This window comes from Streptomyces sp. NPDC013455 (assembly GCF_040632975.1).
GTDB lineage: Bacteria > Actinomycetota > Actinomycetes > Streptomycetales > Streptomycetaceae > Streptomyces.
The window spans coordinates 109,966-163,623 of sequence record NZ_JBEYCX010000002.1 but is presented as its reverse complement, the minus strand read 5'-3'; the positions used below and the strand labels follow the sequence as shown (position 1 = coordinate 163,623).

Below are 53,658 nucleotides of genomic sequence, written 5' to 3'. Positions count from 1 at the left end.
CCCGCACCGACCACCGCGGCCGTCCCCTCCGGCAACCGCCCGGCCCGTGAACCCCGAACGGACCGCCACCGCCCTCCCCTCCGGCAGACGCCCGGCCGGTGAACCCCGCTCCGACCACCGCGGCCGTCCCCTCCGGTCCGGCCGGGATGTCCGCTACCGTTGGCCGGATGAGCCCCGAGGCCCACTCAGCCCCTCGGTCCCTCGCGGAGGCGCTCCGCGCGCGGGACGACTCCTCGCTGGCCGCACTGCTGCGCAGCCGCCCCGACCTCATCACCCCCGTCCCCACCGACCTCACCCAGCTCGCCACCCGCGCCGGCACCCGGGCCTCGGTGCTGCGCGCCCTGGAGCGGCTGGACCGCTTCGCGCTGCAGACGGCGGAGGCACTGGCCGTGGCCCCGGACCCGGCGTCGTACGACACCCTGCTCGGGCTGATGTCCGGGGACGCCGGTGACGAGACCGTGGCCGGCGCGCTGCCGCGGGCCGTCGGCACGCTGCGCGAGCAGGCGCTGGTGTGGGGCGACGACGACCGGCTGCGGCTGGTGCGGACCGCCCGCGAGCTGCTCGCGCCCTCCCCGCAGCACCCGTCGCCGACCGGGCTCGGGCCGACCGTGCAGGAGGCCACCTCGGGCATGTCGCCGGGGCGCATCCAGGAGATCGTGACGGCGGCCGGGCTGCCGTCGACCCACGACTCGGTGTCCGCCGTGGCCGCACTGACCGCGCTGTTCACCCACCGCAAGAAGATGGCGAAGCTGCTCGCCGGGGCCCCGGAGGCCGCCCGCGAGGTGCTGTCCCGGCTGGTATGGGGACCGCCGTACGGGCAGGTCACCGCCGAGCCGGCCGCGCACCTGCGCTGGCTGCTGGACCGCGGCCTGCTGCTGCCGACCACCCCGGGCACGGTCGTCCTGCCCCGCGAGGTGGCCCTGCACCTGCGCGGGGGCCGCGCCCACCGCACGCCCGAGCCGCTGCCGCCCGCCGTGGCACCGGCCGCGGCCCACGGCGCCCAGGTGGTGGACGCCACCGCGGCCGGGCAGGCGTTCACCGCGCTGGCCACGGTGGAGGAGCTGCTGAAGGAGTGGCACGAGGGCGGGCCCCCCGTCCTGCGGGCGGGCGGGCTGAGCGTCCGGGACCTGAAGCGGACCGCCGTGGCGCTGGACGTGTCCGAGCCGGTCGCCGCCTTCTGGACCGAGCTGGCCTACGCGGCCGGCCTGGTCGCCTCCGACGGCGAGGCCGACGAGCGGTACGCGGCCACCCCGGCCTACGACGAGTGGCTGGAGCTGCCCCCGGCCGAGCGCTGGGCCCGGCTCGCCCAGGCGTGGCTGACGGCCACCCGGACCGCCGGGCTGGTCGGCGGCCGGGACGCCAAGGACCGCACCCTGTCGGCGCTCGGGCCGGGGCTCGACCGGTCCGCCGCGCCCGAGGTACGGCACCGGGTGCTGTCCCTGCTGGCCGCGCTGCCGCAGGGTGCGGCCCCGGACACCGAGTCGCTGCTGGCCCGGCTGCGCTGGGAGCGGCCGCTGCGCGGCGCCCGGCGCGACGGCGAGGACGACCTGCGGTCCCGGCTCGCCCGCTGGACCCTGTCGGAGGCGGAGCTGCTGGGGGTGACCGGGCGGGGTGCCCTGTCGGCGCACGGGCGCGCGCTGCTCGGGGCACCGGCCGCCGGCCCGTCCCCCGCCACGGCACCCGGCCCGTCCCCCGCCACGGCACCCGGCCCGTCCTCCGCCACGGCGCGCGGTGCCGGCGCGGCCGGCGCCCCGGCCGGATCCGCGGCGAGCTCCGCGGCGGACTCCGGTCCCGGCGACAAGCTGCCCGTGCACCACCACCGCCCGCCCGCCCGGCTCACGCCGCTGCCGGCCGCCGAGCAGGCCGTCGCGACCGCCGCCGCGGCCCGGCTGCTCGCCCCGCTACTGCCCGAACCGCTGGACCACGTCCTGCTCCAGGCCGACCTGACGGCCGTCGCCCCCGGTCCGCTGCGGCGTCCGCTCGCGGACACGCTGGGGGTGCTCGCCGACGTGGAGTCCAAGGGCGGCGCGACCGTGTACCGGTTCACGCCGGCCTCCGTCCGCCGGGCCCTGGACGCCGGCCGGACCGCCGCCGACCTGCACGCCTTCCTCGCCGAGCACTCCCGCACCCCGGTGCCGCAGCCGCTCGCCTACCTGATCGACGACGTGGCCCGCCGGCACGGCCGGCTGCGGGTGGGCGCGGCCTCGGCGTACGTGCGCTGCGACGACGACACCCTGCTCAACGAGATCCTCGCCGACCGGCGGGCCGCCGCCCTGCGGCTGCGCCGGCTGGCCCCCACCGTGCTGGCCGCGCAGAGCGACCCGGCGGCGCTGCTGGAAGGGCTGCGCGCGATGGGCTACGCGCCCGCCGCCGAGTCGGCCGAGGGCGACGTCCTGGTCACTCGGGCGCACGCCCACCGCACCCCGCCGCGCACCGCGCCGGAGCCGGTGCCGGACGGGCCGCCGCCGCCGGACGCCACGCTCCTCGGGGCGGCGATCCGGGCGATCCGGGCCGGTGACATGGCCGCCACCACTCCGCGCAAGCCCGTCGGCGAGCACGCCGGGGAGCCGCCGGCGGTCGGCGAGCTGCCCCGCACCTCCTCCGCCGAGACCCTGGCCACCATGCAGGCCGCCGTCCTGACCGGCGACTCGCTGTGGATCGGCTACGTCAACGCCGAGGGCGCCGCCAGCCAGCGGGTCATCGCCCCGATCCGGGTGGAGGGCGGCTTCGTGACGGCGTACGACCACACGGCGGACGAGGTCCGGACCTTCCCGCTGCACCGGATCACCGGGGTCGCGGAGCTCGCGGACGACTGATCACCGGGGGGGCGTGGCCGACGGGCGCCGCCACACCCGCGGCGGACTGCTGGCCACGCTGACCGGGGCCGCGGTGGGCCGGCGCGCGGCCGGGCGCGCTCAGCAGCCGGTGACCGGCGCGGCCGCGGGCAGGCCGAAGTGGGCGCGGGCGGCGGCCGCCAGCTCGGTGGACGGTACCCAGTCCTCCGGGCCGGGTGCGGCGAAGAGGCCGAAGTGGTCCTCCACCCACCTCTCGTACCCCGCGCCGTCGGGCGCCTGCTCCCGCGCCACCACGCGGTAGCCGCCGTCCGCGTCCCGCCGCAGCCGCACCACCTGGGGGACGTCGGCGCCGGAACACTCCACCAGCGCGCCCCCACGCACCCCGTACTCCCGGCACGCCGTGGTCACGCCCGCCCGTACGACCCCGTCACGCTCGTCGAGCGCGCGGGCCCTGGCCCGGCAGAACCACTGCGCCCGCAGACCCGGCTTCGTCTCGCCGTACCCGCTGCCGCGCGAGTCGGCCGCGAGCCGGTCCTCGATGACCGGGCGTACCTGCTCCCACAGCCGCGCGTCCACATGCCCCGGCCACATCGCCCAGGCACCGCTGGCCAGCAGCACCACCACGGCCCCGCCGCCGAATCCCCATCTGCCCGCCGACACCACGCGCCCTCCTCACCGCCCCGCCGCTCCTCGCACCGCTCGCCGCTGCAGACACGCGAAGCGGGCGCGTGGTTGCCCCCGGGCGGTGGCCGGCCGGGGCGGGCCGCTCGGACAAGCCGGCCGCCGGGGCTCTGACCAGGCCGGACAGCGCCGTACGTGTCCCGGACACGTCCCGGACGGCGTTCCCCTTGTCCGTCCCGGCCGCTGACGGGCAGCCTCTCGGTTCAGCAGCCGGGCCCGCCGCGGACCGGCACCGGCCCGGCGGAGGGAGGCGCGACATGGTGACGTCCGGCCACGTTGACCGGAAAGGGTTTTGTCCCATGACACGCCCGCGACAACCATGGGGGCCATGGACCAGAGAGCGCTTGCGCTGCGGGAGTTACGGACCATGGCGGACCTGACCGCCGAGCTGCGCGAACTGAAGGCGCGCTCCCGGCTCACCTACCGGCAGCTCGAGGAACGCGCCGCCCGGCAGGGCGAGCAGCTGCCGCGCAGCACGCTGGCCGACGTCCTGCGCAACGGCTCACTGCCCCGGCAGGAACTGCTGACGGCGTTCGTCCGCGCCTGCGGGGAGGGCGACCACCTGTCCGACTGGCTGGCCGCCCGCCGACGAGCCGCCCAGTCCCTGGACCGGGCGGGGGGCACGGGAGGCACGGGGGCCTCCGCGGGGTCCGGGGGCGCGGACGCTCCCGCGGGAGGGGCGGGGGCAGGGCGGTCCGGGGACCCTGGGGCCACGGGGGGCTTCAGGGACCCGGCGGGGGCCCGGGGACCGGGGGACCCCGGCGGCCCGGAAGGGGCCCGGGGACCGGTTAACCCCGGCGGCCCGGAAGGGGCCCGGAGACCGGGGGACCCGGGTGGGCCGGTGGGGGGTGACGGGGGCCCTGGGGCCCCGGGGGGCTTCAGGGACCCGGCGGGGCCCGGCGGGGACGGCCGGCCGGCGGGGCCCGGCGGGGAGGGCCGGGCGGCGGCGGGGGCGGGGGGACCGGTACGGCGGTTCCTCTCGTCCGCGCCGTACGCCCTGCGCGGCCGCCGTGGCCGCGTCCTCGCCGGGTCCTTCCTCGCCGTCGTCCTGGTCGCGGCCGGCGCCTGGGCGCTGCGGGACCCGGACGGGCCGGGGCGGGCGGGGGACCCGTCCCCGTCCCCGCCGGCGGAGGCGTCCGTACCGCTGCCGCGCGGGGCGGTCCTCCTGCGCCCGCTCGGCTCCCCCGGCCTGTGCGTGACGGACGGCAAGGCGGCGGACGGGCGGTACGGCTCCCTCGTCGCCGTACAGCGCCCCTGCGACGAGACGGCGCCGCAGACCACGACGCTGGACCCCGTGGGCCAGGGCGCCTACCGCATCTCCTGGTACCGGCCCGACCAGGGCAAAGGGTGTCTGAAGGCGCTCACCTCGGGTCCCGCCGAGGGGCTCCTCGAACCGTGGGAGGCCTGCGAGCAGACCACCGTCTTCCGCTTCCTCGCCACCGGGCCCGCTAAGACGGTGAAGTCCGGGAAACCGGAGAAGTCCGCCGGCCGGAGCTATCTGATCAAGGTCCCGGACGGGCGGTGCGTGGGCATCAGGGACGCGAGCACCGCCCCCGGCACGGAAGCCGTCGTGGAACCCTGTACGGGTACGGACGCCCAGCTCTTCACGGTCGAGGCCGCGCTGTGAGACCGCTCGCCCGGCAGGGGCGCCGCCGGGCCCGGCGGCCCCTGCGGACAGGTGCGCACATGAGGCACACTGGACGTTTGGCCGTTGTGGAAAGGGTGTGCCACGCGTGAATGGTCCACTGATCGTCCAGTCCGACAAGACCCTGCTCCTGGAAGTCGACCACGAGCGGGCCGACGACTGCCGGCGTGCCATCGCGCCCTTCGCCGAGCTGGAGCGGGCACCCGAGCACATCCACACCTACCGGGTCACCCCGCTCGGCCTGTGGAACGCGCGCGCGGCCGGGCACGACGCCGAGCAGGTCGTGGACGCCCTCGTGGAGTACAGCCGTTACCCCGTGCCGCACGCGCTGCTCGTCGACATCGCCGAGACGATGGACCGCTACGGCCGCCTCACCCTCAGCAAGCACCCCGCGCACGGACTGGTCCTCACCACCACCGACCGCCCGGTGCTGGAGGAGGTGCTCAAGTCCAAGCGGATCACCCCGCTGGTCGGCGCCCGCATCGACCCGGACACCGTGGCCGTGCACCCCTCCGAGCGCGGCCAGATCAAGCAGATGCTGCTGAAACTGGGCTGGCCGGCCGAGGACCTCGCCGGGTACGTCGACGGTGAGGCGCACCCGATCGAGCTGCTGGAGGACGGCTGGGCGCTGCGCCCCTACCAGAAGCAGGCCGTGGAGAACTTCTGGCACGGCGGCAGCGGTGTCGTCGTGCTGCCCTGCGGCGCGGGCAAGACGCTGGTCGGCGCCGGGTCGATGGCCCAGGCGAAGTCGACCACGCTGATCCTCGTCACCAACACCGTCTCCGCCCGGCAGTGGAAGCACGAGCTGGTGAAGCGGACCTCGCTGACCGAGGACGAGATCGGCGAGTACAGCGGTACGAAGAAGGAGATCCGGCCGGTCACCATCGCCACCTACCAGGTGCTGACGACCAGGCGGAAGGGCGTCTACCCGCACCTGGAGCTGTTCGACTCCCGGGACTGGGGACTCATCGTCTACGACGAGGTGCACCTGCTGCCCGCGCCGGTCTTCAAGTTCACCGCCGACCTCCAGGCGCGCCGCCGGCTGGGGCTCACGGCCACCCTGGTCCGCGAGGACGGCCGTGAGTCGGACGTGTTCTCCCTCATCGGGCCCAAGCGGTTCGACGCGCCCTGGAAGGAGATCGAGGCGCAGGGCTACATCGCCCCCGCCGACTGCGTCGAGGTCCGCGTCAACCTCACCGACTCCGAGCGGCTGGCGTACGCCACCGCCGAGGCCGAGGAGAAGTACCGCTTCTGCGCCACCACCGAGACCAAGCGGAAGGTCACGGAGGCGATCGTGCGCCGGTTCGCCGGGCAGCAGATCCTCGTCATCGGCCAGTACATCGACCAGCTGGACGAGCTCGGCGAGCACCTGAACGCCCCGGTGATCAAGGGCGAGACGTCCAACGCCCAGCGCGAGAGGCTCTTCGACGCCTTCCGTGAGGGCGAGATCGGCGTGCTGGTGGTGTCGAAGGTCGCCAACTTCTCCATCGACCTGCCCGAGGCCACGGTCGCCATCCAGGTGTCCGGCACGTTCGGCTCCCGGCAGGAGGAGGCCCAGCGGCTCGGCCGGGTGCTGCGCCCCAAGGCCGACGGCCACCAGGCCCACTTCTACTCGGTCGTCGCCCGCGACACCATCGACCAGGACTTCGCCGCCCACCGCCAGCGCTTCCTGGCCGAGCAGGGCTACGCCTACCGCATCATGGACGCGGACGAGATCCTGGCCGACGGCTAGCAGGCCCCGCGCCGGCCCGGGAGGCCGGTCTAGAAGAACGCGTGGTGCTCCATCCAGCCCTTGGTCTTGCCGGACTTGCCGTAGTACCAGTCGCCGCCCTTCGCGGTGCAGTACACCCGCACCTTGCTGCCCGCGAAGACGGACTTCTTCACCTTGGACTTGAAGCTGGGGCTCGTGTACATGTCGGCGTGGTCCCACTGGACGACCTGGAGGGTCTGGTCCTTGATGTTCTTGGTGCACGCGGAGGAGCCGACGGCCGAGGCGCCGGGAGCGGCCGCCAGGGTGGTGCCGAGGGCGAGCGCGGTGGCGGCGGTCAGGCCGCTCACCGCCTTGCGGAACGAAAGCTTCGAGATGGGCATGTGAGGGTCCCCGTTTGCTCGGTCGGAAGGATCGGACAACGGCTGATCATGCTGTCATACGAGATGAGCAGCCCGAGCGCCAGGAGGGGGTAAGCGGCTGCCAACGGTTGCTGCCACCATGGCAGTTGCAGGTCCCTGGCACCTTCGTGGGGCACCAGCCACATGGTGCGGGCGGTGAAGACGAAGGCCACCAGCGCCGCCGTACGCGTGCGTCCCTCCGCCAGCAGCACCGCGAGCAGCGGCACGCACCACACCCAGTGGTGGGTCCAGCTGATCGGGCAGATCAGCAGGGCCGTGAACGCGGTCAGCAGGACGCCGTGGCCGTCCCGGCGGGCGCGCGCCGCCACCGTCAGGCCCGCCACCACGACCGCCGCCGCCGGGACCGCCCAGCCGAGGCCCGGCTCCGGATCGCCCAGGACCCGGGCGACCAGTCCCCGAAGGGACTGGTTGTCCACGATCCACGCCTTGCCCACCCGGCCGGTCTCGTACAGGCGCCGGGTCCAGAAGTCCGCGCTCGCCGAGGGCAGCAGGGCGGCACCGAGCGCGACCGTCCCCGCGAAGGCCGCCACCGCCGTCGCCGCCTCCCGCGTCCGGCCCCGCAGCAGCAGGTACGCCACGAACACCGCCGGGGTGAGCTTGACGCCGGCCGCGATCCCGAGGGCGAGCCCCTTGGCGCGGGCGCCGGGCGGCCGGGTCAGGTCCCACAGGGTCAGACAGGCGACGGCCAGGTTGATCTGGCCGAACAGGAGCGTCTGGAAGACCGGCTCCAGCCAGAGGGCGAGGCCCGTGGCCGCGCAGAGCGGGGCCGGCGCGAGGGGACGGGCGGCCAGCCGGGCGGAGAGGGCGACCAGGACGGCGAGGAGGAGCGTGTTGCCCGCGAGGACGGCCGCCTTCAGGGCCGGCAGCGGCAGCCAGGCGGCCGGCACGAACAGGATCGCGGCGAAGGGCGGGTAGGTCGCCGGGAGCCGCCACTCGGTGACGGTGAAGCCGTACAGGTCGGCGCCGTGGAGCACGGCCGCGCCCTCGGCCCGGTAGACGAGGAGGTCCGCCATGGGCGCGCCGCGCAGGGCGCACACGGTGACGAACGAGGCGAGGGAGAGGGCGAGGAGGAGCAGGGCAGGCAGGGAGGGCGTCGCCGTCCGTTTGCGCACGGACGTGACCCTATGCCGCTACTTGCGGCGTACGCCCGCTTCCTCGCCGTACTCGCCGAGGATCACGACGTCGAAGACCGCCTCCAGGAACACCTTCACCGCGCGGAGGGCGTCGCCCAGGAGGTGGTGGTGGATGCCGCCGAGGGCCGTGGCGCCGGACGGTGGCCGGGCGCGGACCGGCGGGAGGGCTGCTGCGCTCATGTTTCCAGGATGGCTCTTCGGAGCACGGTCCCGCGACGCGCAACGCCCGGCGCCGCCCCCTATACCCCTAGTCGCGCCGCCCTGCGACCCGTACACCCCTCGAACAGAGAACCAAAGGCGCCTTTTTTCCGACAATACGACTGTCCTTCTCCCTCTTGTCGCACCGACCCGGTCCCGGGCTTCCTGGTGTCAGCCGCCCTCGACGGGCGGACGACACCCCCGTAAGGAGACAGGTCATGAAGAAGGCATACGAAGCGCCGACCCTGGTCCGTCTGGGTTCGTTCCGGAAGGAGACCGGGCTCCTCGGAAGCGCGGGCAACGACCGGCTCATCCTGAGCAAGAACTGAACCGGCGGACGGACCGAGGTCACTGACCCGACGTCATGACTGATCTGCACAGGAGTGCGGGGACGGGCCACGGCAGCGCGCAGTTCGCGGTCTTCACCGACCACGCGGACGCGGCCGCCGTGGCCCGCTCCTTCGCCCGCCCCGGCACGCGCACCCTCGACCACGCCTCGGGCCGGCCCTGGCTCGTCGGCACCTGGGAGGACCAGGAGATGGTCAGCGCGCGGGCCGGCACCGCCGCCCTCGCCCTCGTCGGCTGCGTCCCGGTCGGGGCCGCGGAGCTGGAGCGGGTGGCCCGTTCCCTGCGCGACCTCGCCGCCCTGGACGCGTGGGCGCGCTCGCTGCCCGGCAGCTTCCACCTGGTCGCCGCCCTCGACGGACGCGTCCGGGTGCGGGGGACGGCCTCCGGACTGCGGCTGGTCTTCCACGCCGAGCTCGACGGCACCCGGGTGGCCGCCACCCGCGCCGACGTGCTCGCCGCCGCCCTCGGCACCGAACCCGAACCCGAGCGGCTGGCGGTGCGCCTGCTGTGGCCGCTCCCGCACCCCCTGGCCGACGAGCCGCTGTGGCCCGGCGTCACCGCCGTGGACCCGCACGACGCGCTGACCCTCCAGCCGGACGGACGCGGCGTACGGCACAGCCGGTGGTGGTCGCCCCCCGAACCGGTCGTCCCGCTGGGCACCGCCGCGCCCCGGGTCCGGGAGGTCCTCGCCGAGGCCGTCGACGCCCGCACCCGGCACGGCGGCACGGTCAGCTGCGACCTCTCCGGCGGCCTGGACTCCACCTCGATCTGCTTCCTCGCCGACCGCTCGCCGGCCCGGGTCGTCGCCTCCACCTGGCCGGGACGCGACCCGGCCGACACCGACCTGGAATGGGCCCGGCGGGCCGCCGCCGCGCTGCCCGACGTCGAGCACGTCGTCTGGGACGCCGAGGAGTCCCCCCTCGTCTACACCGGCCTGCTCGGCATCGACGACGTACTGGACGAGCCCACCATCGGCGTCATGGACCGCGCCCGCGTCCTGCACCACCTGCCCGCCATGGCCCGGCGGGGCAGCCGGGTGCACCTGACGGGCATCGGCGGCGACCACGTGGCCTGGTGCTCGGAGGCGTACTACCACCGGCTGGCCCGGCGGCGCCCGCTGCTGGCCCTGAACCGGCTGCGCGGCTTCAAGGCGCTGTGGCAGTGGCCGCTCCTGCCCATGCTGGGCGCCCTGGCGGACTCCCGCTCCTACGGCACCTGGCTGGCGGACGCCGCGCACCGGCTGCGCGACCCGCTGCCCCCGTCGGTGGCCACCGGCCTCGGCTGGGGCATGAGCCCCCGCCTGTTCGAGTGGGTGACCCCGCAGGCCGAGGACGCGGCCCGTACGGCGCTGCGCGCGGCCGCCCGGCAGGCGCGTCCCCTCCACCCCGACCGGGGCCTGCACGCCGACCTGGAGCAGATCCGCGGCTGCACGCGCATCATCCGGCAGTGGGACCACATGGCCGCCCGCCAGGGGCTGCCCATGGCGTCGCCGTTCCTCGACGACCGGGTCGTCGAGACCTGCCTCGCCGTGCGCCCCGAGGAACGCGTCTCCCCCTGGCGGTACAAGCCGCTGCTGACCGCCGCCATGCACGGCGTCGTGCCCGACGCGTGCCTGCGGCGGGCCACCAAGGCCGCCGCCTCCATGGACGCGGCCGACGGGCTGCGCCGGCACCGCGGCGACCTCCTGGCGCTGTGGGAGGACTCGCGGCTGGAGCGGCTCGGGCTGGTCGACGGCGACGTCCTGCGCCGCCTGGCGGAACGGCCCGCCACCCGCCACCTGCGCGACGCCGTCCTGTACTCGACGATCGCCGCGGAGGTGTGGCTGCGCGCGCTGGAGCGGCCGCGGCACGAAGTCCGCAAGTGACCCCGTGAAAGCCGAACGAAAGGAGAGCCGCGATGCCCCTGCGGTTCGGAGCCGATGTCAGCACCGCGAAGACCGAGTACGGCACGGTCCTGCTCGACCAGCGCTCCGGTGAGTACTGGGAGCTGAACCCCACCGCGACCCTGGTGGTCGACACGCTGATGGCGGGCGGCGACGAGGAGGCCGCGGCGGCCGCGATCACCGAGGCGTTCGACGTCACCGCCGATCGGGCGCGGGCCGACGTCGACGCCCTGGTCGAGCAGCTGCGCGCCGGCGGGCTGGCCGTATGACCACGCCCAGCGCCCTGGAGCGGCCCGCCGGTGTCCCGCTCGGCCGGCGGCTCGCCGCCCGCCTGGTCCTGCTGCCGGCCGTCCTGCTCGCCCAGCTGCCGCCGCACCGCATCCGCACCGTCCTGCGGCTGCTCCGGCGGGGCGCCGCCCCCGCCACCGCGGCGCAGGCCCGGCGGGCCCGGGACGCCCTGTGCGCGGTGAGCCTGCGCTGCGCGGGCCCCAAGGGCTGCCTGCCCCGGTCCCTGGGGGCCGCCCTGCTGTGCCGGCTGGGGGGCAGCTGGCCGACCTGGTGCGCGGGAGCGAGCGTCGTGCCGCCCTTCAGCGCCCACGCCTGGGTGGAGGCGGAGGGCCACCCGGTGGGCGAGGACCTGCCCGCCGGCTACTTCGTCCCGCTGATCACCGTCGGCCCGGTTCCCCGCTGACCTCCGCCGGCCCGGTTCCCCGCTGACCTCCGCCGGCCCGGTCCCCGCTGACGGTCGCCGCGGCCGGCGGGCGGCCGCGGCGACAAATCATTCGCCCCACCCCGAGTGCCTCCTCTAAAATCTCCGCCCTTGCCCGCCTCCCTCGTGGAGTGCCGCCGCCCGGCCGGAAACCGGGCGGCATCGTCGTAGCCCGCGCAGCAGGCCCACCGGAGGCACCCCCTTGTCCACGCCCACCGACGACCCCCTCGCCCGAGAGCGCTCCCACCTCGCCGCGTCCCGTTCCGCCCTGCGCGCCATGCGGGAGGACGTGGAGGCGCTGGACATCAGAGATGTCACGGCGAACTGGGTCAACGCCGCGGTGCTCTCCCGGCAGATCGACGAGCGCGTCAAGGCGCTGGCAGACCTCAGCGACACCCCCCTGTTCTTCGGCCGGCTCGACTACCTGCACGCCCCCGGCGCGGAACAGGCCGAGGGTGCGGGCGGGGAGCGCTTCTACATCGGCCGCCGGCACGTGCACGACGCCGACGGCGACCCCATGGTCATCGACTGGCGCGCGCCGGTCTCGCAGCCGTTCTACCGGGCGTCCCGGAAGGACCCCATGGACATCGGGCTGCGCCGCCGCTTCGGCTACACCGGCGGCGACCTGACCGCCTACGAGGACGAGCACCTGTCCGACCCGGCCGAGACGGCGGCCGCCAGCAGACTGCTCCAGCAGGAGATCGAGCGGCCGCGCGTCGGCCCTATGCGGGACATCGTCGCCACCATCCAGCCCGAGCAGGACGAGATCGTGCGCAGCGGGCTGGGCGGCACGGTCTGTGTGCAGGGCGGGCCGGGGACCGGGAAGACGGCCGTCGGCCTGCACCGGGTCGCGTACCTCCTCTACGCCCACCGCGAGCGGCTCGCCCGCACCGGCACCCTGGTCATCGGACCGAACCGGTCCTTCCTGCACTACATCGAGCAGGTCCTGCCCGCGCTCGGCGAACTGACCGTGCAGCAGGCCACCGTGGACGACCTGGTCGCGCGGGTGGAGGTGCGCGGCACGGACGACGCGCCCGCCGCCGTGGTCAAGGGCGACGCCCGGATGGCCGAGGTGCTGCGCCGGGCCCTGTACTCCCACGTGACGCCGCCGACGGAACCGGTCGTGGTGGTGCGCGGTTCGCGGCGCTGGCGGGTGCCGGCGTACGAACTGGAGGAGATCGTCGCCGAGTTGCTGGCCCGGGACATCCGTTACGGCGCCGCCCGCGAGGCCCTGCCGCAGCGGATCGCGCACGCGGTGCTGGTGCAGATGGAGCGGGCCGGGGAGGCCCCGGACGACCGGGTGCAGGACGCGGTCGCCCGCAGCAGCGCGGTGAAGGCGGCCGTGAAGGCGGTCTGGCCGGCCGTGGACCCGGCGAAGCTCGTGCTGCGGCTGCTGACCGACGCCGAGTTCCTGGCCGAGCACGCCGCAGGGATCCTGGACGAGGACGAGCGCAAGACGATCCTGTGGGCGAAGCCGGTGCGCAGCGTGAAGTCGGCGAAGTGGTCGCCGGCGGACGCCGTGCTGATCGACGAGGCCGCCGACCTGATCCAGCGCACCCACTCCCTCGGGCACGTCGTCCTGGACGAGGCGCAGGACCTGTCGCCGATGCAGTACCGGGCCGTCGGCCGCCGCTGCACCACCGGCAGCGCGACCGTGCTGGGCGACCTGGCGCAGGGCACGACCCCGTGGGCGACCCGCAGCTGGGCGGAGGCGCTCGGGCACCTCGGCAAGGCGGACGGGGTGATCGAGGAGCTGACGGCCGGTTTCCGCGTGCCGACGGACGTCATCGCGTACGCGTCCCGGCTGCTGCCGCACATCGCGCCCGGCCTGACGCCGGTGGCCTCGGTCCGGGAGAACCCCGGGTTCTTCGAGGTCCGTCCGGTCACGGGGACGGCGGACGTCGTCGCCGCGTGCGCCGAGTCGCTGCGCAACGAGGGCTCGACCGGTCTGATCGCCGCCGACGCCCGCGTGCCGGCGCTCGCCGAGGCGCTGGCGGCGGCCGGACTGCCGTACCTGGCGCCCGGTGAGGAGACCACCCGCGAGACCCGGCTGACCCTGGTCCCGGCCTCGCTGGCCAAGGGCCTGGAGTACGACTACGTGGTCCTGGACGAGCCGCGGGCCGTGGTGGACGGCGAGCCGGACGAGCGGACGGGCCTGCGCCGGCTGTACGTGGCGCTGACCCGGGCGGTGTCGGGGCTGATCGTGACGCACGCGGCGCCGCTGCCCGCACAGCTGGCCGAGTAGGGTGCTGCCGTTCGGCATGTCCCCTTCGAGAGGCCACCGTTGAGCACGCCGTATCCGCACCCCGCGTACCCGTACCAGCCGGGCCCCGCGCCGTACCCGCCGGCTTCCGGACCCGGGTGCGAGACGTGCGGGGCGATGCCCGCCGCGCCGGTGACCGTGCGCGGGCACCAGGGCATGGTGGTGCTCATGCGGTTCCTGCGGCGGCGGGCCGTGCTGTGCCGCACCTGCGGGCTGGCCGTCTTCCGGCAGATGCAGGCGGACACCCTGGTGCGGGGCTGGTGGGGTCCGCTGTCGATGCTCGTCACCCCGGTCACCCTGCTGGTCAACCTCGGCGCCCTGGCCCGGATCCGCAGGCTGCCGGCGCCGGCCACGGCCGCCTGGCGCCCGCCGCTGGACCCGGGCCGCCCGGTGCTGCGGCGGCCGGCCGGCCTGGTCGCGCTGGTCCCGCTGGGCGTGCTCGTCGCGCCGCTGATCGCCGTTCCCGTGCTCCTGCTCGCCGGCGGGTCGACCGAGGGGAGCGGCGTCCACTACCACCACAGGAAGAACTTCGCCCCGCTGGCGGTCGGGGCGTGCGCGCACAACGACGGCGACTGGACCAACCAGGACCTCAGGAACGTGCCCTGCGACTCCGAGGACGCCCAGTTCCTCGTCACCGAACCGAGGAACGGCTACTGCGCGACCGGGGACTACATGGCCCGCCTGGAGTACAGCGTGAACGGCCGGACCACGCTGTGCCTGCACCCGGTGGAGAACTAGGGGGCGTCTCGTCGATCAGGCCGGGCCGGTCTCCTGACCGGGGTCGCCGTCCAGGGCCGTGCGCCACCGGGCGACCGCCTCGGCCGAGACCGGCCCCTCCCAGCCGTCGGGGCGGGCCGCCCCGCCGATGTGGAACGCCTCGAGCCCGCCGGCCCGCAGGCGCGGCACGTGGTCGAGGCGCAGTCCGCCGCCGACCAGGATCTGCTGCTCGTACCCGGGCTCGCCGCCGCGGGCGGCCTCGGCGAGCAGGGTGGGCAGGCCGTCGTCCACGCCGGCCGCGGAACCGGCGGTGAGGTAGGTGTCCAGGCCGGGCAGGTCGGCGAGCTGCTTGCGCAGGGCGTCCCGGTCGGCGGCCCGGTCGATCGCCCGGTGGAAGGTCCACCGGGCACCGCCGAGGGCGTCGACGACCCGCTCCACCGCGGCCAGGTCCGCCCCGCCGTCCGGGGCGAGGAAGCCGAGCACGAACTGGTCGGCGCCGGCCCCCCGCAGCTCGGCGGCCACGCCGGCCAGCCGGTCCGGGTCACCGGCCGCGAACCCGTCCGCGAGGCGGACCATCACGCGCAGGTCGATGTCGACGGCGGCGCGGATCGCGGCGACGGTGGCGGGCGAGGGGGTGAGCCCGTCGGCCGCGATCTCGGTGACCAGCTCCAGCCGGTCCGCGCCTCCGGCCTGGGCGGCGACCGCGTCCGCGACGTCGAGCGCGATCACCTCCAGGACTGCACGCTTGCTCATGGCACCCCATTCCTCGGCGACTACACAGGCGACTACACAGGACTACAGGTCTAGTCCAATTCAAGAGTACGCCGGTCCGGGAGCCCATCCGGTCCACTCGCCCGAAGACGTCCGTTCCTCCGGCGCGGCGCGCACCGCGGCCGTACGGCGGCCGCGGCCCCCGCGCGGGCCGCCGTCGGGAAGAATGGACGCCATGGCCGACCTCGACGCCCTGCGCCTCCGCTTCGCCCGCGCCCTGGAGGCGGCCCGCGCCCCCGGCGGCGGCCCGGACCCCGCGCCCTACGCCGACAACCTGCTGGCCCGCTGGCAGGAGCCGCAGCGCCGCTACCACACGGTGGCCCACCTCACCGCCGTCCTCGACCACGTCGACGTCCTCCAGGCGTACGCGGCCGACCCGGACGTGGTCCGCCTGGCCGCCTGGTTCCACGACGCCGTCTACCTCCCGGAGCGGAGCGAGAACGAGGAGCGGTCGGCGCGGCTCGCCGAGCGCGCGCTGCCGGAGGCCGGCCTGACCGGGGCGAAGACCGCGGAGGTGGCCCGGCTGGTGCGGCTCACCGTCACGCACGACCCGGCCGACGACGACCGCGACGGCCAGGTGCTGTGCGACGCCGACCTCGCGGTCCTGGCCGCGCCCCCGTCGGCGTACGCCGCCTACACCGCCGAGGTCCGCGAGGAGTACCACTTCGTGCCGAACGACGCCTTCCGCGCAGGCCGCTCGGCAATCCTGCGCCAACTCCTGGAGCTGCCCCGGCTGTTCCGGACCCCGTACGGCCGGGAGCACTGGGAGGCCACCGCGCGCTACAACCTCGCCGGAGAGCTGGAAATGCTGTCGACCTGACGACGGCACCGCCGTACTGTGCGGGCATGCGAACGATGGGCGGGGACCAGGTGGAGGCGGCCGTCGCGGGCTGCACGGCGGCGCTGCGCACGGCCCTGGACCGCGACTGGGAGGCGGTGCGGGCCCACGGCCTGGAATGGAGCTGCCGCACCACGGCGTTCCACATCGCCGAGGACTTCGCCGCGTACGCCAGCCGCCTCGCCGGCCTCGCCCAGGACCGGCTGCCGCTGCGCATCACCCTCCCCGAGGGCACCGACAACGCCGGCCTGCTCCAGGTGATCGAGGCCACCGGCGCCCTGCTGGCCGCCGCCCTGCGCACCACCCCGCCCGGCGCGCGCGCCTTCCACCCGGCCCCCTTCCGCAGTGCCGACCGCGAGGGCTTCGCCGCGATGGGCGTCGCCGAGACGGTGCTGCACACCCACGACATCGCCCGCGGTCTCGGCATCGCCTACGAGCCGCCCGCCGACCTCGTGGAGTCCGTCCTCACCCGGCTCTTCCCGCACGTCCGGCCCGGCCCCTCGCCCTGGCCGACCCTGCTGTGGGCGACCGGCCGCGGCGAGCTGCCCGGCCGCGCCCCGGTGACCGACTGGACCTGGTACAACAACCTCGTCATCCCCGCGGAACGCCTCACCCTCACCGGCATCCGCCCGGCCGCCGCCGACGATCTGCGCCTGGGCGGCACGGGCGGCTTCGACTGGCTGGAGGACGGCCCGTACGAGGGCACCCGGGAGGCCTGCTCCCACCTGATGAAGGCCTATGAAGCCGGCCTGCACCGGCCGGAGTTCGGCGTCTTCGCCCTCGTCCGGGCCGAGGACGGCCGGGCGGTCGGCGGCATCGGCTTCCACGGCGCCCCGGAGGAGGAGCGCCGGGTCGAGATCGGCTACGACCTGGTCCGCTCCGCCCGCGGCCACGGCTACGCGACCGAGGCGCTGCGCGCCCTGACCGCCTGGGCCCTGGACCGCGACGACGTCGACACGGTCATCACCGTGATCGAGCGGGACAACGAGGCCTCCCGGCGCGTGGTGGAGCGGGCGGGCTTCGTCCGGGCGACGGTGGAGGAGGAGCGGGCCGCCCAGGACGGACCCGGCACGGACGGCGGGCTGCTGCTCTACGTGCGCCGCGCCTGACGGCGCTTGGGCCGGCGCAGACCGGAGGAGTGCAGCAGCCGCACCACCTCGCGGCTGCTGACCTGCACCGCCCCGGCCGCCACCGCGTCCGCGTACCGGTGGGACGGGAGGTCGTAGTGGTCACCGTCGAAGGCCCGGCGGGGCACGCCCAACCCGGCGGCGAACAGGTGCAGTTCGTCGTAGGAGACATCGCTCACCAGGTGCGACCACAGACGGCCGTGGCCGGGCCAGGTGGGCGGGTCGATGTACAGGGTCACGACGAGGTCGTCCCGCCCGTGGCCGCCCCCAGCGCACCCACCGACGCGACCTTCACCCCCGCCTTGTGGCACACCCAGTGCGGGTCGGGGCCCAGTTCGGGCTCCACGTCCAGCGCGTGCGGGTCGCCGGTGCCGCACACCGGGCACAGCGGCCAGCGGCCGTACCGGTCCAGCAGCGCGTCCTGCACGTCCTGGGCGACCAGCCCGGGCAGGTAGGCGACGCCGTCCGGCCACTGCTCGACCCACCAGCGCCGCTGCACGATGGAATCCTCCACCAGGGAGACCACGTCCGCCTCGGCGACCTCGCCCGCGACCAGATCGGCGAGCACCAGGGCGCGGGCCGCGTGCAGCGCCTGTTCCAGGGGGCTGATGGGGTCCATGCCCCCTATTGTGCGCACTCTTGACCGCGACACCGAACCGAAAATATCTTTCATGAGTGACCCAGGACGTGAAGGAAAGTTTCGGCGGTCCGGGCGGCTCGCTCGCCGCCAAGGTGCGCACCCTCGCCCCGTCCATGACCCGCTCCATGCAGCGCGTCGCCGAGGCCGTCGCGGGCGACCCGGCCGGCTGCGCCGCCCTCACGGTCACCGGACTCGCCGAACTCACCGGCACCAGCGAGGCCACCGTGGTCCGCACCGCCCGGCTGCTCGGCTACCCGGGCTACCGCGACCTGCGCCTGGCCCTCGCCGGCCTCGCCGCCCAGCAGCAGTCCGGACGCGCACCCGCGATCACCACCGACATCGCGGTGGACGACCCCATCGCCGACGTCGTCGCCAAGCTGGCCTACGAGGAGCAGCAGACGCTCGCCGACACGGCCGCCGGACTCGACACCGTCCAGCTGGACGCGGCCGTCGCCGCGCTGGCCACCGCCCGGCGCACCGACGTGTACGGCATAGGGGCCTCCGGGCTGGTCGCCCAGGACCTCACCCAGAAGCTGCTGCGGATAGGGCTCATAGCCCACGCGCACAGCGACCCGCACCTCGCGGTGACCAACGCGGTACAGCTCCGCTCGGGTGACGTGGCGATCGCGATCACCCACTCCGGGTCGACGGGGGACGTCATCGAACCGCTCCGGGCCGCCTTCGAGCACGGGGCGACCACCGTCGCGATCACCGGGCGGCCCGACTCGCCCGTGACGCAGTACGCCGACCACGTGCTGACCACGTCCACCTCGCGCGAGACGGAGCTGCGGCCGGCCGCGATGTCCTCCCGCACCAGTCAGCTGCTGGTGGTGGACTGCCTGTTCGTGGGGGTGGCGCAGCGGACGTACGAGACCGCGGCGCCGGCGCTCGCCGCGTCCTACGAGGCGCTGGCGCACCGTCACCGGAGCGGTCCGCGTTAGACACATCAGGGAACAGCAAAGCCCCCCACCGGAAAGAGCCGCCCCCCGATGACCTCTCATGACCTCCGCAGCCAGTTGGCCTCCCTGACCACCGAGGCATTCCGGCCCGAACTCGCCGGCATCGACCGGCTGCCCACCCTCGACATCGCCCGGCTGATGAACGGGGAGGACGCGGGCGTGCCCGCGGCCGTCGCCGGTCAGCTGCCCAGGATCGCCGCCGCCATCGACGCCGTCGCCGCACGCATGGCCCGCGGCGGGCGGCTCGTCTACGCCGGCGCCGGTACCGCCGGGCGGCTGGGCGTGCTGGACGCCTCCGAGTGCCCGCCCACCTTCAACACCGACCCCGAGCAGGTCGTCGGCCTGATCGCGGGCGGCCCCCCGGCCATGGTCACCTCCGTGGAGGGCGCGGAGGACTCCGAGGAGCTGGCCCGCCGGGACCTCGACGCGCTGAAACTGACGCCCGACGACAGCGTTGTCGGCGTCTCCGCCTCCGGCCGCACCCCCTACGCCGTCGGCGCCGTGGCGCACGCCCGCGCCCTCGGCGCCCTGACCGTCGGCCTGGCCTGCAACGCGCACAGCGCGCTCGGGGCCGCCGCCGAGCACGGCATCGAGGTCGTCGTGGGCCCGGAGCTGATCACCGGCTCCACCCGGCTGAAGGCGGGCACGGCCCAGAAGCTGGTGCTGAACATGCTGTCGACGATCACGATGATCCGGCTCGGCAAGACGTACGGGAACCTGATGGTCGACGTGCGCGCCTCCAACGACAAGCTCCGGGCCCGCTCGCACCGGATCGTCGCGCAGGCCACGGGGGCGGGGGACACCGAGATCGAGAAGGCACTCACGGAGACCGGCGGCGAGGTGAAGCAGGCGATCCTGGTCCTGCTGGCCGGTGTCGACGGCCCGACGGCCGCCCGCCTTCTGGAGGAGTCCGGCGGCCATCTGCGCGCCGCGCTGGCACACGCCCCCCACTGACCCGCACGCTCGGGGCGTGCGCAACGACCCCGCCGCCACCGCGGCCGCCGTCCTCGCCCGGGTCGGCGGCCCGGCCAACGTCACCTCCGCGGCCCACTGCCTGACCCGGCTCAGACTGACCCTCGCCGACCCGGCGGCCGGGGACGAGGAGGCCCTGCGGGCCGTACCCGGGGTGCTGGGCGTGGTGACCGCCGGCGCCGCCTGGCAGGTCGTGCTCGGCCCCGGAGCGGTCGACGCGGTCACGGCGGCGGTGGAGGCGCTGCTGCCGCACCCGCCGCCCGGCGGCTCCACCGGCCCCGGCGACCGGCCGCCCGGCACCGCAGCCCGCCCGGACGGGCAGCCGCTCACCGGCGCGGAGGCGGGTGAGCGGCTGAAGGAGCGGCTGCGGCGGCGCAACGCCACCCCGGCCAAGACCGCCCTGCGCCGGGTCGCGAACGTCTTCGTCCCGCTCATCCCGGCCCTGATCGGCTGCGGGATCCTCGCCGGCCTGAACGGGCTGCTGGTCAACGCCGGGCTGCTGCCCGGCCTGACCGTGGCCCTCACCGCGATCGCCTCCGCCTTCATGGCGCTGATCGCGGTGTTCGTCGGTTACGGCACGGCGAAGGAGTTCGGCGGCACGCCCGTGCTGGGCGGCGCGGTCGCGGCGGTCGTCGTCCACCCGGGCGTGGCGAAGGTGACGGCTTTCGGGGTGCACCTGGCACCCGGGCAGGGCGGGGTGCTCGGCGCCCTCGCGGCGGCGCTGCTGGCGACCCGGGTGGAGAAGTGGTGCCGGGGCCGCGTGCCCGGGGCGCTCGACGTCCTGCTCACCCCCACGCTCACGGTGCTGGTCCCCGGCCTGGTGACGCTGTACGGCCTGATGTACGCGGCCGGCGCGGTGGCGACGGCGATCGGCACGGCGGCGAACTGGCTGCTCGCGACCACCGGGCCGGTGGCCGGACTGGTCCTCGGCGGCCTCTTCCTGCCGCTGGTCATGCTCGGCCTGCACCAGGCCCTGATCCCGCTGCACGCCACCCTGATCGACCAGCAGGGCTACACCGTCCTGCTGCCGCTGCTGGCCATGGCGGGTGCGGGCCAGGTCGGCGCGGCCCTCGCGGTCTACGTCCGGCTCCGGCACGACGTCCCGCTGCGCAGCACGATCCGCTCGGCCCTCCCGGCCGGCCTGCTGGGCGTCGGCGAACCCCTGATCTACGGCGTCTCGCTCCCCCTCGGCCGCCCGTTCCTGACCGCCTGCGCGGGCGGTGCGGCGGGCGGCGCGTTCGTCGGCTTCTTCGCCATGCTGGGCACCAAGGTGGGCGCGACGGCCATCGGCCCGTCGGGCTGGGCCCTGTTCCCCCTGCTGGCCGGCGACCGAGGCCCCGGCCCGGCGGCGGCCGTGTACGGCGGCGGACTGCTCACCGGGTACGCGGTGGGGTTCGCGGCGACGTACCTGTTCGGCTTCGCCCGCCGCCCCGGGGGCAGTCCGCCCGCGTGACACACCGCTTGCGGTGCGGCCGGGCGCCAGGGGCCCGCGCGTCCCCCGCCCCCGCCCGGCAGGGCACCATGGAGGGTGAGGAGGGACCGATCGAGATGAACCATGCCCAGCTCACCGCCCTGGGACGGGCTCTTCGGCTGCTCGGGGAGCACGGGGAGGCGCTGACCGTCGACACCCCGGACGCCCGGCTGCACGAGATCAGGGACGATCTGCGGCGGGCCGTCGATCTGCTGGACGAGAGCGTCACCACCGGCGCGCCCGCCACCCGCTGCCCCGAGCACCCGCAGGGCCCCGTGGACGAGAGCGCGCCCGACCTGTGCCTGCTGTGCGAGACCCGGCGCCGGGCGGCCCGGCGGTCGGAGTTCCAGGGCAGCAGGCCCCGGCCGGGCGAGCCGGTTCCCACCGCCCCCTCCCGGTACGGGGTGCGCGGTGACCGGCCCCAGCCCCAGCAGCGGTGGCTGCCGGAGCTGTGGAACGGGCAGGAGTGGCAGCTGTGCGGGACGCCGCGGAGGGACCGGCGCGAGGCCGAGGCCTACCTCGCCGCGCAACGGCGCGGCTCCCGGCCCGCCATGGCCTACCGGCTGGTGCACGAGTTCACCGACTACGAGGTGCTGCGGGTCTGGGGGACGCCCGTACGGGTCGACATCGAGCCGCTGGGCAACCTCTAGGCGAGCAGCGGCAGGGCCGGGACCTCGTACCCCTCCCACAGGTGTCCGGTGGGCTCCGCCGGGCGGGGCGCGACCACCGGCCGCGCGTCGAACGTCCGCACCGGACGCTCCCCGGTGCCGTACGCCGGCCAGCCCGGGTCTCCCGTCCGGGCGAAGGACGTCCAGGAGCGGCGGAAGGCGGCCGACAGCTCCTCCGCCTCGGCCGGGACGTCCGCGTCGGCGAAGAGCAGACCGCCCAGGACGGAGCGGTACGTGCCGAAGAGCAGGGCGACGTCCAGGACATGGCAGGCGCCCAGCACGCCGCCGCCGCCCGGGGCCGGCCAGGTCAGCCGGTAGACGTGGGCGCCACCGCCGCCGGCCAGCTGGGCCTCGGCCAGACGCAGGGTCGGTACCGCGAACAGCCAGTCCGTCTGGACGCGTTCGAACAGCTCGGACGGTGAGGCGTCCGGGTGGGCCGCGCGGTAGGCGCGCTCGCCCGCCTCGCCGCCCGGGGCCAGCAGCCGCAGGGTCCGCGTCAGCTGCTCGTCCGTGACCGTGCCGAGCATGCCGCCCATGGCCATGAAGAGACGGAACTCGTCGCGGTTGTGGCCGACCAGGAGGTCCACGTCGCGGGCCGCGCCCGCCGCGAGGGCCCGCCAGGGGGTGGTGGGCAGCACCTCGCCGTCGACGACCGGGGAGAAGGGGCTGCCGGCCGGTGCCGCCTGGCCCCAGCGGCCGGTGTACCGCGGCATCTTGGCGCTCAGCGCCCGGCCCGCCTCCGCCAGCCGGCCGGGGTCGACGGCGGCCAGGTCCGCCGCCGTGGGTTCAAGGCCCGCCTCCGCCGCCAGCGCCGCCGCGATGTCGCGCGCCAGCGGGGCGGAGAAGAACGTGCCGGGCACGCTCTGGGCCACCGCCCGCCGGAACAGGCCGCGGGCCGCCGGCATGGCCAGCAGCGAGGCCACCGAGCCCGCCCCGGCCGACTCGCCGAACACGGTGACGCGGCCGGGATCACCGCCGAACGCCGCGATGTTGGCCTGCACCCATTCCAGGGCCGCCACCTGGTCCAGCAGGCCGCGGTTGGCGGGGGCGCCGTCGAGCAGGGTGAAGCCCTCCACGCCGAGCCGGTAGTTGAGGGTGACCACGACGACGTCGCCGTCCCGGGCGATCCGCCGCGCGTCGTAGCCGGGCAGGCCGGCGTGGCCCATCCGGTAGGAGCCGCCGTGGATCCACACCATGACCGGACGGCCGGCGGCCGGGTCCGGCTCGGGCGTCCACACGTTCACCGTCAGCCAGTGGTCGCCGGCGGGGCCGGGCGGCGCCGCCGCGCCGCCCGGGACGCCCGGGTCCTGCGGGGGCGGGGGCCCGAAGGCGCACGCCTCGCGCGTGCCGTCCCAGGGCCGCACCGGACGCGGTGCCCGGAACCGGGCCTCGCCGACCGGGGGTTCGGCGTAGGGGATGCCCCGGAAGACCGCCAGGCCGTCCTCGTGGCGACCGCGCACGGCGCCGGAGGCGGTGCGCACCACGGGTGGGGCGGTCTTCGCCGTCCGCTCCCCGGACTCGCTCGTCGTCATGCTCGCTCCTTCGGTCATGAGGGCAACGGACGACGGCGGTCACAGGTGCCCGGTCAGCTCAGCGTCTTCACCGCGGCCGCGTCGTACGGCTTCAGCTCCTCGAAGCGGTCGGCGAGCACCTTGGCGGCCCACTCCGGGTCCTGGAGCAGCGCGCGGCCTACGGCCACCATGTCGAACTCCTCCGCCTCCAGGCGGTCCAGGAGGTTGTCGATGCCCTTGACCGGGGAGCCCTCGCCCTGGAAGGCGTTGACGAAGTCGCCGTCGAGGCCGACCGAGCCGACGGTGATGACCTGCTTGCCGGTGAGCTTCTTCGTCCAGCCCGCCAGGTTCAGGTCGGAGCCGTCGAACTCGGGCAACCAGTAGCGGCGGGTGGAGGCGTGGAAGACGTCGACGCCGGCCGCGGCGAGCGGGGTCAGGATGGCCTCCAGCTCCTCGGGGGTCTCGGCGAGCCGGGCCGTGTAGTCCTGCTGCTTCCACTGCGAGTAGCGGAAGAGGATCGGGAACTCGGGCGAGACCGCCTCGCGGACCGCGGCGACGATCTCCGCGGCGAACCTGGTGCGGGACACCGGGTCGCCGCCGTAGGCGTCCGTACGCCGGTTGGTGCCCTCCCACAGGAACTGGTCGACGAGGTAGCCGTGGGCGCCGTGGATCTCCACGCCGTCGAAGCCGATGCGCTCGGCGGCGGCCGCGGCCTCGGCGAACGCGCCGATGACGGCGTCGAGGTCCGCCTGCGTCATGGCCTTGCCGGTGGGCTCGGCGCCCGCGGTGGCGATGCCGGAGGGGCCGACGGCCGGGGCGTCGGGGAAGGGCGCGTCGCCCTCGTTGCGGACCATGCCGATGTGCCAGAGCTGCGGCACGATGGTGCCGCCGGCCGCGTGCACGTCCTCGGCGACCTTCGCCCAGCCCGCCAGCTGCTCCTCCCCGTGGAACCGCGGCACCCGGTCGCTCTGCCCCGCCGACTCGTGGCCCACGTAGGTGCCCTCGGTGACGATGAGGCCGACGCCGGCGGCGGCCCGGCGCGCGTAGTACGAGCGCACGTCCTCGCCGGGGATGCCGCCCGGGGAGAACATCCGCGTCATCGGCGCCATCACGATCCGGTTCGGGACGGTAAGGCCGTTGAGGGCGATCGGGCGGGAGAGGATCTGTGCCGCGCGGGAGGCGGGGGGCGTGGTGGTCACGTGCGGGCTCCTCGAAAGGGGGGTCGACCGGCTGGTATGTGCGTGCGCATTCTTGCAGGCGCTTAACTAAAACCGGAAGGCGGCCCCCGTATTCCCGTCCGGGAATACCGGGGCCACCGGGGCCGCCTCGCACGCCCTACGGCGTCAGGGGGTGTAGCCGATCCACGCGTGCGCGGGGTCGGTGGAGTCACAGCTCCACTGGGTAGCCTGGACGCCGTCGCCGGCGCCGGCGCCGTAGATCGTCAGGCACTTCCCGCTGTTGCCGTTGACCAGCATGGAACCGCCGCCCGCGCCGGACACCCGGCTCCACCGCTGGGCCGCGCTGCCGTTGCACGCCCACTGCACGGCGTTCGCGCCGTTGGCGGTGCTGGCGCCGTAGACGGTCAGGCAGCGGTTGCTGAGGAAGCTGCGGATCTCCGAGCCGTTCCAGTACCAGTTCTCACCGCTGTGGCCGTTGCACTCCCACTGCACGACGTTCGCACCGTCGTTCAGGCTGGCCCCGTACGGCGTGAGACACCTGCCGCTGTTCACGTTCCGCAGCCGCATGGCGGTGATGTCGCGGGCGGTGGGCTCGAAGTCGAACACCAGCCGCTGGGGCTTGTCCTGAGTGGACTGGGCCACCTCGTTCACACCCCGGATCCGGCCGGTGGAGGCGTCCCAGTCCAGGTTCTGCGCCATGTCCGGCACCTGGGTGAGCACGGACGGGGCGGTGCCGGCCGCGCCCTTGTGCACGCAGGCGGGCTCCCGGTAGCTGTTGTCGAAGGTCGACGGGCACTTGCCGCTCATGTAGAAGGTCCCGCCGGTCTGCACGACGCCCTGCATCTTCCACACCGGCGACGACCAGGCGGCCGCGGGGACGGCGTCGCCCGGAGCGGTGCCGGCGGCGGGCCTGGGCAGTCCGGTTCCCGTGTCGAAGTCCCACCGGATGATCCGGCCCCCGGAGCCGTCGAGGAACTCGTTCGTCGTCAGCGCCGTGTGGTCACGGTCGAAGCTGATCCCGTTCAGACAGGGCTCGGGGCCGTCGGCCACCGCGCACGTGTCGGTCTCGGCGGCCGTCGCGGTCGTCCGGTAGGTGTGGCGCAGCGGCAGGACGTACGAGAAGCCGTTCGGCTTGTCCGAGTCGTACTTCAGGTCGTGCAGGTCGAAGACGTCGAGGAAGCGCCCGTGGGCGACCAGCAGGCGGTCGCCGTACCAGACCACACCGTCGGCGTGGTTCTTGTCCTGGGGCTGGACGGTGCCGTCGGCGCCGGCCGTGACCAGGAGCACGTCGAAGTAGGTCGGGGTGGCCGTGTCCCGGTTGGTGAAACGGAGCTTGGCGAGATCGTTGGCCGTGCCGTGGTGCCAGGACGTCACCTCCCACCGGTGCCCGCCGTAGACCCCGTCACCGGCGGCCGTGTGCGGCACGGAGAAGCCCTGCGGGGCCCAGCCGTCGGTGCCGCTGTCGTCGGCCGCGTTGTTCCAGCAGAAGCCGTCGGCGTCGACACCGGGGTGGAAGGGCGTCGGGAAACACAGCCCGCTCTTGCCGGACGCGCCGGTACCGGCCAGCTTCGTCAGGTCCTGCTCGATCAGCGCCGGATTCTTCTCACCGAGGTGGTCGATCGCGTCGCCGTAGCCCGTCACGTACCGCAGGACCATGCCGTCGGTACCGGCACTGGTTATCGCGGTGGCGGCGGAGGCGGTGCCACTGCCCAGGCCCACGACCAGACCGGCGACCAGCACGGCGCCGGCCGCCGTGGAGGTGGCCGCACGCAGCACTCCGCGCCAGGACCGGTGTTCTTCTCTCGTCATTCGGCACATGGTAGGAGTGCCAGAACTGCCCGCCCGGGCCCGAGGGGTTTCGCCGGGGAGCGTACGTCCATACGGTGGACCGGTGACGTCGATCAAGAAATTCCAGGTCACCTTCGACTGCGCGGAGCCCGAGCGCCTCGCCCGGTTCTGGTGCGAGGTGCTGGGGTACGTCGTACCGCCGCCCCCCGAAGGGTTCGACACGTGGGACGATTTCAAGCGCTCGCAGCCGCCCGAGCAGCAGGACGCGTGGTTCGCCTGCGTCGACCCCTCAGGGGTGGGTCCGCGCCTGTACTTCCAGCGCGTCCCCGAGGGGAAGGCCGCCAAGAACCGGGTGCATCTCGACGTGCGGGTCGGCACCGGACTCGTCGGGGAGGAGCGCCTCGCCGCGCTGGAGGCCGAGTGCGCGCGGCTGGTCCCGCTCGGCGCGGTACACGTGCAGACGCTGTACGACGGCAATGACGCGTGCATCCCGATGCTGGACATCGAGGGCAACGAGTTCTGCATCGACTGAGGGCGGTGCCCCCAGCCGAAGCTGGGGGCACCGCCCTCGGTCCGTAGGACAGGCGATCAACCTCGAGGTCGATCAGAAGTCCATGTCACCGCCCGGCATGCCGCCGCCGGCCGGCGCGGCGGCCTTCTCCGGCTTGTCGGCGATGACGGCCTCGGTGGTGAGGAACAGCGCGGCGATGGAGGCGGCGTTCTGCAGGGCGGAACGCGTCACCTTCGCCGGGTCGATGATGCCCTCGGCGACCAGGTCGACGTACTCGCCGGTCGCGGCGTTCAGGCCGTGGCCCGGGGTCAGGTTGCGCACCTTCTCCACCACGACACCGCCCTCGAGGCCGGCGTTGACGGCGATCTGCTTCAGCGGGGCCTCCAGGGCGATGCGCACGGCGTTGGCGCCGGTCGCCTCGTCACCCTCCAGCTCCAGCTTCTCGAAGACCTGGGAGGCCTGGAGCAGGGCCACGCCACCACCGGCGACGATGCCCTCCTCGACGGCGGCCTTCGCGTTGCGGACGGCGTCCTCGATGCGGTGCTTGCGCTCCTTGAGCTCCACCTCGGTGGCGGCACCGGCCTTGATGACCGCGACACCGCCGGCGAGCTTCGCCAGGCGCTCCTGCAGCTTCTCGCGGTCGTAGTCGGAGTCGCTGTTCTCGATCTCGGCGCGGATCTGGTTGACGCGGCCGTTGACCTGGTCGGAGGAGCCGGCACCGTCGACGATGGTGGTCTCGTCCTTGGTGATGACGACCTTGCGGGCGCGGCCCAGGAGGTCCAGGGTCGCGTTCTCCAGCTTGAGGCCGACCTCCTCGGAGATGACCTCGCCGCCCGTGAGGATGGCGATGTCGCCGAGCATGGCCTTGCGGCGGTCGCCGAAGCCCGGGGCCTTGACGGCGACGGACTTGAAGGTGCCGCGGATCTTGTTGACGACCAGGGTCGACAGGGCCTCGCCCTCGACGTCCTCGGCGATGATCAGCAGCGGCTTGCCCGACTGCATGACCTTCTCCAGGAGCGGGAGCAGGTCCTTGACCGAGGAGATCTTGGAGTTGGCGATGAGGATGTACGGGTCCTCGAGCACCGCCTCCATGCGCTCCATGTCGGTCGCGAAGTAGGCGGAGATGTAGCCCTTGTCGAAGCGCATGCCCTCGGTGAGCTCGAGCTCCAGGCCGAAGGTGTTGCTCTCCTCGACGGTGATGACGCCTTCCTTGCCGACCTTGTCCATGGCCTCGGCGATCAGCTCGCCGATCTGGGTGTCGGCGGCGGAGATGGAGGCCGTGGAAGCGATCTGCTCCTTGGTCTCGACATCCTTCGCCTGCTCCAGCAGGGCGGCGGAGACGGCCTCGACGGCCTTCTCGATACCGCGCTTCAGAGCCATCGGGTTGGCACCGGCGGCGACGTTGCGCAGGCCCTCCTTGACCAGGGCCTGGGCGAGAACGGTCGCGGTGGTCGTACCGTCGCCGGCGACGTCGTCCGTCTTCTTGGCGACTTCCTTGACCAGCTCGGCGCCGATCTTCTCGTACGGGTCCTCGAGCTCGATCTCCTTGGCGATGGAGACACCATCGTTGGTGATCGTGGGGGCGCCCCACTTCTTCTCGAGGACGACGTTGCGGCCCTTGGGGCCGAGCGTCACCTTCACGGCGTCCGCGAGCTGGTTCATGCCGCGCTCGAGGCCGCGCCGCGCCTCCTCGTCGAACGCGATGATCTTGGCCATGTGAAGTGGTCCCTCCAGGACTGGGGGTGATTCCTTCGGACCGCGCCCGCGCCCGCGACGGACGGCTCGCCGGCCTCGTGGTTCCTTGCCCCACCCGGCCTACGGGCCTCACCGACCCGGTCCTTCACTGTCACTCTCACCTTCAGAGTGCTAACGCAATGATTAGCACTCGGCATGGTCGAGTGCAAGCGCCCCACGGGTGGAGGCGGGTGCCGTCAGCCGCCCGCGAACACCGGAACCCGGGCACGCGAAGGGCCCGCACCCTCTGCGAGGTGCGGGCCCTTCGTGCAAGAAACGTTCAGGCGGTGACGCGAACCATGTCGGCCTGCGGGCCCTTCTGGCCCTGCGAGATCTCGAACTCGACCCGCTGGCCCTCTTCCAGGGTGCGGTAGCCGTCCATCTGAATGGCGCTGTAGTGGACGAAGACGTCCGCACCACCGTCGACCGCGATGAAGCCGTACCCCTTCTCCGCGTTGAACCACTTGACGGTGCCCTGAGCCATGCCTAACTCCCCTATTACTGGCCCTTGCACAGATCCACACTTCGCGGACCCGGGTCAGACCTCACCCCCCATTGGCCGGGGGCGTGCGCCGGAACGCGTCGACCGCGGCTGAATGTATCTGTCCAACTGCCGTCTGCAACAGGTCAATCGGACGAGAAATCTGGACGCGAGGGGTCCGGAATCTGGTGAGAATTCATCCGAATTCAGGGCAATTCGGGCCTCACAAAGGCCACAAAAGCCGCATAAAACCCGCACACTTTGGCTACTTCTTGTCGGGCACGCGGCATGAATTCGGGGCCCGCGACCCGAAGGCCGCGGCCGTGTTCCCCAACTCTACCGCGCTCAATCACGCTGAATTGCCCCCTCCGTTTCTCTCACGGAGGGGGCAATCCGATGAACGGTCGGTAACCGGGGTTACCGAGGGTAATAATCAGCCGCCGGCAACGGCCGGGATGATGGAGACGCCGGCACCGTCGGGGGTCGCGGTTTCCAGGCCCTGCTCGAAACGGACGTCGTCGTCGTTGACGTACACGTTCACGAACCGGCGCAGCCTGCCCTGGTCGTCCAGGACCCGCGCGGCGATCCCGGTGTGGTTCTTCTCCAGGTCGGCGATGACCTCGGCGAGGGTCGCGCCCTCGGCGGCGACCTCGGCCCGGCCACCGGTGTAGGTGCGCAGGATGGTGGGGATGCGGACGGTCACGCTCATGCGAGGCCAGCCTCTCGGAAGGAGTCCAGGGTCGGGCGGATGGTGGCGGTGAGGCCGGTCCCGGCCACCGCGTCCAGGGTCTTCAGGCCGTCGCCGGTGTTGAGGACGACGGTGGTCTTCGCCGGGTCCAGCAGGCCCTCCTCGAGCAGCTTGCGGGTGACGCCGACGGTCACCCCGCCCGCCGTCTCCGCGAAGATGCCCTCCGTGCGCGCCAGCAGCTTGATGGCGTCCACGACCTCCTCGTCCGTCACGTCCTCCACGGCACCGCCGGTACGGCGGGCGATGTCCAGGACGTACGGGCCGTCGGCCGGATTGCCGATGGCGAGGGACTTGGCGATGGTGTCCGGCTTCTGGGGCCGGACGACGTCGTGCCCGGCCTTGAAGGCGGTGGAGACCGGGGAGCAGCCCGCGGCCTGCGCGCCGAAGATCTTGTACGGCTTGTCCTCGACCAGACCGAGCCCGATCAGCTCCTGGAGCCCCTTGTCGATCTTCGTGAGCTGGGAGCCGGAGGCGATCGGGACGACGATCTGGTCGGGCAGCCGCCAGCCGAGCTGCTCGCAGATCTCGTACGCCAGGGTCTTGGAGCCCTCCGCGTAGTACGGCCGCAGGTTGACGTTGACGAAGCCCCAGCCCTCGCCGGCCGGGTCGCCGATCAGTTCGGAGCAGAAGCGGTTGACGTCGTCGTAGTTGCCCTCGATGCCGACCAGCTCGCCGCCGTAGACCGCGGCCATGACGACCTTGCCCTGCTCCAGGTCGTGCGGGATGAACACGCAGGAGCGCAAGCCGGCCCGGGCGGCTGCGGCGCCGACGGCGCCGGCCAGGTTGCCGGTGGAGGAGCAGGAGAGGGTGGTGAAGCCGAAGGCGCGGGCGGCTTCCAGCGCCTGGGCGACCACGCGGTCCTTGAAGGAGTGCGTCGGGTTGCCGGAGTCGTCCTTGACGTACAGACCGCCGGTCACGCCCAGCTCGCCGGCGAGGTTGTCGGCCTTGACCAGCTTGGTCCAGCCCGGGTTCAGGTTGGGCTTGTCGGCGACGTCCGCCGGGACCGGCAGCAGCGGCGCGTAGCGCCAGATGTTGGCGGGGCCGGCCTCGATGCGGCGGCGGAGCTCTTCGGTGTCGTAGGCGGAGAAGTCGTAGGCGATCTCCAGCGGGCCGAAGCACTCCTCGCAGGCGAAGACCGGGCCGAGCGGCACCCGGTGACCGCACTCCCGACAGCTCAGAGCCGCGGCGGGGCCGAGGTCGACGGGGGTGGTGGTGGCAACTGTCTGCACAGCCATGGAGGCGAGGCCCTTTCTCCTCATCTTCCTCACGACGCACTTCGCCGTGAGACGGATTTGGCACCTTCCCTAGCCGGGAGCCTCGCGGAAACGATCAGAGCTGATCTACGAGAACCGACTGGAGGGTTGCCGGGGCTTCATCGGGCCGTGTCCCTCTGCCCCTCTGGATGAGCTGTATGCGGTTGTGGACGCTCGTGGACCCCCGACATGCGATGGTCACCGGCGTTGTTCAAGACTGTAACCGACGGCCGGGACAGTTGAGACAGTCGTCCGTACCGCGAGACAAGAGTGAGGAGCCGCTGACTGTGCTGGAAGAAGTCGAGCGCTGGCTGACCACCCGGTCCTGGTCCGTGGCCGACCGGCCGCTCCCCCGCGTACTCGCCGCCAAGCAGCGCACGGGCCAGACGATCAGCGTCGTGCTGCCCGCGCTCAACGAGGAGGAGACGGTCGGGGACATCGTCGCAGCCATCCGCCGCGACCTCGTCGAGCGGGTGCCGCTCGTCGACGAGGTCGTGGTCGTGGACTCCGGCTCCACCGACCGCACCTCCGAGGTCGCCGCCCGCGCCGGTGCCCGGGTCGTCCACCGCGACGAGATCCTGCCCCGCATCCCCGCCGTCCCCGGCAAGGGCGAGGTGCTGTGGCGCTCGCTGCTGGTGACCGGCGGGGACATCGTCTGCTTCATCGACGCCGACCTGCGGGAGTTCTCCTCCGACTTCGTCTCCGGGATCGTCGGCCCGCTGCTCACCGAGCCGGGCGTGGACCTGGTCAAGGCGATGTACGACCGCCCGCTCGCCGGATCGGCGGGCCAGGGCGGCCGGGTCACCGAGCTGATGGCCCGCCCGCTGCTGAACATGCACTGGCCGCAGCTCGCCGGTTTCGTGCAGCCGCTGGGCGGCGAGTACGCGGCCCGCCGCTCGCTGCTGGAGCAGCTGCCGTTCCCCGTCGGCTACGGCGTGGAGCTGGGCATGCTGGTGGACGCGCTGCACCTGGTCGGCCTGGACGCGCTGGCCCAGGTGGACGTGGGCGTGCGCAGGCACCGGCACCAGGACGGGCAGGCGCTGGGCCGGATGGCCGCCGCCATCTACCGCACGGCCCAGCTCCGGCTGGCCCGCGGCCATCTGATCCGGCCCGCGCTGACCCAGTTCGAGCGGGGCGAGGACGGGTTCGAACCCCGCACCTACTCGGTGGACACCGAGGAGCGGCCGCCCATGCTGGAGATCGCGGAGTACGCCGAGCGGAAGGTGGCGTGAACGCGCCGTATACGGCCGCCGTCCCGTACCGTCCCGGACGGACCGTACGTTTGAGCGTTTCCGGACCGGGCTAGGTTGAGGCGTATGGCTTCCACGCACGGTGCTGCTGACAAGGCTCGGGTGCTGGTCGCGTCGAATCGCGGCCCGGTCTCCTATCAGGTGAGCGAGGACGGCTCGCTGCACGCCCGGCGGGGCGGCGGCGGGGTGGTCTCCGGGCTCTCCGCCATCGGATCCGACGCGGAGTCGGTGTGGGTGTGCGCCGCGCTGGGCGACGGCGACCGGGCCGCCGTCCGGCGGGCGGGCGGCGGGCTGCTGCCGGCCGCGGACACCGGCGGGCAGCGGGTGCGGATGCTCGACATCGACGCGGCCGTGCACGACGAGGCGTACAACGGCATCGCCAACTCGGTGCTCTGGTTCGTCCACCACATGCTGTACCAGACCCCGCTGGAACCGGTCTTCGACGCGGAGTTCCGGCGGCAGTGGGCGTCGTACGAGGCGTACAACCGGGCGTTCGCCGAGGCGCTGGCGCAGGAGGCGGCCGAGGGCGCGGCGGTGGTGATCCAGGACTACCACCTGGCCCTCGCCCCGCGCATGCTCCGCCGGCTCCGCCCCGACCTGCGCATCGGCCACTTCTCGCACACCCCCTGGGCCCCGCCGGACTACTTCCGCGTGCTGCCCGACGACATCGCCGCCGAGCTGCTCGGCGGCATCCTGGGCGCGGACCGGGCGGCGTTCCTCACCCAGCGGTGGGCGGACGCGTTCACGGACTGCTGTCACGCGGTGCTCGGCCCCGGCATCCCCTCCGGCACCCGGATCGGGGTGCACGGGCTGGGCGCGGACGCGGACTTCCTGCGCAAGCGGGCGCACCAGGAGGACGTGGCCGAGCGGATGGCGGCGCTGCGCGAGGAGATCGGCCCGGGGCGCAGGACGATCGTCCGGGTGGACCGCACCGAGCTGTCCAAGAACATCGTGCGCGGGCTGCTGGCGTACGGGCAGTTGCTGGAGGACCACCCCGAGTGGCGGGAGAAGGTCGTCCACGTGGCGTTCGCCTACCCCTCCCGGCAGGACCTCGCCGTCTACCGCGACTACACCGCCGAGGTGCGGCGGGTCGCGGACGGCCTCAACGAGCGGTACGGCACCGCGGGCTGGACGCCGGTGGTGCTGCACGTGAAGGACGACTTCGCGCGCTCCCTGGCCGCGTACCGGCTGGCCGACGTGGCGCTGGTCAACCCCATCCGGGACGGCATGAACCTGGTCGCCAAGGAGGTCCCGGTCGTCTCCGACGAGGGCTGCGCGCTGGTGCTGTCGCGGGAGGCCGGGGCGTACGAGGAGCTGGGCGAGGACGCCTTCGTTGTGAACCCGTACGACATCGGGGGCACGGCACAGGCGCTGCACGAGGCGCTGAGCCTGCCGGCGGACGAGCGGGCGCAGCGGTCCAAGAGGCTGGCCGCGGCCGCCACCGCGCTGCCGCCGGCCCGGTGGTTCCTGGACCAGCTGGCGGAACTGCAGCGGTGACGGCCGGGCGGCCGCGGCCGCCGGAGGGACTCCGGCCGGCCGCGGCCGGGCCGCCGTGTCATCCCGTGGCGGCCGCCAGCCGCAGCAGCAGGGCCACGACTCCCTCGGGGCCGTCCACCACCAGGTCGGCCCGCTCCGCCAGCTCCGTGACCTCCGTGCTGCCGCTGCAGACCAGCAGGCCGGGGACGCCGTCGGCGCGCAGGGTGTCGATCGCGGCGAAGGCCGGGAGGTCGCCCAGGTCGTCGCCGGCGTAGACGACGCACTCGGCACCGGTGGCGCGGGCGTGGTCCAGCAGGGCCACGCCCTTGTCCATGCCCGGCGGACGCAGTTCCAGGACCAGGCGGCCGGGTTCCAGGATCAGTCCGTACCGGGTGGCGAGGCCGGCGAGGGGGACGCGCAGGGCCTCGAAGGCGGCCTGCGGATCGGCGGCGCGGCGGGTGTGGACGGCGACGGCCCGGCCCTTCTCCTCGATCCACGTGCCCCGTGCGGCGTCCGTGCGCTCCAGCAGGCCCGGCAGCTCGGCGCGGACGGCGGCCACGCCGGGGTGCGGGGGCGGCGCGGTGACCGCGCCGGTGGCCGCCTCCCAGCGTTCGGCGCCGTAGTGCCCGAGGACGGTGAGGTGTTCCAGGCCGGGCACACCGGCGAAGCCGCCGTAGGCGACCGCGACCTCGGCCGGGCGGCCGGTGATCACGGCGACGGAGGCGAGCCTGGGGGCGAGCGCGGCCAGCGCGGGTACGGCGTCGGGGTGGGCGCGGGCCTGCTCCGGGTCGGCGACGATCGGGGCCAGTGTGCCGTCGAAGTCCAGGCCGACGACCGCCGCGCTCGGCTTGGCCAGCAGGGCGGCGAGGCCGTCTTGTCCGGCCTGGGTCCGCGGGGTCGGCAGAGGGTCCATACAGCGACCCTATCCAGCATGGGCCGGGCTCACTCCCCCCGGCTCGTCGGCCACGGACCGGGGCCCGGTGGCTCAGCGCTCCGCGCGCCGTGCCTCCCGGACCCGCCGCAGCCGGTTCACCGTCACCGGGTCGTGGGCCAGTGCCCGCTCGTCGTCCAGCAGGGCGTTGAGGAGCTGGTAGTAGCGCACGGGGGCCAGCCCCAGCTCCTCGCGGATCGCCCGCTCCTTCGCGCCGGCGCCGGGAAAGCCCCGGCGCTCCAGCGCGAGGATGGCCTTTTCACGGCTGCCCAGTTCCATGGCAGCCACGGTAGCGCCGGGCACCGACAGCCGGTCCGGGGGCCCGGCGGGGCCCGGCGGCCCCCAGGCCCCTAGTCCGCGGTGGTGCTGTCGGCCGCCGTGGCCGTCGACTGGAGGCGGGTCAGGACGGCGGAGGGGCTGCCGCCGGGGGCGACCGCCTGGCCGATGTTCTTCTTCACGGCCGCGCTGACCGCCGCCCAGGAGGTCTTGCCGACGGGGTAGAGCTCGGAGGTGGGCAGCTGGTCGAGGAAGGCGTGCAGCGGCTTGTCGGTGGCCGCGTCCGACGCGCTCATGACGGTGGAGGCGGAGCTGGTGACCGGCAGCAGCCCGTACTGCCGGGAGAAGGACAGGACGTTCTTCTTCGCGTACACGAAGTCCAGGAAGTCGCCGATCTGGTCGGCGTGGCCGTGCTGCCGGAAGCCCATCATCCAGTCGGCGACGCCCATCGAGGCCCTGGCCTTGCCGGTGCGGCCCGGCATGGGCACGATGCCGAACTTCACGCCCTTCTTGGCGGCCTGCTGGATCAGCGTGGGGTGCCCGTTGAGCATGCCGACCTGCCCGTCGGCGAACGCGGCGAAGGCGGTGGCGCGGTTGAGCTTGCCGGGGGCGACCGGGCCGGTGAGGCCCTTGCCGACGAGCTCGTCCTTGAGCCAGCTGAAGGTCGCTATGTTCTGCGCGGAGTCGATGGTGTAGGTGCCGATGTCGTCGGTGTAGCCGCTGCCGCCGTTGCCGCCGCTGAGCAGCCACTGCATGGTCTCGGCCTGGGCCTCCTCGGGGCCGAGGGGCAGCGCGTAGGGGTACTTGACCCCCTTGTCCTTGAGCGCCTCGGCGTCGGCGGCGAGCTGGTCCCAGGTGGTGGGCGGGGTGATGCCGGCCTTGGCGAACAGGGTCTTGTTGTAGAAGAGCACCCGGGTGGAGGCGGCGAACGGGATGCCGTACTGCGTGTGCTTCCACTCGCCCGCGTCGGAGAGCTGGGAGAGGAAGTCGGCCTGGGTGCGGATGGAGAGCAGGTCCGAGGCCGCGTAGAGCTTGCCCTCGGCGGCGTAGTCGGCGTAGGCGCCGATCTGGGCCATGTCGGGGGCGTCGCCCGCGTCGACCATCTCCTTGACCTTGCGGTCGACGTCGTTCCAGGAGTAGACGCTGACCTCGACCTTCACGTCGGGGTGCTCCTTCTCGTACTCCCGGACGAGGGCGTCCCAGTACTTCTTGGAGCTGTTGGCGGCGGAGTCGCCGTAGTCGGCTGCGACGAGTCTGAGCGTCACGTCGGAGGAGCCTGTACTCCCGCAGCCGCCGAGAACCGCCGTCATGCCCAGTGCGGACACCACCGCGATCGTTCCTGCCGTTCGCCGACGCACCCTCAAAGCCCCAACCCTGCTGTGTGACCGTTCAACATATGGACACATAAGGTCTACACCACGTGAGTGGACTAGACCTCTCCCGGGTCCGAGGGTCACACTAGGCCCCGTGGTGAGACATGTCATCGCCCTGGACGTGGGCGGTACCGGGATGAAGGCCGCCCTCGTCGGCGAGGACGGCGCGCTGCTCCACCGCGCCCGCCGCGCCACCGGCCGCGAGCGCGGCCCCGACGCGGTGGTCGCGGGCATCCTCGACTTCGCCGCCGAGCTGCGCGCCCACGGCCTGGAGCAGTACGGCGAGCCCGCCGCCGCGGCCGGCATCGCGGTCCCCGGCATCGTCGACGAGGAGCACGGCACCGCCGTCTACGCGGCCAACCTCGGCTGGCGCGACGTCCCCCTGCGGGCCCTGCTCGCCGACCGGCTCGGCGTGCCCGTCGCCCTCGGCCACGACGTCCGCACCGGCGGCCTCGCGGAGGGCCGGATCGGCGCGGGCCGGGGCACGGACCGGTTCCTGTTCGTACCGCTGGGCACCGGGATCGCCGGCGCCATCGGCCTGGACGGGCGGGTCGAGGCCGGCGCGCACGGCTTCGCCGGCGAGATCGGGCACATCGTCGTCCGCCCCGGCGGCTCGGCCTGCCCCTGCGGGCAGCGGGGTTGCCTGGAGCGGTACGCCTCCGCCTCCGCCGTCAGCGAGGCGTGGGCCGCCGCCTGCGGCAACCCGGACGCGGACGCGGCCGACTGCGCCGGGGCCGTCGCGTCCGGCGACCCGAACGCCGTCCGGGTGTGGCAGGAGGCGGTGGACGCGCTCGCCGACGGGCTGGTCACGGCGGTCACCCTGCTGGACCCCCGCACGCTGATCATCGGTGGCGGGCTGGCCGAGGCGGGGGAAGTGTTGTTCCGACCGCTGCGCGACGCCGTCCGGCGGCGCGTCACCTTCCAGAAAGCGCCCACCATCGTCCCCGCCGCCCTCGGCGACACGGCCGGCTGCCTCGGTGCGGGTCTGATCGCACGGGATCTGTTGACGACGGACACTCCTACGACTCCGGAGGTAAGCACCTGATGGCAACCGAGCGGGACATCCAGGCTCCGGGCGGGAGCGCCCCGCGCGAGGAGCGGGGCGGTGCGGACCCCCGGCCCCGCCTCGACGGGCGCACGGCCCCCACCGGCCCGCAGGTGCTCACCGGCGCGAACGTGGTGCTCCCCACCGGAACGGTGGCGAACGGCCGGCTGGCCGTGGACGGCAGGCACATCACCGCCACCGCCCCGGCCGGCGCGGCGCTCGTCGACGTCACCGGCCACTGGCTGGTCCCCGGATTCGTCGACATCCACAACCACGGCGGCGGCGGAGCCTCCTTCTCCGGCACCCCCGAGCAGATCCTCACCGCCATCCGCACCCACCGGCAGCACGGCACCACCACCCTCGTCGCCTCCACTGTGACCGACGAGATGGACCTCCTGGTCGGCCAGGCGGGACTGCTGAGCGAGCTGGCCGAGCAGGGTGAGATCGCCGGCATCCACTTCGAGGGGCCGTTCATCTCCCCGTGCCGCAAGGGCGCGCACTCCGAGGCGCTGCTGCGCGACCCGGACCCGGCCGAGGTGCGCAAGCTGATCGACGCGGCGCGCGGCAGGGCGACGATGGTCACCCTCGCGGCCGAGCTGCCGGGCGGCATCGACTCCGTACGGCTGCTCGCCGAGCACGGCGTGATCGCGGCGATCGGGCACACGGACGCCAGCTACGAGCAGACGGTGGAGGCGATCGACGCGGGCGCCACGGTCGCCACCCACCTCTTCAACGCCATGCCCGCCCTGAACCACCGCGCGCCCGGCCCGATCGCCGCCCTGCTGGAGGACGAGCGGGTCACGGTCGAGCTGATCAACGACGGCGTCCACCTCCACCCCGCCGCGCTGGAACTGGCCTTCCACCACGCGGGCCGGGACCGGGTCGCGTTCATCACCGACGCGATGGACGCGGCCGGCATCGGCGACGGCCGCTACATGCTCGGCCCGCTGGAGGTCGAGGTCAGCGAGGGCGTGGCCCGGCTGGTGGAGGGCGGTTCGATCGCGGGCTCCACGCTCACCCTGGACCGCGCCTTCCGGCGGGCGGTGACCGTCGACCGGCTGTCGGTGGAGGACGCCGTGACCGCCCTGTCCGCCAACCCGGCCCGGCTGCTGGGCCTGTCCGACCGCATCGGCTCCCTGGAGCCCGGCAAGGACGCCGACCTGGTCCTGCTGGACGCGGACTTCGAGGTGAAGGGCGTGATGCGGCACGGCGCCTGGGTGGTGGCGCCCCAACTGGCCTGATTCCGCCCGGCTTCTCACCTACGGCGGCCGACCCTGGACTGGGCCGGCCGCCGTCTCTTTGGCATGATCAGGGCCCCGGACACCGATGGCAGGCACAGGGACTTCGAGGGAGGTCGGCCCGGGTGATCCTCACGGTCACACTGAACACCGCTCTCGACATCACCTATCGCGTACGGGGGCTGCGGCCGCACGCCTCGCACCGCGTCTCGGAGGTCGTCGAGCGGCCCGGCGGCAAGGGCGTGAACGTGGCCCGGGTACTGGCCGCCCTCGGGCACCGGGTGACCGTCACCGGCTTCGCGGGCGGCGCGACCGGCGAGGTGCTGCGCGAGCGCCTCTCGGACGGCGTGCCCGGCTCGGTGCTGCGCGAGCGGCCGGCGGGCGGGGGCGGACCGGTGGACGCGCTGGTGCCCGTCTCGGGAGCCACCCGGCGCACCATCGCGATCGTGGACGAGCTGACCGGGGACACCACCCAGCTGAACGAGCCGGGCCCGCAGATCGCACCGGCCGAATGGGGCACCTTCCTGGACCGGTACGAGGAGCTGCTGGCCGGCGCCTCGGCGGTGGCCCTGTGCGGCAGCCTGCCGCCGGGGGTGCCGGTGGGGGCGTACGCGAACCTGGTCCGCGCGGCCCGCGCGGCCGGCGTGCCGGTGCTGCTGGACACCAGCGGAGAACCGCTGCGCCGCGGGGTGGCCGCCCGCCCGGACGTCATCAAGCCGAACGCCGACGAGCTGGCCGAACTGACCGGCTCCCACGACCCCTCACGCGCCACCCGGGACGCCCGCCGGCGCGGCGCCCACGCGGTGGTCGCCTCACTCGGCGCCGAGGGCCTCCTGGCGGTCACCCCCGAGGGCCACTGGCGCGCCGTCCCGCCGGCCCGCCTGACCGGCAACCCGACCGGCGCGGGCGACTCGGCGGTCGCGGGCCTGCTGTCCGGCCTGGTCGAACGCCTCTCCTGGCCGGACCGCCTCCTGCGCGCGGCCGCCCTGTCGGCGGCGACGGTACGCGCCGCCACGGCGGGCGACTTCGACCCGGCCGCCTACCGGGACCTGCTGGGACGCGTGGCGGTGTCCGGGGAGGCCGGCGCGGCCTAGGGGATGGCTCGTCGATCAGGCCGGATCAGCCCGGGATGACCGACGAGACGCCTTCTAGTCGTCGCGCTTGACGTGTCCCGGCTTGATGTAGAGCTTCTCGATCAGGACGTTGCACTTGTCGCCGGACTGGCAGGAGATCGAGAGCGTGTTGGCACCCTTCTTCAGGGTGGGCCACACGTACGAGGTGGTCCAGCCGGCGGCGAAGTCGCCGTCGGCCGCGTGCCGGTAGTTCTCCAGGCCGATCTTGCTGCCGAACGGGGTGCCGTTGACGGTCACCGTCATCGACTGGTCCTCGCCGGTCGCGCTGTAGTCCGCGAACAGGGTGTACGGGCCGTCGGAGGGGATGTCGACCGTCCAGGTGACCGACGCGCCGGCCTGGTTCAGCCCGCCGACATAGCTGCCGTCGGAGGACTTCGCCCCCTTGACGTCCGACGCCTTCGCCGCGCCGCCGGCCAGCTGGAGGGTGCCCGAGGTCGCGTCGGCCTCCAGGACGCCGGGCGCCGCCGAGGCGCTGCCCGACGGGCTCGGGGAGGCGCTCTGGGACTGGGTCGGGGCCGGGCCGGTCTGGTCGGTGCCCTTGTCGTCGTCCGTGTTGCCGTTGATCATGGCGACCCCGATGCCGATGACGACCGCGGCGACCACCGCGATCGCGCCGATCAGCAGGCCCTTGGTGTTCGGGCCGCGGCGGGCCGGGGCGTGCGGCGCCGGCGGGCGGCCGGCCGGAGTGCCGCCGGGCAGCGTCTCGGGGGCCTGGTAGTGGGTGTTGGGCTGGCCGTAGGCGGCCTGCTGCTGGGGCACGCCCTGGCCGTAGGTGGCCTGCGGCTGGCCGTACCGGCGCTCACCGACCGCGCGCACCCTGCTGACCGAGTTCGGGTAGCCGTAACCGCCGGACGGCGGCTGGGCTCCCCGGGCCTGGCCGTCTGCGTACAGGTAGCCGAACGGGTCGTCGTCCTCGGGCGTGCTCGCGCCGTTGTCGCCGGGCGTCATCCCTTGGTACTCCTCAACAGGTGCGGGCGGATGCGGTACGGGTTGGAATGGCGAGCCTACCCGCTCTCACTCGTCCAAACGGGTGAGCAGAACCGCCTCAACCCGCTGACCTGCGGTTCATCCGGCGCGTCGATGCTGTTTGGGACGAGATCGTTTCTCTACGTACATCCGCTCGTCAGCGGACTTCAGCACCTCGTCCGCCGTCATGCCGCAGTGGGCCCAGCCGATGCCGAAGCTCGCACCCACCCGGACCGCCCGGCCCTCGGCGCGGATCGGCTGGATGATCTCGTTGCGCAGCCGTACGGCGAGGTCCTGGGCGTCGGCCCGGCCCAGTCCGTCGGCGAGGATCACGAACTCGTCGCCGCCCAGCCGGGCGACGGTGTCGCCGTCCCGCACACCGCTGCCGAGCCGGCGCGCGACCTCGATGAGGACCGCGTCGCCCGCGTTGTGCCCGAAACGGTCGTTGATCGACTTGAAGCCGTCGAGGTCGCAGAAGAGGACCGCGAGGCCCTTGGTGCCGTCGTCGCGGCCGTCCTCCGGGGCGACCACGTGCACATGGTGGTCGAAGGCGTCGTACGCCTCCGCGGCCGGCGCGAAGTCGAAGCCGTGACCGGCGGAGCCGAGGGCCTGGGGGTGGCCGTAGGCCGCGTCCAGGGAGTCCGCCGCGCCGCCGTGGGCGGGGCGCTGGCAGAGCCGGGCCGACAGGCGGGAGCGCAGCTCCGCGGAGTTGGGCAGGCCGGTCAGCGAGTCGTGCGAGGCGCGGTGGGCGAGCTGGAGCTCGCGCCGCTTGCGCTCTTCTATGTCCTCGACGTGGGTGAGCAGGAAGCGGGGGCCGTCGGCGGCGTCGGCCACGACGCTGTTGCGCAGGCTCACCCAGACGTAGGTGCCGTCCCGGCGGCCCAGGCGGAGCTCCGCGCGGCCGCCCTCGGCGGAGGTGCGCAGCAGGGTGCCGATGTCCTCGGGGTGGACCAGGTCGGAGAAGGAGTAGCGGCGCATCGCGGAGGCGGGGCGGCCGAGCAGCCGGCACAGGGCGTCGTTGGTGCGCAGGATGCGGCCGTGCTGGTCGCCGCCCAGCTCGGCGATGGCCATGCCGGAGGGCGCGTACTCGAACGCCTGCCGGAAGGACTCCTCGCTGGCGCGCAGGGCCTGCTGCTCGCGCTCCAGGCGGACCAGGGCCCGCTGCATGTTGGCCCGCAGGCGCGCGTTGCTGATCGCGATGGCGGCCTGGAAGGCGTACATCTGGAGCGCCTCGCGGCCCCAGGCGCCGGGGCGCCGGCCGTTGCGCGGCCGGTCGACGGAGATCACCCCGAGGAGCTCTCCGCAGGAGCCGCCCTGCCCGCCCGGGGTGTACATGGGCGCGAAGAGCCGGTCGGAGGGGTGCCACTCGTCCTCGAAGCGCGGCGCGGGACCGTCGGTGTACCACTGCGGTACGTCGTCGTCGTCGAGGACCCAGCCCTCGGTGTGCGGTATAAAGACGAGGTCGCCCCAGCGCTCGCCCATGTTCAGCCGCCGCTCCCAGGACTCGCGGGAGCCGACCCGGCCGGTGATCAGGGCTTCGGCGGCGGAGTTGCCGGAGAAGGCGGCGACCACGAGGTCACCGTCCTGGCGCACCAGGTTGACGGCCGCCATCTCGTACCCGAGCGCGCCCACGGCGCCGTCGGCGACGGTCTGCAGTGTGTCCGCCAGGCTGCGTGCCGTGTTCATGTCGGCCATGACCTGGTGCAGCTGTCGCAGGGACGCAAGGCGGACATACGGCTCCGACTCGGTCTCCATGCTCGCCCTCCCCCCGAGACCTCGCAGCGAATCAAGGGTTGTCTTCGGCGCTTCTCCCGCGTCTTTCGCGGCGGCTCTTTGCGTTCTTCTCCCGGCTTCCCCGCCACTGAATCACAGCGCGCTGCCCACTCGGTACACAGGGTCAACAATTCCTGCCCCTTGTGACTCAAGTCACAGCAGAACGTGAACAATTGCGTGGGGTTTCCGCGTTTCACCCGTGCCTTTACTGAACACACAGCGTACGGGTGCGCACACATGATGCACACATCGGTGCACCCTTGGTCCTAGGACCCGGCTCGGGCGAAGGGCCGATGCGGTCCGCCCGGGGCGAAGACTAGCGTTCCCGGTGTGCTGAACTCCGCCTCATCCATCACCCCCCTGGCTTCCGGGCATGCTGAGGGGGTGAGCAACGACGAGTTCCGGGCCGCGATGTCCCGGCTGGCCGCGGGTGTGGTCCTGGTCACGGCGCAGGAGCCGCCGCTGGATCCGGACGACCCCGGAGCGCCGGGCGTGGAGGACGTCGGCATGACCGCCACCGCCTTCCTGTCGGTCTCGCTCGACCCGCCGCTGGTGCTGGTCAGCCTGCGTACCGGCGCCCGCATGGACGACCTGCTGGAGGAGCAGCCGCTGTGGGCGGTGTCCGTCCTCGCGGAGAGCCAGCGGCACATCGCGGGGCGGTTCGCCATGAAGGGCAGGATCAGCGACCGGCTGCTCTTCGAGGACATCCCCTACGTTCGCGGCGAGGCCACCGGCGCCCCGCTGGTGGGCGGCGCACTGGCCACCCTGGAGTGCCGGACCGAGCAGCGGGTGGCCGCGGGCGACCACACTCTGGTCATCGGCCGCGTCCTGACCGCACGGGTGCCCAGCGCGGAGGGCGGCCCGTTGCTCTATTTCCGCGGCAGATACCGGCAGTTGGGCTGAGCGCGGGAATTCGGCGGTCCCGGTATTTCCGTGGCCGCCGTGAAACACGCGCGCTTAAGGTGCCGGGATGACGATCCGTCTGGAAGAAGTGACACCCGCGAACTTCGACATCGCCGTGGGCATACGCGTCCGTGCCGACCAGGAACAGAACGTCGCCCCGGTCGTGAAGTCCCTCGCCGAGGCGTACGTGTATCCCGCCGGTGTCGCCTGGCCGCGCCTGATCGTCGACAACGGGCGCGCGGTCGGGTTTCTGATGGCCTTCTTCGGCATCGACTGGCACGGCGACGGCAGCGTGCGCCGCTCCGGCCTGTGGCGGCTGAACATCGCCGCCGGGGAACAGGGCAGGGGCTACGGCGCCTTCGCCGTCGACGCCGTGGCCGGGGAGATCCGCCGCCGCGGCGGCGAGGAGCTGTACGTCACCTGGCACCCTGGCCCGGCCGGCCCCGGGGCCTTCTACCTCCGCCTGGGCTTCCACGAGAACGGCGAGACCAGCGGGGGCCAGACGGTGGGAGTGCTGCCCCTCCACCCGCCCCGGCCCGCCGCCGCGCCCGCGCCCGGCTAGACCTCCTCGACGGTGAGCTCGGCCAGGCGGTCCGGGGCGGTGACGATGTCGATCACCGCGATGCGGTCGGCCACGAAGGAGAAGGCCAGCACGCGCTCCGGGCGCCCGCCGGCGTACACGGCCAGGCCGGTGGCGCCGTCGATCAGTACCGGACGCGCGATCCGCGCCAGGTGCGCGAAGCCCGCCGCGCCGGCGGCGACGCGGGCGGCGCCGCTGTTGACCCCGGCCTCGGTGCGGGCCACCACGTCCGGGTCGAGGACCGCGAGCAGCCCGTCGAAGTCGCCGCCCCGCGCGGCGGCCAGGAAGGCGTCCACCACCCGCCGCTGCCGGGCCAGGTCGGGCTCGGGCGCCTCGACGCCCCGCACCCGGCGCCGGGCCCGGCTGGCGAGCTGCCGGGCCGCGGCCGCAGTGCGCCCGAGGATGGCGCCGATCTCCTCGAAGGGCACCCCGAACAGGTCGTGCAGCACGAACGCCAGCCGCTCGGCCGGCGACAGCGTGTCCAGGACGACCAGCAGGGCCGATCCCACCGAGTCGGCGAGCACGGCGTCGTGCTCCGGGTCCGGTGCGGCGGACGGCGCCGGCTGCCGGCTCTCCAGCGGCTCCTCCCCCCGGGAGCGGCGGGAGCGGAGCATGTCGAGGCAGACCCGGCCGACGACGGTCGTCAGCCAGCCGCCGAGGTTCTCCACCTCCCGGGTGTCGGACCGGCTCAGCCGGAACCAGGCCTCCTGCACGGCGTCCTCGGCCTCGGCGGCGGAGCCCAGCATCCGGTGGGCGACCGCCCGCAGGTGTCCCCGGTACGCCTCGAACCGCTCGGCGAGGAAGTCGTTGTCGGTCATGCGTGGGCCGGCCTCTCCGTCGTCGTGGTGCGTGTTCCCGCACCCCCTGTGACGTCGGAAGGGCCGAGGATGTGACACCGGCCGGCGGATCCGATCGGGCACCGGGAAGGGGACCGTCGGACCGCGGGCCCCGGGACGGCCGCGGAGCGGCGGGGGCGGCGGGGCCGCCCCGGCTAGCCCCAGTCCCGGCCCGAGCGGCCGCGCTTCGTCTCGGCGCGCTGCTTCTTCTCCCGCAGCCGGCGTTCGTTGATGCCCCGCGGGATGCGGGTCGCCCTGCGGGGCTTGGGCGGCGGCGCGGTCGCCTCCGCGAGGAGCGCGGCGAGGCGTACGGCGGCGGCCTCGCGGTTGCGCCACTGGGAGCGGTGCTCGGAAGCCCGTACGGACAGCACCCCGTCGACGAGGCGCCCGGCCAGCCGGTCCAGCGCCCGCGCCTTCCACACGGCGGGGAGCGCCTCGGTGCGGGCGAGGTCGAAGCGCAGCTCCACCTGCGAGTCGCTGGTGTTGACGTGCTGTCCGCCGGGCCCGGACGACCTGGAGAAACGCCACATCAGCTCGGCCTCGGGGAGCGAGACCGAACCACGGATGAGATAGGGCCCGGACATGCGTCCCATGTTCCCGGCCCGGACCGGTGCACGTCACCTGGATTTCCGGCTTGGTAAAAAAGGTAAAGGCGTCAGGAACCACCGGGGCGCCGTGGACGTTCTTGCGGGTGACGGTAGCTTCGTCGGCACAGCCGTGCACGGACGGATGTGCACGGATTTGCACGGGTAACTAGGGAAGGGACTCCCAAACATGGCTGTAAGCCTGTCCAAGGGTGGCAACGTCTCGCTCACCAAGGAGGCTCCGGGCCTGACCGCCGTCACCGTGGGCCTCGGCTGGGACGTCCGCACCACCACCGGCACGGATTTCGACCTGGACGCCTCCGCCATCGCGGTGAACGGCCAGGGCAGGGTCTACTCGGACGGCCACTTCGTCTTCTTCAACAACAAGCAGACCCCGGACAACACGATCGTCCACACGGGCGACAACCGCACGGGTGAGGGCGCCGGCGACGACGAGGCGATCAACGTCAACCTGGCCGCGCTCCCGGCCGACATCGACAAGGTCGTGTTCCCGGTCTCCATCTACGACGCCGAGAACCGCGGCCAGAACTTCGGCCAGGTCCGCAACGCCTACATCCGCATCGTGAACCAGGCCGGCGGCGCCGAGATCGCGCGCTACGACCTCTCCGAGGACGCGGCCACCGAGACGGCCATGATCTTCGGCGAGCTGTACCGCAACGGCGCCGAGTGGAAGTTCCGCGCCGTGGGCCAGGGCTACGCCTCGGGCCTGGTGGGCATCGCCCAGGACTTCGGCGTGAACGTCTGACCGGACCGGCACTCCGGAAAGGAGCCCCCGGCCGCGCCGACGCGCGGCCGGGGGCTTCCTCGTGTCCGGGGGCGGGGCGCCGGCGGTCCCGCGCCGGGCACCACCCCCCGGGTGTGACGCCCTCCGCCCCAACTGCGCTGTGCCATAGGGAGGTTGAGCCTCCCGAGCGCGTCCGCATAACGGTTTCCGCAGCTCGGCTTTCGGATACGAACACGTAAAGTCTTGACGGCACCCTGTCAAACAGGGGGGTGCCGGTGTCACCCTCTCCTCACCCGCCGCAACTCTGTGCATCCCCTGTGACCCATCTGCGTCTCCCCCCACGAGACCAGCCAGAAGGAGATCGAGTGAGACAGCAGTCCCACGACACCGGCGCCGCCCGTACTCCCCGCAAGACCGCGGTGCGCGCAGCCGCCCTGGTCGGCTCGGCGGCCATGGTCGTCCTCGCCCTGCAGAACGGCCCCGCGAGCGCCGCGCCCGCGCCGCACCCGTCCGGTGCCCAGGCCGTCGAGCTCAGCGCCCCGGCCCGCGTCGCCGCGCTGCGGTCGGCCCAGGACCACGCCGGTGAGACGGCCCGGCGACTCGGCCTCGGCGCCGAGGAGAAGCTGGTCGTCCGGGATGTCGTCAAGGACGCGGACGGCACCGTGCACACCCGCTACGAGCGCACCTACGCCGGTCTGCCCGTGCTCGGCGGCGACCTGGTCACCCACGTCGCCGGCAACGGTTCGCTCAAGGGCGTCGACAAGGCGGTCAAGACCCGGATATCCGTGCCGACGACCACCGCCGCCGTCCCGGCGGCGAGCGCCGAGAAGACCGCCCTGAAGGCCGCCGGCACCGCCAAGGCCAAGGCCACCGGCGCCCGCAAGGTCGTGTGGGCGGCCGCCGGCACGCCGGTCCTCGCCTACGAGTCCGTCGTCAAGGGCCTCCAGCACGACGGCACCCCGAGCGAGCTGCACGTCATCACGGACGCCCGGACCGGCAAGAAGATCTACTCCTACGAGGCGATCGACACCGGCACGGGCACCAGCCAGTACAGCGGCTCCGTCCCGCTCGGCACCACCGCCGCCTCCTCCGGCGGCTACGACCTGGTCGACGGCGGCCGCGGCAGCCACCGGACCTACGACCTGAACGGCGGCACCAGCGGCACCGGCACGCTCTTCCACGACGCCGACGACGTCTGGGGCGACGGCACCGTCGGCAACCGCCAGACCGCCGCCGTCGACGCCGCCTACGGCGCCGCCGTCACCTGGGACTTCTACAAGTCCGCGTTCAACCGCAACGGCATCGCGGGCGACGGCAAGGCCGCCTACTCCCGCGTCCACTACGGCAACGCCTACGTCAACGCCTTCTGGTCCGACAGCTGCTTCTGCATGACCTACGGCGACGGCGTGAACAACGCCAACCCGCTGACCTCGCTCGACGTGGCCGGCCACGAGATGAGCCACGGCCTGACCGCGGCCACCGCGAAGCTCAACTACAACCGCGAGTCCGGCGGCCTGAACGAGGCCACCTCCGACATCTTCGGCACCTCGGTGGAGTTCTTCGCGAACAACTCCGCCGACGCCGGTGACTACCTCATCGGCGAGAAGATCGACATCAACGGCGACGGCACCCCGCTGCGCTACATGGACAAGCCCAGCAAGGACGGCGCCAGCGCCGACTACTGGTCCAAGACGGTCGGCCGCCTCGACGTGCACTACTCGTCCGGTGTCGCCAACCACTTCTTCTACCTGCTGTCCGAGGGCAGCGGCGCGAAGACGGTCAACGGGGTCTCCTACAACTCCCCGACCTACGACGGCTCCACGGTCACCGGCATCGGCCGGGCCAAGGCCGCCCAGATCTGGTACAAGGCCCTGACCACGTACTTCACCTCGACCACCACCTACGCGGGTGCCCGCACCGGGACCCTCCAGGCCGCGGCCGACCTGTACGGCTCGGGCAGCGCGGAGTACAACGCGGTGGCGGCCGCCTGGAAGGCCGTCAACGTCAAGTAGTCCCGCACCCGGGGACCGCGGGCCGGGCCGCCCGTCACGGGTGGTCCGGCCTGCCGTCCCCGTACAGCCAGTCCTTCCAGATCCCGCCGAAGTCCTCCTCGGGGGCCTTCTCCTCCACGAACGCGGTGAAGTCGGCGGTGTCGGCGGTGCCGTGGCGGTGGGCCGCGGCCCAGCCCTGCAGGATGTCGTAGAAGGTGTCGTCGCCCACCTTCTGCCGGATCTTGTGGAGGACCATCGCACCGCGCCCGTAGACGGGGCTGTCGGAGATGTGCGCGGCGCCGGAGGGCCTTGCCGGCGGGAAGGCCCAGAGGGCCTCGTCGTCCTCCTCGTACAGCTCGGTGAACGTCTCCTGGGCGCTCTTGTCGCCGTAGTCCTCCTCGTACAGCCACTCCGCGTAGGTCGCGAAGCCCTCGTTCAGCCACATGTCCCGCCAGCTCTCGGGGGTGACCGAGTCGCCGTACCACTGGTGGGCGAGTTCGTGCACCAGGGTGCCGGTGTCGAACTGGTCGCCGGGGAAGACGGGCCGGTTCTGCGTCTCCAGGGCGTAGCCGACGTCGTCCGGCCGCTCCACGATCGCGCCGGCGGAGGAGAAGGGGTACGGCCCGAAGTTGGTCTCCGCCCAGTCGATGATCCCGGGGAGCTCCGCGAGGACGTCCTCGCTCTCCTCGGCCTGGGTGGGGTCGACGGCCGTGAGGACCGGCAGGCCGTGCGGGCCCGTGGTGCGCGCGAAGTCGTAGTGGCCTATCGCGAGGACGGCGAGGTAGCTCGCCATGGGCTGGGCGGTGTGCCAGTGGTAGGCCGTCCGGCCGCCCTGCTCGCGCCGCTGCGTCAGCTCACCGTTGGAGACGGCCTGGAGTCCCTTCGGGACGGTGACCGTGAGGTCGTACGCCGCCTTGTCGGAGGGGTGGTGGTTGCCGGGGAACCAGGCCATGGATCCGACGGGTTCACCGACGGCGAGAGCGCCGTCGGCCGTGGGCAGCCAGCCCTCCTCGGAGTCGTCGGGGTCGGTGAGGGTGCGCGGGGTGCCCGAGTAGCGCACGGTCGTGCGGAAGGTCTCGCCCTCGGAGAGGTCGTCGTGCGGGCGGACGGTGAGTTCCTGGCCGGCGCGGCTCCAGCGGGCGTCCTCGCCCTCGACCCGGACCGAGTCCACGTGCAGCCCGGCGAGGTCCAGGTCGAAGGCGGACAGGTCCTCGGTGGCGCGGGCGGTGATCACGGCCGTACCGGTGAGACGGCGGGTGGCCGGGGTGTAGTCCAGGGTGAGGGCGTAGTGGCCGACGTCGTAGCCGCCGTTGCCGGCCTTCGGGAAGTACGGGTCGCGTACGCCGGAGCCGCCCGGGGTGCCCTTCACACCGCCGTCGCACGCGGTGCCGGTCAGCGCGAGGGCGAGCAGTGCGGCCACGGCCGGTAAAAAGCGTATGGATCTGGACATGTCAGTGATCTTAGGCGGCCGGGGCGTCCCGCGGCGGGATCCGGCGGACCGGCGTGACACCATCTCCCCGTGCTCGACATCGGCTACGCCCTCTCCAACCGGTTCCCGGACCCCCCGCAGACCGACTACCGCCGCGCGGACGTGCACGCGCTGCGGCACGACCTGTTCTGCGGCGACGTCTACCTCGCGGACACCGAGACCGACCGGGAGCTGTCCACAGCCTGGGGATGGGTGCCCGTGCTGGACTTCGCCTGGGCCCTGTGCGACATCGCGGAGGAGCTGGACCGGGACCCGATGGGCTCCCGCGCCGCCCGCCCGCAGCACGCGGAGCTCGACTTCACCGAGTCCACCGACCGGATGCTCTTCGAGCGCCGCTTCGGCTGGGTGGACATCACCGCCGACTGGGTGCCGGCCGAGGAGCCCCCGCTGGCCTTCTCCCACGCCGAACTGCGCCGGGAGGCCCGGGACTTCCTGCACGACCTGATCGCGGACCTGACCGACCTCCACGACGACCTCGCGGAGAACCCGGCGATCTGGACCCTGCAGGCCCGCTTCCCCCGGGTGGCCTGACTCACTCCTGCACCCGTCCCCCCTCCACCCGTCATCCCTCCACCCGTCATCCCTCCACCCGGATGCCCAGCTCCGCCGCCAGCACCGGGGCCAGGTCCAGCAGCTGGCCCGGGCTGATCACCGCGCCGGAGAGCCGGTCGAGGCCGCGGCCGACGACCAGCGGGTCGGCGCCGCGCAGGTCCACGTCCTTCAGCGTGGCCCCGCCGAAGTCGGCCCCCTTCAGGGCGCAGCCGGTGAACTCCACGCGCTCCAGGCGCGCACCCGCGAAGTCCGGTTCGACCAGGACGCAGGAGTCGAAGACGACGTCCGTGAGGCGGGCCTCGCGCAGGTTCATGAAGTCGATCTTGCCGCCGCGGACCAGGACCCGCTCCAGCACCGCGCCGTGCAGCTGGGTGCCGCCCAGGCGCGCGTCCACCACCTCCACGTCCCGGAACGTGGCCTCGGCCAGCTGCGTGCCGACCCCGCGCAGGCCGGTCAGCACGGAGTCCAGCACCCGGGCCCGGCCCAGCGCCGTGCCGTCCACCGCGCAAGCCGTCAGCGCGCAGTCCATGAAGCGGGCGCCCACGCCGTCCTGCCCGGCCAGGTCGAGATCCCGGAACTCCAGGCCGTCGTAGTCACCGTCCGGCTCCAACTCCCCCGCCGTCCACGGCTGAAGGGGCGGCAGCCGCAGCTCCGGCCGCCGCGCGCCCTTCACCCCCGCCCGGCCCGCCGGCCGGCTTCCCGTCGTTCGCCTCACCATGCGCCCATGCTGCACCCCGCCACCGACAATCCGCCCCGAGCCGCGAGAACACCCCGGTGCGGCCGGTGATGTCACATTCCCGGGGGCCTCGGCCGTCGTACCCGCCGAGCAGGTGGACCGAGACCAGGGAGACTCCATGCACCGCATCACCGTCATCGGCGGCGGCTTCGCCGGACTCACCGCCGCGATCACCGCCGCCGAGGCCGGCGCCGAGGTCACCGTGTACGAGGCGCACCGGGTCCTGGGCGGACGGGCCCGGACGGCACCGGGGCCGTACCGGACCAACGAAGGGCCGCACGCGCTCTACGCCGGCGGCCCGCACTGGGCCTGGCTGCGGCAGCGGGACCTGATCGGCCCGCTGGCCCCGCTGCCGCCGCTGGAGGCCGCCCGGCTGCGGCTGCGCCACCACGGCGCGCTGCGCCGCACCCCGCCCTTCGCCATGCTCAGGCTGCTGCGGCGGCGCACCGGGCCGGCCCCCGTCGACGCCGACTTCCTCGGCTGGGCCACCGGCATCGCCGGCGAGGAGGGCGCCCGCGCGGCGGCGAACTACGCGGCCGTGGCCCTCTTCCACCACGACCCGGGCAGCCTGTCGGCGGCCTTCGTGCACGAGCGGCTGCGCCGGGCCACCAAGCTGCCGCCGGAGGCGCACTACCCGCGCGGCGGCTGGGGATCGGTCATCGAGCGGATGGCCGCGCGGGCCTGGAACATGGGCGTGCGCATCGAGACGGGGTGCCGGGTGGAGGAGCTGCCCGAGGACACGCCGGTCGTCGTCGCCACCGCCCTGCCGGCCGCCCGCCGCCTGCTCCGCGACGACTCGCTGACCTGGCCCGGCGGCCGTACCGTCCTGCTCGACCTCGCCGTCCGCGCCCGGCGCGGGGACCTCTTCGCCGTCTCCGACCTGGACGCGCCCGGCTGGGTGGAGCGGTTCACCGCGCAGGACGCCTCCCTCGCCCCGGCCGGGGAGCAGCTGCTCCAGGGGCAGTTCCCGATCGGGCCCGGCGAGACCCGGGCCGACGGTGTCGCCCGCGCCGAAGCACTGCTCGACCTGGGCTTCCGGGGCTGGCGGGAGCGGGTGACCTGGCGCCGGGAAGCCGTGGCGGACGGCCGTACCGGGGCCGTGGACCTGCCCGGCCGCAACTGGCGCGACCGTCCCGCCGTGGACCGCGGGGACGGGGTCTACCTCGCCGGCGACCAGGTGGCGGCCCCGGGCGTGCTGGCAGAGGTGTCCTTCAACAGCGCGGTCACCGCCGTCTCCCTGATCCTCGGCCGGCCGGCCCTTGACCTCAAGCGCGCTTGAGGTCGGAGGGTGGGGGCACGCAGAGCCGCTCACGCGGCACCGTCTCCTGGGGGGTCACATGCTCGCCGTCCGTCTGTACGCCTTCGGTCCCGCCGAGAACCTGGTCCACGAGGAGGTCGCGGACCCGGTCCCGGGCCCCGGCCAGGTGCGGATCGCGGTGGCCGCCGCCGGGGTGCACCTGATGGACACCGCCGTACGGGAGGGGCACCAGGGCCCGCTGCCCGCGCTGCCCGACCTGCCGACCGTGCCGGGCCGGGAGGTCGCGGGGGTGGTGGACGCGCTCGGCGACGGCGTGGACGACGCCTGGCTCGGCAGGCGGGTGGTGGCCCACCTCGGCTTCGCCCCCGGGGGGTACGCCGAACTCGCCGTCACCGACGCCGAACGCCTGCACGAGATCCCGGAGGGCCTGGACGCCGCCGCGGCCGTCGCCATGATCGGCACGGGCCGTACCGCGCTGGGCATCGTGCAGTTCGCCGAGCCGGGACCCGGGGACGTGGTCGTCGTACCGGCCGCGGCCGGCGGCATCGGCACGCTGCTCGTGCAGTACGCCAAGCACGCCGGCGCGGTCGTGGTCGGACTCGCGGGCGGCCCGGAGAAGACCGCCCGGGTCCGGGCGAACGGCGCCGACCTCGCCGTCGACTACACCGACCCCGGCTGGCCCGCCGAGGTCCGCGCCCACCTGGGCGGCCGGCCCGCCACGATCGTCTACGACGGTGTCGGCGGGACGGTCGCCCGGGAGGCCGTCGGCCTGCTCGGCCCCGACGGCCGGCACCTGGTCTTCGGCTGGTCGGCGGAGGGCATCGCCGAGGGCCGGGGATACCTCGCCGAGGGCGTCTCCCGGTCCGTGCTCGGCCCGGAGATGCTGCGGCGGGCGGGCGGCCTGCGCGCGCTGGAGCTGCGCGCCCTCGCCGAGGCCGCCGGAGGCCGGCTGCGCCCGGCCGTCACCCGCTTCCCGCTCGCGCGGGCGGCCGCCGCCCACCGGGCCCTGGAGCAGCGCGCCACCGTCGGGAAGGTGGTCCTGGAACCCTGAGCGGACCAGGGGGCGACGCGGGTCGGGAGGCGCGCGCGTCAGGAGGCGCGCGCGTCAGGAGGCGCGCGCGTCAGAGGGCGCGCGCGTCAGCGTCCGGAGCCCAGCGCGGTCAGCGCCTCGTCCGTGAGCCGGTACACCGTCCACTCGTCCTGCGGGCGGGCACCCAGCGCCTCGTAGAAGCCGATCGCGGGCCGGTTCCAGTTCAGCACCGACCACTCCAGCCGCTCGTACCCGCGCTCCACGCAGATCCGCGCCAGTTCGGTCAGCAGCGCCCGCCCGTGCCCGCCGCCGCGCGCGCCGGGACGGACGTACAGGTCCTCC

Annotated in this window: 52 protein-coding genes and 1 riboswitch (1 of these 53 only partly in view); of the genes, 28 read left to right on the top strand and 24 right to left on the bottom strand. The window is 73.9% G+C overall.

The window, feature by feature from the left end; all coding sequences use genetic code 11:
* Window positions 1-167 precede the first annotated feature (167 nt).
* Window positions 168-2,816 (top strand): helicase C-terminal domain-containing protein, encoded by a 2,649-nt coding sequence (locus ABZ576_RS04875; RefSeq protein ID WP_360735826.1) that lies wholly within the window; start codon window positions 168-170, stop codon window positions 2,814-2,816.
* Between the two features lie 99 nt (window positions 2,817-2,915).
* Here ABZ576_RS04875 and ABZ576_RS04870 read toward each other — a convergent pair whose 3' ends face one another.
* On the bottom strand, window positions 2,916-3,455 hold the full coding sequence (locus ABZ576_RS04870) for a hypothetical protein (RefSeq protein WP_360735824.1): 540 nt from the start codon (window positions 3,453-3,455) through the stop codon (window positions 2,916-2,918).
* Window positions 3,456-3,804: 349 nt separating this feature from the next.
* Between ABZ576_RS04870 and ABZ576_RS04865 the strand changes: the two genes are divergently transcribed.
* The gene (locus tag ABZ576_RS04865; RefSeq protein WP_360735822.1) at window positions 3,805-5,103 is read left to right on the top strand and encodes a hypothetical protein; all 1,299 of its coding nucleotides are present in this window, start codon (window positions 3,805-3,807) and stop codon (window positions 5,101-5,103) included.
* A gap of 106 nt (window positions 5,104-5,209) precedes the next feature.
* On the top strand, window positions 5,210-6,853 hold the full coding sequence (locus tag ABZ576_RS04860; protein WP_360735820.1) for a DNA repair helicase XPB: 1,644 nt from the start codon (window positions 5,210-5,212) through the stop codon (window positions 6,851-6,853).
* Window positions 6,854-6,882: 29 nt separating this feature from the next.
* On the opposite strand, the gene ABZ576_RS04855 is transcribed toward ABZ576_RS04860, so the two are convergent.
* The 3 genes from ABZ576_RS04855 to ABZ576_RS04845 form a co-directional block, all read right to left on the bottom strand.
* The gene (locus ABZ576_RS04855; RefSeq protein WP_360735818.1) at window positions 6,883-7,212 is read right to left on the bottom strand and encodes a hypothetical protein; all 330 of its coding nucleotides are present in this window, start codon (window positions 7,210-7,212) and stop codon (window positions 6,883-6,885) included.
* On the bottom strand, window positions 7,176-8,264 hold the full coding sequence (locus ABZ576_RS04850; RefSeq protein WP_360736642.1) for a glycosyltransferase 87 family protein: 1,089 nt from the start codon (window positions 8,262-8,264) through the stop codon (window positions 7,176-7,178). Before ABZ576_RS04850 ends, ABZ576_RS04855 begins: the two co-directional genes overlap by 37 nt.
* A gap of 117 nt (window positions 8,265-8,381) precedes the next feature.
* Window positions 8,382-8,564: a hypothetical protein gene (locus tag ABZ576_RS04845; protein ID WP_360735816.1), complete on the bottom strand. Its 183-nt coding sequence runs from the start codon at window positions 8,562-8,564 to the stop codon at window positions 8,382-8,384.
* 236 nt (window positions 8,565-8,800) lie between these two features.
* Here ABZ576_RS04845 and ABZ576_RS04840 point away from each other — a divergent pair, with 236 nt between their 5' ends.
* The 6 genes from ABZ576_RS04840 (at window position 8,801) to ABZ576_RS04815 (ending at window position 14,522) form a co-directional block, all read left to right on the top strand.
* Entirely contained in the window at window positions 8,801-8,911 is a 111-nt protein-coding gene (locus tag ABZ576_RS04840; protein ID WP_360735814.1) for a keywimysin-related RiPP, read from the top strand.
* Between the two features lie 35 nt (window positions 8,912-8,946).
* A complete protein-coding gene (locus ABZ576_RS04835; RefSeq protein WP_360735812.1) occupies window positions 8,947-10,794 on the top strand; it encodes a lasso peptide isopeptide bond-forming cyclase in 1,848 nt (615 codons plus the stop codon).
* 32 nt (window positions 10,795-10,826) lie between these two features.
* The gene (locus ABZ576_RS04830; RefSeq protein WP_360735810.1) at window positions 10,827-11,081 is read left to right on the top strand and encodes a lasso peptide biosynthesis PqqD family chaperone; all 255 of its coding nucleotides are present in this window, start codon (window positions 10,827-10,829) and stop codon (window positions 11,079-11,081) included.
* On the top strand, window positions 11,078-11,503 hold the full coding sequence (locus tag ABZ576_RS04825) for a lasso peptide biosynthesis B2 protein (RefSeq protein ID WP_360735808.1): 426 nt from the start codon (window positions 11,078-11,080) through the stop codon (window positions 11,501-11,503). Before ABZ576_RS04830 ends, ABZ576_RS04825 begins: the two co-directional genes overlap by 4 nt.
* Before the next feature lie 295 nt (window positions 11,504-11,798).
* A complete protein-coding gene (locus ABZ576_RS04820; protein WP_360736639.1) occupies window positions 11,799-13,766 on the top strand; it encodes a UvrD-helicase domain-containing protein in 1,968 nt (655 codons plus the stop codon).
* Between the two features lie 135 nt (window positions 13,767-13,901).
* A complete protein-coding gene (locus ABZ576_RS04815) occupies window positions 13,902-14,522 on the top strand; it encodes a hypothetical protein (protein ID WP_360735806.1) in 621 nt (206 codons plus the stop codon).
* Between the two features lie 15 nt (window positions 14,523-14,537).
* On the opposite strand, the gene ABZ576_RS04810 is transcribed toward ABZ576_RS04815, so the two are convergent.
* Window positions 14,538-15,254, bottom strand: a complete 717-nt coding sequence (locus ABZ576_RS04810) for a copper homeostasis protein CutC (RefSeq protein WP_360735804.1) — start codon at window positions 15,252-15,254, stop codon at window positions 14,538-14,540.
* Between the two features lie 193 nt (window positions 15,255-15,447).
* Here ABZ576_RS04810 and ABZ576_RS04805 point away from each other — a divergent pair, with 193 nt between their 5' ends.
* Window positions 15,448-16,092, top strand: coding sequence for a hypothetical protein (locus ABZ576_RS04805; protein WP_360735802.1), 645 nt, complete (start codon window positions 15,448-15,450; stop codon window positions 16,090-16,092).
* A 35-nt stretch (window positions 16,093-16,127) separates the two neighbouring features.
* Window positions 16,128-17,219: a GNAT family N-acetyltransferase gene (locus ABZ576_RS04800; protein WP_360736637.1), complete on the top strand. Its 1,092-nt coding sequence runs from the start codon at window positions 16,128-16,130 to the stop codon at window positions 17,217-17,219.
* Here the strand turns inward: ABZ576_RS04800 and ABZ576_RS04795 are convergent.
* The gene (locus ABZ576_RS04795; protein WP_360735800.1) at window positions 17,201-17,476 is read right to left on the bottom strand and encodes a DUF4031 domain-containing protein; all 276 of its coding nucleotides are present in this window, start codon (window positions 17,474-17,476) and stop codon (window positions 17,201-17,203) included. The two genes, ABZ576_RS04800 and ABZ576_RS04795, sit on opposite strands and share 19 nt — an antisense overlap.
* Window positions 17,473-17,856, bottom strand: coding sequence for a hypothetical protein (locus ABZ576_RS04790; protein WP_360735798.1), 384 nt, complete (start codon window positions 17,854-17,856; stop codon window positions 17,473-17,475). Before ABZ576_RS04790 ends, ABZ576_RS04795 begins: the two co-directional genes overlap by 4 nt.
* Window positions 17,857-17,912: 56 nt before the next feature.
* Here ABZ576_RS04790 and ABZ576_RS04785 point away from each other — a divergent pair, with 56 nt between their 5' ends.
* From ABZ576_RS04785 to ABZ576_RS04770, 4 genes are all read left to right on the top strand, one after another.
* The gene (locus tag ABZ576_RS04785) at window positions 17,913-18,818 is read left to right on the top strand and encodes a MurR/RpiR family transcriptional regulator (RefSeq protein WP_360735796.1); all 906 of its coding nucleotides are present in this window, start codon (window positions 17,913-17,915) and stop codon (window positions 18,816-18,818) included.
* Window positions 18,819-18,866: 48 nt separating this feature from the next.
* A complete protein-coding gene (murQ, locus tag ABZ576_RS04780; RefSeq protein ID WP_360735794.1) occupies window positions 18,867-19,790 on the top strand; it encodes an N-acetylmuramic acid 6-phosphate etherase in 924 nt (307 codons plus the stop codon).
* Window positions 19,791-19,806: 16 nt separating this feature from the next.
* A complete protein-coding gene (locus ABZ576_RS04775; protein WP_360735792.1) occupies window positions 19,807-21,261 on the top strand; it encodes a PTS transporter subunit EIIC in 1,455 nt (484 codons plus the stop codon).
* Window positions 21,262-21,356: 95 nt separating this feature from the next.
* Window positions 21,357-21,929, top strand: coding sequence for a hypothetical protein (locus ABZ576_RS04770; RefSeq protein ID WP_360735790.1), 573 nt, complete (start codon window positions 21,357-21,359; stop codon window positions 21,927-21,929).
* Here ABZ576_RS04770 and ABZ576_RS04765 read toward each other — a convergent pair.
* The 3 genes from ABZ576_RS04765 to ABZ576_RS04755 form a co-directional block, all read right to left on the bottom strand.
* Window positions 21,926-23,479, bottom strand: coding sequence for a carboxylesterase family protein (locus tag ABZ576_RS04765; RefSeq protein WP_360735788.1), 1,554 nt, complete (start codon window positions 23,477-23,479; stop codon window positions 21,926-21,928). The two genes, ABZ576_RS04770 and ABZ576_RS04765, sit on opposite strands and share 4 nt — an antisense overlap.
* Window positions 23,480-23,532: 53 nt before the next feature.
* A complete protein-coding gene (locus ABZ576_RS04760; RefSeq protein WP_360735786.1) occupies window positions 23,533-24,657 on the bottom strand; it encodes an NADH:flavin oxidoreductase in 1,125 nt (374 codons plus the stop codon).
* A 144-nt stretch (window positions 24,658-24,801) separates the two neighbouring features.
* Complete coding sequence (locus ABZ576_RS04755; RefSeq protein WP_360735784.1) at window positions 24,802-26,445, bottom strand: RICIN domain-containing protein; 1,644 nt, start codon at window positions 26,443-26,445, stop codon at window positions 24,802-24,804.
* Between the two features lie 82 nt (window positions 26,446-26,527).
* Between ABZ576_RS04755 and ABZ576_RS04750 the strand changes: the two genes are divergently transcribed.
* Window positions 26,528-26,956: a VOC family protein gene (locus tag ABZ576_RS04750; protein WP_360735782.1), complete on the top strand. Its 429-nt coding sequence runs from the start codon at window positions 26,528-26,530 to the stop codon at window positions 26,954-26,956.
* Window positions 26,957-27,028: 72 nt separating this feature from the next.
* Here the strand turns inward: ABZ576_RS04750 and groL are convergent, their stop codons facing one another.
* The 4 genes from groL to thrC all read right to left on the bottom strand — a co-directional run bounded on the left by groL (window position 27,029) and on the right by thrC (window position 31,133).
* Window positions 27,029-28,651, bottom strand: a complete 1,623-nt coding sequence (gene groL / locus ABZ576_RS04745; RefSeq protein ID WP_358640420.1) for a chaperonin GroEL — start codon at window positions 28,649-28,651, stop codon at window positions 27,029-27,031.
* Between the two features lie 298 nt (window positions 28,652-28,949).
* The gene (locus ABZ576_RS04740; RefSeq protein ID WP_004986573.1) at window positions 28,950-29,153 is read right to left on the bottom strand and encodes a cold-shock protein; all 204 of its coding nucleotides are present in this window, start codon (window positions 29,151-29,153) and stop codon (window positions 28,950-28,952) included.
* A gap of 430 nt (window positions 29,154-29,583) precedes the next feature.
* A complete protein-coding gene (locus ABZ576_RS04735; RefSeq protein ID WP_360735780.1) occupies window positions 29,584-29,859 on the bottom strand; it encodes a MoaD/ThiS family protein in 276 nt (91 codons plus the stop codon).
* The gene (gene thrC / locus ABZ576_RS04730) at window positions 29,856-31,133 is read right to left on the bottom strand and encodes a threonine synthase (protein ID WP_360735778.1); all 1,278 of its coding nucleotides are present in this window, start codon (window positions 31,131-31,133) and stop codon (window positions 29,856-29,858) included. Before thrC ends, ABZ576_RS04735 begins: the two co-directional genes overlap by 4 nt.
* Window positions 31,134-31,150: 17 nt before the next feature.
* A riboswitch (SAM riboswitch) is annotated at window positions 31,151-31,307 on the bottom strand.
* A gap of 131 nt (window positions 31,308-31,438) precedes the next feature.
* Between thrC and ABZ576_RS04725 the strand changes: the two genes are divergently transcribed.
* Window positions 31,439-32,383 (top strand): glucosyl-3-phosphoglycerate synthase, encoded by a 945-nt coding sequence (locus tag ABZ576_RS04725; RefSeq protein ID WP_360735776.1) that lies wholly within the window; start codon window positions 31,439-31,441, stop codon window positions 32,381-32,383.
* A gap of 84 nt (window positions 32,384-32,467) precedes the next feature.
* Window positions 32,468-33,898, top strand: coding sequence for a trehalose-6-phosphate synthase (locus ABZ576_RS04720; protein WP_360735774.1), 1,431 nt, complete (start codon window positions 32,468-32,470; stop codon window positions 33,896-33,898).
* A gap of 58 nt (window positions 33,899-33,956) precedes the next feature.
* On the opposite strand, the gene otsB is transcribed toward ABZ576_RS04720, so the two are convergent.
* The 3 genes from otsB to ABZ576_RS04705 form a co-directional block, all read right to left on the bottom strand.
* Entirely contained in the window at window positions 33,957-34,790 is an 834-nt protein-coding gene (gene otsB / locus ABZ576_RS04715; protein WP_360735772.1) for a trehalose-phosphatase, read from the bottom strand.
* A 72-nt stretch (window positions 34,791-34,862) separates the two neighbouring features.
* Window positions 34,863-35,087, bottom strand: a complete 225-nt coding sequence (locus ABZ576_RS04710) for a DUF3263 domain-containing protein (protein WP_360735770.1) — start codon at window positions 35,085-35,087, stop codon at window positions 34,863-34,865.
* Between the two features lie 71 nt (window positions 35,088-35,158).
* Complete coding sequence (locus tag ABZ576_RS04705; protein WP_360735768.1) at window positions 35,159-36,412, bottom strand: extracellular solute-binding protein; 1,254 nt, start codon at window positions 36,410-36,412, stop codon at window positions 35,159-35,161.
* Window positions 36,413-36,554: 142 nt separating this feature from the next.
* On the opposite strand from ABZ576_RS04705, the gene ABZ576_RS04700 reads away from it, so the two are divergent.
* The 3 genes from ABZ576_RS04700 (at window position 36,555) to ABZ576_RS04690 (ending at window position 39,834) form a co-directional block, all read left to right on the top strand.
* The gene (locus ABZ576_RS04700) at window positions 36,555-37,502 is read left to right on the top strand and encodes an ROK family protein (protein WP_360736634.1); all 948 of its coding nucleotides are present in this window, start codon (window positions 36,555-36,557) and stop codon (window positions 37,500-37,502) included.
* 113 nt (window positions 37,503-37,615) lie between these two features.
* Window positions 37,616-38,743 carry an N-acetylglucosamine-6-phosphate deacetylase gene (gene nagA, locus ABZ576_RS04695; RefSeq protein ID WP_360736632.1) on the top strand — a complete coding sequence of 376 codons (1,128 nt, stop codon included), beginning with the start codon at window positions 37,616-37,618 and terminating at the stop codon, window positions 38,741-38,743.
* Window positions 38,744-38,865: 122 nt separating this feature from the next.
* Window positions 38,866-39,834, top strand: coding sequence for a 1-phosphofructokinase family hexose kinase (locus ABZ576_RS04690; protein ID WP_360735766.1), 969 nt, complete (start codon window positions 38,866-38,868; stop codon window positions 39,832-39,834).
* Window positions 39,835-39,888: 54 nt separating this feature from the next.
* Here ABZ576_RS04690 and ABZ576_RS04685 read toward each other — a convergent pair whose 3' ends face one another.
* Both ABZ576_RS04685 and cdgB read right to left on the bottom strand, forming a co-directional pair.
* Complete coding sequence (locus ABZ576_RS04685) at window positions 39,889-40,821, bottom strand: carbohydrate-binding protein (RefSeq protein ID WP_360735764.1); 933 nt, start codon at window positions 40,819-40,821, stop codon at window positions 39,889-39,891.
* 117 nt (window positions 40,822-40,938) lie between these two features.
* On the bottom strand, window positions 40,939-42,594 hold the full coding sequence (cdgB, locus tag ABZ576_RS04680; RefSeq protein ID WP_360735762.1) for a diguanylate cyclase CdgB: 1,656 nt from the start codon (window positions 42,592-42,594) through the stop codon (window positions 40,939-40,941).
* 348 nt (window positions 42,595-42,942) lie between these two features.
* Between cdgB and ABZ576_RS04675 the strand changes: the two genes are divergently transcribed.
* The gene (locus tag ABZ576_RS04675) at window positions 42,943-43,515 is read left to right on the top strand and encodes a flavin reductase family protein (RefSeq protein ID WP_360735760.1); all 573 of its coding nucleotides are present in this window, start codon (window positions 42,943-42,945) and stop codon (window positions 43,513-43,515) included.
* Window positions 43,516-43,582: 67 nt separating this feature from the next.
* The gene (locus tag ABZ576_RS04670; protein ID WP_360735758.1) at window positions 43,583-44,077 is read left to right on the top strand and encodes a GNAT family N-acetyltransferase; all 495 of its coding nucleotides are present in this window, start codon (window positions 43,583-43,585) and stop codon (window positions 44,075-44,077) included.
* Here the strand turns inward: ABZ576_RS04670 and ABZ576_RS04665 are convergent.
* On the bottom strand, window positions 44,074-44,913 hold the full coding sequence (locus ABZ576_RS04665) for a sigma-70 family RNA polymerase sigma factor (protein WP_360735756.1): 840 nt from the start codon (window positions 44,911-44,913) through the stop codon (window positions 44,074-44,076). The two genes, ABZ576_RS04670 and ABZ576_RS04665, sit on opposite strands and share 4 nt — an antisense overlap.
* Window positions 44,914-45,086: 173 nt before the next feature.
* Entirely contained in the window at window positions 45,087-45,524 is a 438-nt protein-coding gene (arfB, locus tag ABZ576_RS04660) for an alternative ribosome rescue aminoacyl-tRNA hydrolase ArfB (RefSeq protein ID WP_360735754.1), read from the bottom strand.
* 181 nt (window positions 45,525-45,705) lie between these two features.
* On the opposite strand from arfB, the gene ABZ576_RS04655 reads away from it, so the two are divergent.
* Window positions 45,706-46,281, top strand: coding sequence for a TerD family protein (locus tag ABZ576_RS04655; RefSeq protein WP_360735752.1), 576 nt, complete (start codon window positions 45,706-45,708; stop codon window positions 46,279-46,281).
* Between the two features lie 431 nt (window positions 46,282-46,712).
* Window positions 46,713-48,272: a M4 family metallopeptidase gene (locus ABZ576_RS04650; protein WP_360736630.1), complete on the top strand. Its 1,560-nt coding sequence runs from the start codon at window positions 46,713-46,715 to the stop codon at window positions 48,270-48,272.
* A 34-nt stretch (window positions 48,273-48,306) separates the two neighbouring features.
* Here ABZ576_RS04650 and ABZ576_RS04645 read toward each other — a convergent pair whose 3' ends face one another.
* A complete protein-coding gene (locus tag ABZ576_RS04645) occupies window positions 48,307-49,701 on the bottom strand; it encodes a M1 family metallopeptidase (RefSeq protein ID WP_360735750.1) in 1,395 nt (464 codons plus the stop codon).
* A 69-nt stretch (window positions 49,702-49,770) separates the two neighbouring features.
* Here ABZ576_RS04645 and ABZ576_RS04640 point away from each other — a divergent pair, with 69 nt between their 5' ends.
* Window positions 49,771-50,271 (top strand): hypothetical protein, encoded by a 501-nt coding sequence (locus ABZ576_RS04640; protein ID WP_360735748.1) that lies wholly within the window; start codon window positions 49,771-49,773, stop codon window positions 50,269-50,271.
* A 46-nt stretch (window positions 50,272-50,317) separates the two neighbouring features.
* Here ABZ576_RS04640 and ABZ576_RS04635 read toward each other — a convergent pair whose 3' ends face one another.
* Window positions 50,318-51,010, bottom strand: a complete 693-nt coding sequence (locus tag ABZ576_RS04635) for a pentapeptide repeat-containing protein (protein WP_360735746.1) — start codon at window positions 51,008-51,010, stop codon at window positions 50,318-50,320.
* A 136-nt stretch (window positions 51,011-51,146) separates the two neighbouring features.
* Here ABZ576_RS04635 and ABZ576_RS04630 point away from each other — a divergent pair, with 136 nt between their 5' ends.
* Both ABZ576_RS04630 and ABZ576_RS04625 read left to right on the top strand, forming a co-directional pair.
* Window positions 51,147-52,307, top strand: coding sequence for an FAD-dependent oxidoreductase (locus ABZ576_RS04630; RefSeq protein WP_360735744.1), 1,161 nt, complete (start codon window positions 51,147-51,149; stop codon window positions 52,305-52,307).
* 58 nt (window positions 52,308-52,365) lie between these two features.
* Window positions 52,366-53,337 carry a zinc-binding dehydrogenase gene (locus tag ABZ576_RS04625; protein ID WP_360735742.1) on the top strand — a complete coding sequence of 324 codons (972 nt, stop codon included), beginning with the start codon at window positions 52,366-52,368 and terminating at the stop codon, window positions 53,335-53,337.
* Between the two features lie 86 nt (window positions 53,338-53,423).
* On the opposite strand, the gene ABZ576_RS04620 is transcribed toward ABZ576_RS04625, so the two are convergent.
* Window positions 53,424-53,658: the end of a GNAT family N-acetyltransferase gene (locus tag ABZ576_RS04620; RefSeq protein WP_360735740.1), read on the bottom strand. It continues 245 nt past the right edge of the window; only the last 235 of its 480 coding nucleotides appear in the window; the start codon falls outside the window, past its right edge; the stop codon is at window positions 53,424-53,426.

What these genes read in the sequence shown, in the direction of transcription:
- ABZ576_RS04630 (WP_360735744.1), top strand. Translation starts at nt 51,147, where the DNA reads ATGCACCGCATCACCGTCATCGGCGGCGGCTTCGCCGGACTCACCGCC.
- arfB (WP_360735754.1), bottom strand. Translation starts at nt 45,524, where the DNA reads ATGGGACGCATGTCCGGGCCCTATCTCATCCGTGGTTCGGTCTCGCTC.
- ABZ576_RS04875 (WP_360735826.1), top strand. Translation starts at nt 168, where the DNA reads ATGAGCCCCGAGGCCCACTCAGCCCCTCGGTCCCTCGCGGAGGCGCTC.
- ABZ576_RS04635 (WP_360735746.1), bottom strand. Translation starts at nt 51,010, where the DNA reads ATGGTGAGGCGAACGACGGGAAGCCGGCCGGCGGGCCGGGCGGGGGTG.
- ABZ576_RS04820 (WP_360736639.1), top strand. Translation starts at nt 11,799, where the DNA reads ATGCGGGAGGACGTGGAGGCGCTGGACATCAGAGATGTCACGGCGAAC.
- ABZ576_RS04650 (WP_360736630.1), top strand. Translation starts at nt 46,713, where the DNA reads ATGGTCGTCCTCGCCCTGCAGAACGGCCCCGCGAGCGCCGCGCCCGCG.
- ABZ576_RS04815 (WP_360735806.1), top strand. Translation starts at nt 13,902, where the DNA reads ATGCCCGCCGCGCCGGTGACCGTGCGCGGGCACCAGGGCATGGTGGTG.
- murQ (WP_360735794.1), top strand. Translation starts at nt 18,867, where the DNA reads ATGACCTCTCATGACCTCCGCAGCCAGTTGGCCTCCCTGACCACCGAG.
- ABZ576_RS04765 (WP_360735788.1), bottom strand. Translation starts at nt 23,479, where the DNA reads ATGACGACGAGCGAGTCCGGGGAGCGGACGGCGAAGACCGCCCCACCC.
- ABZ576_RS04855 (WP_360735818.1), bottom strand. Translation starts at nt 7,212, where the DNA reads ATGCCCATCTCGAAGCTTTCGTTCCGCAAGGCGGTGAGCGGCCTGACC.
- otsB (WP_360735772.1), bottom strand. Translation starts at nt 34,790, where the DNA reads ATGGACCCTCTGCCGACCCCGCGGACCCAGGCCGGACAAGACGGCCTC.
- ABZ576_RS04805 (WP_360735802.1), top strand. Translation starts at nt 15,448, where the DNA reads ATGGCCGACCTCGACGCCCTGCGCCTCCGCTTCGCCCGCGCCCTGGAG.
- ABZ576_RS04755 (WP_360735784.1), bottom strand. Translation starts at nt 26,445, where the DNA reads ATGACGAGAGAAGAACACCGGTCCTGGCGCGGAGTGCTGCGTGCGGCC.
- ABZ576_RS04770 (WP_360735790.1), top strand. Translation starts at nt 21,357, where the DNA reads ATGAACCATGCCCAGCTCACCGCCCTGGGACGGGCTCTTCGGCTGCTC.
- ABZ576_RS04865 (WP_360735822.1), top strand. Translation starts at nt 3,805, where the DNA reads ATGGACCAGAGAGCGCTTGCGCTGCGGGAGTTACGGACCATGGCGGAC.
- thrC (WP_360735778.1), bottom strand. Translation starts at nt 31,133, where the DNA reads ATGGCTGTGCAGACAGTTGCCACCACCACCCCCGTCGACCTCGGCCCC.
- ABZ576_RS04655 (WP_360735752.1), top strand. Translation starts at nt 45,706, where the DNA reads ATGGCTGTAAGCCTGTCCAAGGGTGGCAACGTCTCGCTCACCAAGGAG.
- ABZ576_RS04835 (WP_360735812.1), top strand. Translation starts at nt 8,947, where the DNA reads ATGACTGATCTGCACAGGAGTGCGGGGACGGGCCACGGCAGCGCGCAG.
- ABZ576_RS04645 (WP_360735750.1), bottom strand. Translation starts at nt 49,701, where the DNA reads ATGTCCAGATCCATACGCTTTTTACCGGCCGTGGCCGCACTGCTCGCC.
- ABZ576_RS04710 (WP_360735770.1), bottom strand. Translation starts at nt 35,087, where the DNA reads ATGGAACTGGGCAGCCGTGAAAAGGCCATCCTCGCGCTGGAGCGCCGG.
- ABZ576_RS04735 (WP_360735780.1), bottom strand. Translation starts at nt 29,859, where the DNA reads ATGAGCGTGACCGTCCGCATCCCCACCATCCTGCGCACCTACACCGGT.
- ABZ576_RS04720 (WP_360735774.1), top strand. Translation starts at nt 32,468, where the DNA reads ATGGCTTCCACGCACGGTGCTGCTGACAAGGCTCGGGTGCTGGTCGCG.
- cdgB (WP_360735762.1), bottom strand. Translation starts at nt 42,594, where the DNA reads ATGGAGACCGAGTCGGAGCCGTATGTCCGCCTTGCGTCCCTGCGACAG.
- ABZ576_RS04850 (WP_360736642.1), bottom strand. Translation starts at nt 8,264, where the DNA reads ATGGCGGACCTCCTCGTCTACCGGGCCGAGGGCGCGGCCGTGCTCCAC.
- ABZ576_RS04790 (WP_360735798.1), bottom strand. Translation starts at nt 17,856, where the DNA reads ATGGACCCCATCAGCCCCCTGGAACAGGCGCTGCACGCGGCCCGCGCC.
- ABZ576_RS04670 (WP_360735758.1), top strand. Translation starts at nt 43,583, where the DNA reads ATGACGATCCGTCTGGAAGAAGTGACACCCGCGAACTTCGACATCGCC.
- ABZ576_RS04825 (WP_360735808.1), top strand. Translation starts at nt 11,078, where the DNA reads ATGACCACGCCCAGCGCCCTGGAGCGGCCCGCCGGTGTCCCGCTCGGC.
- ABZ576_RS04685 (WP_360735764.1), bottom strand. Translation starts at nt 40,821, where the DNA reads ATGACGCCCGGCGACAACGGCGCGAGCACGCCCGAGGACGACGACCCG.
- ABZ576_RS04840 (WP_360735814.1), top strand. Translation starts at nt 8,801, where the DNA reads ATGAAGAAGGCATACGAAGCGCCGACCCTGGTCCGTCTGGGTTCGTTC.
- groL (WP_358640420.1), bottom strand. Translation starts at nt 28,651, where the DNA reads ATGGCCAAGATCATCGCGTTCGACGAGGAGGCGCGGCGCGGCCTCGAG.
- ABZ576_RS04845 (WP_360735816.1), bottom strand. Translation starts at nt 8,564, where the DNA reads ATGAGCGCAGCAGCCCTCCCGCCGGTCCGCGCCCGGCCACCGTCCGGC.
- ABZ576_RS04665 (WP_360735756.1), bottom strand. Translation starts at nt 44,913, where the DNA reads ATGACCGACAACGACTTCCTCGCCGAGCGGTTCGAGGCGTACCGGGGA.
- ABZ576_RS04830 (WP_360735810.1), top strand. Translation starts at nt 10,827, where the DNA reads ATGCCCCTGCGGTTCGGAGCCGATGTCAGCACCGCGAAGACCGAGTAC.
- ABZ576_RS04800 (WP_360736637.1), top strand. Translation starts at nt 16,128, where the DNA reads ATGGGCGGGGACCAGGTGGAGGCGGCCGTCGCGGGCTGCACGGCGGCG.
- ABZ576_RS04810 (WP_360735804.1), bottom strand. Translation starts at nt 15,254, where the DNA reads ATGAGCAAGCGTGCAGTCCTGGAGGTGATCGCGCTCGACGTCGCGGAC.
- ABZ576_RS04625 (WP_360735742.1), top strand. Translation starts at nt 52,366, where the DNA reads ATGCTCGCCGTCCGTCTGTACGCCTTCGGTCCCGCCGAGAACCTGGTC.
- ABZ576_RS04740 (WP_004986573.1), bottom strand. Translation starts at nt 29,153, where the DNA reads ATGGCTCAGGGCACCGTCAAGTGGTTCAACGCGGAGAAGGGGTACGGC.